The organism is Pedococcus sp. P3_C7 (genome assembly GCF_056402615.1).
On record NZ_JBFUHC010000001.1, the window covers coordinates 1 to 56,811 of the forward strand.

At 70.2% G+C, this 56,811-nt stretch carries 50 protein-coding genes, 2 tRNA genes and 2 pseudogenes (1 of these 54 only partly in view); 29 read left to right on the forward strand and 25 right to left on the reverse strand.

The genetic code is table 11. From position 1 onward, the window contains the following. Window positions 1–169: 169 nt before the first annotated feature. Complete coding sequence (gene thpR, locus AC1DS4_RS00005) at window positions 170–736, reverse strand: RNA 2',3'-cyclic phosphodiesterase (protein ID WP_477612408.1); 567 nt, start codon at window positions 734–736, stop codon at window positions 170–172. Between the two features lie 60 nt (window positions 737–796). Between thpR and AC1DS4_RS00010 the strand changes: the two genes are divergently transcribed. The 5 genes from AC1DS4_RS00010 to ettA all read left to right on the forward strand — a co-directional run bounded on the left by AC1DS4_RS00010 (window position 797) and on the right by ettA (window position 7,657). Beyond that, window positions 797–1,561 carry a hypothetical protein gene (locus tag AC1DS4_RS00010; RefSeq protein ID WP_477612409.1) on the forward strand — a complete coding sequence of 255 codons (765 nt, stop codon included), beginning with the start codon at window positions 797–799 and terminating at the stop codon, window positions 1,559–1,561. Window positions 1,562–1,757: 196 nt separating this feature from the next. Continuing rightward, window positions 1,758–3,440 (forward strand): dynamin family protein, encoded by a 1,683-nt coding sequence (locus AC1DS4_RS00015; RefSeq protein ID WP_477645988.1) that lies wholly within the window; start codon window positions 1,758–1,760, stop codon window positions 3,438–3,440. Continuing rightward, entirely contained in the window at window positions 3,437–5,149 is a 1,713-nt protein-coding gene (locus tag AC1DS4_RS00020; RefSeq protein ID WP_477631925.1) for a GTPase, read from the forward strand. Before AC1DS4_RS00015 ends, AC1DS4_RS00020 begins: the two co-directional genes overlap by 4 nt. Window positions 5,150–5,319: 170 nt before the next feature. Beyond that, window positions 5,320–5,931: a single-stranded DNA-binding protein gene (locus AC1DS4_RS00025; protein ID WP_477632288.1), complete on the forward strand. Its 612-nt coding sequence runs from the start codon at window positions 5,320–5,322 to the stop codon at window positions 5,929–5,931. 43 nt (window positions 5,932–5,974) lie between these two features. Then, window positions 5,975–7,657, forward strand: a complete 1,683-nt coding sequence (gene ettA, locus AC1DS4_RS00030) for an energy-dependent translational throttle protein EttA (protein WP_477612412.1) — start codon at window positions 5,975–5,977, stop codon at window positions 7,655–7,657. A 22-nt stretch (window positions 7,658–7,679) separates the two neighbouring features. Here the strand turns inward: ettA and AC1DS4_RS00035 are convergent, their stop codons facing one another. Next, the gene (locus tag AC1DS4_RS00035; protein ID WP_477612413.1) at window positions 7,680–8,279 is read right to left on the reverse strand and encodes a TetR/AcrR family transcriptional regulator; all 600 of its coding nucleotides are present in this window, start codon (window positions 8,277–8,279) and stop codon (window positions 7,680–7,682) included. A gap of 63 nt (window positions 8,280–8,342) precedes the next feature. On the opposite strand from AC1DS4_RS00035, the gene AC1DS4_RS00040 reads away from it, so the two are divergent. From AC1DS4_RS00040 to AC1DS4_RS00055, 4 genes are all read left to right on the forward strand, one after another. Then, window positions 8,343–9,488: an acyl-CoA dehydrogenase family protein gene (locus tag AC1DS4_RS00040; RefSeq protein ID WP_477612414.1), complete on the forward strand. Its 1,146-nt coding sequence runs from the start codon at window positions 8,343–8,345 to the stop codon at window positions 9,486–9,488. After that, a complete protein-coding gene (locus AC1DS4_RS00045; protein ID WP_477612415.1) occupies window positions 9,472–10,260 on the forward strand; it encodes an SDR family oxidoreductase in 789 nt (262 codons plus the stop codon). Before AC1DS4_RS00040 ends, AC1DS4_RS00045 begins: the two co-directional genes overlap by 17 nt. Further along, window positions 10,257–11,048, forward strand: coding sequence for an SDR family oxidoreductase (locus AC1DS4_RS00050; protein ID WP_477612416.1), 792 nt, complete (start codon window positions 10,257–10,259; stop codon window positions 11,046–11,048). Before AC1DS4_RS00045 ends, AC1DS4_RS00050 begins: the two co-directional genes overlap by 4 nt. A gap of 75 nt (window positions 11,049–11,123) precedes the next feature. Continuing rightward, the gene (locus tag AC1DS4_RS00055; protein ID WP_477631926.1) at window positions 11,124–12,110 is read left to right on the forward strand and encodes an NADPH:quinone oxidoreductase family protein; all 987 of its coding nucleotides are present in this window, start codon (window positions 11,124–11,126) and stop codon (window positions 12,108–12,110) included. Window positions 12,111–12,134: 24 nt separating this feature from the next. On the opposite strand, the gene AC1DS4_RS00060 is transcribed toward AC1DS4_RS00055, so the two are convergent. Then, window positions 12,135–12,629: an SRPBCC family protein gene (locus tag AC1DS4_RS00060; protein ID WP_477624637.1), complete on the reverse strand. Its 495-nt coding sequence runs from the start codon at window positions 12,627–12,629 to the stop codon at window positions 12,135–12,137. Then, window positions 12,626–13,009: an ArsR/SmtB family transcription factor gene (locus AC1DS4_RS00065; protein WP_477624638.1), complete on the reverse strand. Its 384-nt coding sequence runs from the start codon at window positions 13,007–13,009 to the stop codon at window positions 12,626–12,628. Before AC1DS4_RS00065 ends, AC1DS4_RS00060 begins: the two co-directional genes overlap by 4 nt. A gap of 100 nt (window positions 13,010–13,109) precedes the next feature. Between AC1DS4_RS00065 and AC1DS4_RS00070 the strand changes: the two genes are divergently transcribed. Then, window positions 13,110–13,634 carry a nitroreductase family deazaflavin-dependent oxidoreductase gene (locus AC1DS4_RS00070; RefSeq protein ID WP_477624639.1) on the forward strand — a complete coding sequence of 175 codons (525 nt, stop codon included), beginning with the start codon at window positions 13,110–13,112 and terminating at the stop codon, window positions 13,632–13,634. Here AC1DS4_RS00070 and fabG read toward each other — a convergent pair. Then, window positions 13,607–14,362, reverse strand: coding sequence for a 3-oxoacyl-ACP reductase FabG (fabG, locus tag AC1DS4_RS00075; RefSeq protein ID WP_477612421.1), 756 nt, complete (start codon window positions 14,360–14,362; stop codon window positions 13,607–13,609). The two genes, AC1DS4_RS00070 and fabG, sit on opposite strands and share 28 nt — an antisense overlap. A 187-nt stretch (window positions 14,363–14,549) precedes the next feature. Between fabG and glgX the strand changes: the two genes are divergently transcribed. From glgX to treZ, 3 genes are read left to right on the forward strand one after another with little or no spacing between them, the layout of a single operon-like run. Further along, a complete protein-coding gene (glgX, locus tag AC1DS4_RS00080; protein WP_477624640.1) occupies window positions 14,550–16,715 on the forward strand; it encodes a glycogen debranching protein GlgX in 2,166 nt (721 codons plus the stop codon). Window positions 16,716–16,732: 17 nt separating this feature from the next. Beyond that, window positions 16,733–19,219 (forward strand): malto-oligosyltrehalose synthase, encoded by a 2,487-nt coding sequence (treY, locus tag AC1DS4_RS00085; RefSeq protein ID WP_477631927.1) that lies wholly within the window; start codon window positions 16,733–16,735, stop codon window positions 19,217–19,219. Beyond that, complete coding sequence (gene treZ / locus AC1DS4_RS00090) at window positions 19,216–21,120, forward strand: malto-oligosyltrehalose trehalohydrolase (RefSeq protein ID WP_477645971.1); 1,905 nt, start codon at window positions 19,216–19,218, stop codon at window positions 21,118–21,120. The genes treY and treZ overlap by 4 nt, the downstream gene beginning before the upstream one ends. Before the next feature lie 31 nt (window positions 21,121–21,151). Here treZ and AC1DS4_RS00095 read toward each other — a convergent pair whose 3' ends face one another. Continuing rightward, window positions 21,152–22,105 carry an acyl-CoA thioesterase gene (locus AC1DS4_RS00095; RefSeq protein ID WP_477612425.1) on the reverse strand — a complete coding sequence of 318 codons (954 nt, stop codon included), beginning with the start codon at window positions 22,103–22,105 and terminating at the stop codon, window positions 21,152–21,154. A gap of 166 nt (window positions 22,106–22,271) precedes the next feature. Continuing rightward, complete coding sequence (yczR, locus tag AC1DS4_RS00100) at window positions 22,272–23,723, reverse strand: MocR-like transcription factor YczR (RefSeq protein WP_477631928.1); 1,452 nt, start codon at window positions 23,721–23,723, stop codon at window positions 22,272–22,274. A 182-nt stretch (window positions 23,724–23,905) separates the two neighbouring features. Between yczR and yczE the strand changes: the two are divergent. After that, window positions 23,906–24,337: pseudogene (gene yczE / locus AC1DS4_RS00105) on the forward strand (membrane protein YczE); the annotation flags it as partial. 120 nt (window positions 24,338–24,457) lie between these two features. On the opposite strand, the gene AC1DS4_RS00110 reads toward yczE, so the two are convergent. Beyond that, window positions 24,458–26,611 (reverse strand): RecQ family ATP-dependent DNA helicase, encoded by a 2,154-nt coding sequence (locus AC1DS4_RS00110; protein WP_477612427.1) that lies wholly within the window; start codon window positions 26,609–26,611, stop codon window positions 24,458–24,460. Window positions 26,612–26,659: 48 nt separating this feature from the next. Between AC1DS4_RS00110 and AC1DS4_RS00115 the strand changes: the two genes are divergently transcribed. Together AC1DS4_RS00115 and AC1DS4_RS00120 are read left to right on the forward strand one after the other, a co-directional pair. Further along, window positions 26,660–27,193, forward strand: coding sequence for an acyl-CoA thioesterase (locus tag AC1DS4_RS00115; protein ID WP_477612428.1), 534 nt, complete (start codon window positions 26,660–26,662; stop codon window positions 27,191–27,193). Next, entirely contained in the window at window positions 27,193–27,852 is a 660-nt protein-coding gene (locus AC1DS4_RS00120) for a DUF8185 domain-containing protein (RefSeq protein ID WP_477612429.1), read from the forward strand. The genes AC1DS4_RS00115 and AC1DS4_RS00120 overlap by 1 nt, the downstream gene beginning before the upstream one ends. Here AC1DS4_RS00120 and AC1DS4_RS00125 read toward each other — a convergent pair. From AC1DS4_RS00125 to AC1DS4_RS00135, 3 genes and pseudogenes are all read right to left on the reverse strand, one after another. Then, entirely contained in the window at window positions 27,834–28,202 is a 369-nt protein-coding gene (locus tag AC1DS4_RS00125) for a hypothetical protein (protein WP_477632298.1), read from the reverse strand. The genes AC1DS4_RS00120 and AC1DS4_RS00125 overlap by 19 nt on opposite strands. Window positions 28,203–28,407: 205 nt before the next feature. Further along, window positions 28,408–29,118, reverse strand: a pseudogene (locus AC1DS4_RS00130) (MFS transporter); the annotation flags it as partial. Window positions 29,119–29,288: 170 nt separating this feature from the next. Next, window positions 29,289–30,083 (reverse strand): glycerophosphodiester phosphodiesterase family protein, encoded by a 795-nt coding sequence (locus tag AC1DS4_RS00135; RefSeq protein WP_477612431.1) that lies wholly within the window; start codon window positions 30,081–30,083, stop codon window positions 29,289–29,291. A gap of 178 nt (window positions 30,084–30,261) precedes the next feature. On the opposite strand from AC1DS4_RS00135, the gene AC1DS4_RS00140 reads away from it, so the two are divergent. Next, on the forward strand, window positions 30,262–30,963 hold the full coding sequence (locus tag AC1DS4_RS00140; protein WP_477631929.1) for a GAF and ANTAR domain-containing protein: 702 nt from the start codon (window positions 30,262–30,264) through the stop codon (window positions 30,961–30,963). Window positions 30,964–31,001: 38 nt separating this feature from the next. On the opposite strand, the gene AC1DS4_RS00145 is transcribed toward AC1DS4_RS00140, so the two are convergent. From AC1DS4_RS00145 to pepN, 5 genes are all read right to left on the reverse strand, one after another. Continuing rightward, entirely contained in the window at window positions 31,002–31,379 is a 378-nt protein-coding gene (locus AC1DS4_RS00145) for a hypothetical protein (RefSeq protein ID WP_477631930.1), read from the reverse strand. Window positions 31,380–31,649: 270 nt separating this feature from the next. Further along, on the reverse strand, window positions 31,650–33,365 hold the full coding sequence (locus AC1DS4_RS00150; protein WP_477631931.1) for a glycoside hydrolase family 13 protein: 1,716 nt from the start codon (window positions 33,363–33,365) through the stop codon (window positions 31,650–31,652). 234 nt (window positions 33,366–33,599) lie between these two features. Further along, on the reverse strand, window positions 33,600–34,001 hold the full coding sequence (locus tag AC1DS4_RS00155; protein WP_477645972.1) for a globin domain-containing protein: 402 nt from the start codon (window positions 33,999–34,001) through the stop codon (window positions 33,600–33,602). Beyond that, window positions 33,998–34,933: a mechanosensitive ion channel family protein gene (locus tag AC1DS4_RS00160; RefSeq protein ID WP_477631933.1), complete on the reverse strand. Its 936-nt coding sequence runs from the start codon at window positions 34,931–34,933 to the stop codon at window positions 33,998–34,000. Before AC1DS4_RS00160 ends, AC1DS4_RS00155 begins: the two co-directional genes overlap by 4 nt. Then, a complete protein-coding gene (pepN, locus tag AC1DS4_RS00165) occupies window positions 34,926–37,475 on the reverse strand; it encodes an aminopeptidase N (RefSeq protein ID WP_477631934.1) in 2,550 nt (849 codons plus the stop codon). The genes AC1DS4_RS00160 and pepN overlap by 8 nt, the downstream gene beginning before the upstream one ends. Window positions 37,476–37,706: 231 nt before the next feature. On the opposite strand from pepN, the gene AC1DS4_RS00170 reads away from it, so the two are divergent. The 3 genes from AC1DS4_RS00170 to AC1DS4_RS00180 all read left to right on the forward strand — a co-directional run bounded on the left by AC1DS4_RS00170 (window position 37,707) and on the right by AC1DS4_RS00180 (window position 39,960). Further along, a complete protein-coding gene (locus AC1DS4_RS00170) occupies window positions 37,707–38,258 on the forward strand; it encodes a mycothiol-dependent nitroreductase Rv2466c family protein (RefSeq protein WP_477613402.1) in 552 nt (183 codons plus the stop codon). Window positions 38,259–38,268: 10 nt separating this feature from the next. Then, a complete protein-coding gene (locus AC1DS4_RS00175) occupies window positions 38,269–38,736 on the forward strand; it encodes a ribose-5-phosphate isomerase (protein WP_477631935.1) in 468 nt (155 codons plus the stop codon). Between the two features lie 126 nt (window positions 38,737–38,862). After that, entirely contained in the window at window positions 38,863–39,960 is a 1,098-nt protein-coding gene (locus AC1DS4_RS00180) for a PP2C family protein-serine/threonine phosphatase (RefSeq protein WP_477612439.1), read from the forward strand. Between the two features lie 28 nt (window positions 39,961–39,988). Here the strand turns inward: AC1DS4_RS00180 and AC1DS4_RS00185 are convergent, their stop codons facing one another. Then, window positions 39,989–40,495 carry a DUF4395 domain-containing protein gene (locus AC1DS4_RS00185; RefSeq protein WP_477612440.1) on the reverse strand — a complete coding sequence of 169 codons (507 nt, stop codon included), beginning with the start codon at window positions 40,493–40,495 and terminating at the stop codon, window positions 39,989–39,991. A 99-nt stretch (window positions 40,496–40,594) separates the two neighbouring features. On the opposite strand from AC1DS4_RS00185, the gene trmB reads away from it, so the two are divergent. After that, window positions 40,595–41,278 carry a tRNA (guanine(46)-N(7))-methyltransferase TrmB gene (gene trmB, locus AC1DS4_RS00190; RefSeq protein ID WP_477612441.1) on the forward strand — a complete coding sequence of 228 codons (684 nt, stop codon included), beginning with the start codon at window positions 40,595–40,597 and terminating at the stop codon, window positions 41,276–41,278. Between the two features lie 94 nt (window positions 41,279–41,372). Here the strand turns inward: trmB and AC1DS4_RS00195 are convergent. Further along, window positions 41,373–41,443: transfer RNA gene (locus tag AC1DS4_RS00195), tRNA-Gly, on the reverse strand. Between the two features lie 85 nt (window positions 41,444–41,528). Between AC1DS4_RS00195 and AC1DS4_RS00200 the strand changes: the two genes are divergently transcribed. Continuing rightward, window positions 41,529–41,602, forward strand: a tRNA-Pro gene (locus AC1DS4_RS00200). Between the two features lie 83 nt (window positions 41,603–41,685). On the opposite strand, the gene AC1DS4_RS00205 is transcribed toward AC1DS4_RS00200, so the two are convergent. The 3 genes from AC1DS4_RS00205 to AC1DS4_RS00215 all read right to left on the reverse strand — a co-directional run bounded on the left by AC1DS4_RS00205 (window position 41,686) and on the right by AC1DS4_RS00215 (window position 45,549). Further along, window positions 41,686–42,660, reverse strand: coding sequence for a zinc metalloprotease (locus tag AC1DS4_RS00205; RefSeq protein WP_477631936.1), 975 nt, complete (start codon window positions 42,658–42,660; stop codon window positions 41,686–41,688). A 140-nt stretch (window positions 42,661–42,800) separates the two neighbouring features. Then, a complete protein-coding gene (locus tag AC1DS4_RS00210) occupies window positions 42,801–44,249 on the reverse strand; it encodes a dihydrolipoyl dehydrogenase family protein (protein ID WP_477612443.1) in 1,449 nt (482 codons plus the stop codon). Between the two features lie 103 nt (window positions 44,250–44,352). After that, the gene (locus AC1DS4_RS00215) at window positions 44,353–45,549 is read right to left on the reverse strand and encodes a S53 family peptidase (RefSeq protein ID WP_477631937.1); all 1,197 of its coding nucleotides are present in this window, start codon (window positions 45,547–45,549) and stop codon (window positions 44,353–44,355) included. Between the two features lie 459 nt (window positions 45,550–46,008). Between AC1DS4_RS00215 and tig the strand changes: the two genes are divergently transcribed. Beyond that, complete coding sequence (gene tig, locus AC1DS4_RS00220; RefSeq protein WP_477612445.1) at window positions 46,009–47,355, forward strand: trigger factor; 1,347 nt, start codon at window positions 46,009–46,011, stop codon at window positions 47,353–47,355. Between the two features lie 117 nt (window positions 47,356–47,472). Further along, on the forward strand, window positions 47,473–47,937 hold the full coding sequence (locus AC1DS4_RS00225; RefSeq protein ID WP_477612446.1) for a hypothetical protein: 465 nt from the start codon (window positions 47,473–47,475) through the stop codon (window positions 47,935–47,937). Between the two features lie 96 nt (window positions 47,938–48,033). On the opposite strand, the gene AC1DS4_RS00230 is transcribed toward AC1DS4_RS00225, so the two are convergent. Next, complete coding sequence (locus AC1DS4_RS00230) at window positions 48,034–49,128, reverse strand: LacI family DNA-binding transcriptional regulator (RefSeq protein WP_477612447.1); 1,095 nt, start codon at window positions 49,126–49,128, stop codon at window positions 48,034–48,036. Window positions 49,129–49,200: 72 nt separating this feature from the next. Between AC1DS4_RS00230 and AC1DS4_RS00235 the strand changes: the two genes are divergently transcribed. From AC1DS4_RS00235 to clpX, 5 genes are all read left to right on the forward strand, one after another. Then, the gene (locus tag AC1DS4_RS00235) at window positions 49,201–50,499 is read left to right on the forward strand and encodes an MFS transporter (protein ID WP_477612448.1); all 1,299 of its coding nucleotides are present in this window, start codon (window positions 49,201–49,203) and stop codon (window positions 50,497–50,499) included. Between the two features lie 100 nt (window positions 50,500–50,599). Further along, entirely contained in the window at window positions 50,600–51,235 is a 636-nt protein-coding gene (locus AC1DS4_RS00240) for an ATP-dependent Clp protease proteolytic subunit (protein WP_477612449.1), read from the forward strand. 11 nt (window positions 51,236–51,246) lie between these two features. Further along, a complete protein-coding gene (locus AC1DS4_RS00245) occupies window positions 51,247–51,924 on the forward strand; it encodes an ATP-dependent Clp protease proteolytic subunit (protein WP_477612450.1) in 678 nt (225 codons plus the stop codon). Between the two features lie 125 nt (window positions 51,925–52,049). Further along, window positions 52,050–52,544, forward strand: coding sequence for a hypothetical protein (locus AC1DS4_RS00250; RefSeq protein ID WP_477645973.1), 495 nt, complete (start codon window positions 52,050–52,052; stop codon window positions 52,542–52,544). A 196-nt stretch (window positions 52,545–52,740) separates the two neighbouring features. After that, entirely contained in the window at window positions 52,741–54,015 is a 1,275-nt protein-coding gene (clpX, locus tag AC1DS4_RS00255) for an ATP-dependent Clp protease ATP-binding subunit ClpX (protein ID WP_477612452.1), read from the forward strand. 108 nt (window positions 54,016–54,123) lie between these two features. Here the strand turns inward: clpX and AC1DS4_RS00260 are convergent, their stop codons facing one another. The 3 genes in view from AC1DS4_RS00260 to AC1DS4_RS00270 are tightly spaced (each overlapping or abutting the next) and all read right to left on the reverse strand, a layout consistent with a single transcriptional unit that may run on beyond the window. Then, window positions 54,124–54,645: a hypothetical protein gene (locus AC1DS4_RS00260; protein WP_477631938.1), complete on the reverse strand. Its 522-nt coding sequence runs from the start codon at window positions 54,643–54,645 to the stop codon at window positions 54,124–54,126. Further along, window positions 54,645–56,024, reverse strand: a complete 1,380-nt coding sequence (locus AC1DS4_RS00265) for a DUF58 domain-containing protein (RefSeq protein WP_477624648.1) — start codon at window positions 56,022–56,024, stop codon at window positions 54,645–54,647. Before AC1DS4_RS00265 ends, AC1DS4_RS00260 begins: the two co-directional genes overlap by 1 nt. Further along, window positions 56,021–56,811: the 3' portion of an AAA family ATPase gene (locus tag AC1DS4_RS00270; RefSeq protein WP_477613403.1), read on the reverse strand. Its footprint extends 193 nt past the window's final position; 791 of the gene's 984 nt are visible here — the last part of the coding sequence; its start codon lies beyond the right edge, outside the window; its stop codon occupies window positions 56,021–56,023. Before AC1DS4_RS00270 ends, AC1DS4_RS00265 begins: the two co-directional genes overlap by 4 nt.

Sequence of the window (56,811 nt, forward strand, 5' to 3'; positions counted from 1 at the left end):
CGCACCGTGCGACGCGACAGCACCGGCCCCGTCCGCAACAAACGACCCTTGGGAGGTGCACTGACCAAGACCCGCAGGACAAACTGACGTAAGGAGTGTCAAGGATCAACCGACGTAAAACCGTCAACCATCAGCCGAATGCCTACAGGGGCGCTCACGGCCAACCGGTTCAGCCGGCCAGCTCGACCACGGCGATCGGCTCGTAGTGGGGGCGCCCCTGGCCTTCGCCACGGTGCGACGCGAAAAGGGTGACCTCGTCCGCCGTCCACGCCGGGCCGGCATACGCATCGAGCACGCGCAGCCAGCGCGTGGCCTCGAAGGGGTGGCGTGAGCGGGCCACCGTGAGGTGCGGCGTGAACGGCCCGCCCTCGGGGCTGGCGCCGACATGGCTGCAGGCGCGGCGGACGGCACGCGCCAGGCCGGCAAGGGACTCCAGGGACTCCGGGTCCCCGTCGACGCCCATCCAGGTGACTCTGGCCTCATAGGGATTGGGAAAGGCGCCGCCACCCTTGAGGCGCAGCGACATGGGTGGACGTTCGCCCACGGCCTCGGCGATCCCGTCGACCAGGGACTCGACCAGCCGGCTCGGCACGTCGGCCATGAAGGCGGTGGTGACGTGCCAGAGGCTGGAGTCGGTCCACCGCAGGTCCGGGCCGGCGTCACGGCGGGGGTCGAGGAACTCGGCGAGGTCCTCCAGGGCGGTCTCGGTCGGCACGACGGCCGCAAAGATGCGCATCAGGCCATTGTGGCGGCGCTCCCCTCGATTAGATTGGACGCCGGGAGGAAGGGGCCAACCATGCAGCTGACGTCGTTGCGGCAGGACTGGACCCTGCCGCGCACGTGGTTCGTGTCCGCTCGACTGCTCGAGGTGGCCGCCGCGGTGGCAGTCGTCGCGACCGCCTACCAGAGCTGGCTGGTCTTCCAGTCGACGGGGCAGAGCTACGGGGCAGACGGGGAGCCGCGCACGGAGGCGACACCGTTCCTCGACAGGCTGTTCGTGTTCGCGATGTACGGGTTCGGCTTCGGTCAGTCTCCGACAGGGATGCTCATCGGATCGCTGCTGCTGCTGGCAGTCCTCGGCATGCTCCACTTTGCGCAGCCGGTCAGCCACGCCGGACTCCTGCGCTGGGAGACCTTCGCCGTCTGGGTGGCCGCGGTCCTGCTGAACCTGGTCTTCGTGGTGTCCACGGCAGTGGGACTGGTCCGCGGTGACCCCAACGCACCCTCTGCGGACAGCGAAACCGTCACCTACGATCCCGGGCCCAGCACGACCGAGCAGCTGCTCAACGGTCTCGCCATGCCTGTCGTCTGCCTCTTGCTGCTGGCACTGGTCGCGATCTGGTGGCTGCGGCTTCCGGCGGAGTTCGACGAGCCGGACGACGAACAACCCGTCCGAGAGCCCCGCCGCTGGCGTCCGGCGCCGGCCCAGGACGCCAACATCGACGACCTCACCCTCGACGGTGTCGAGCTGATCGAACCCGTCGAACGCCTCCACCCACGCACCAGCAGCGGCGACGGGTCGACGGCGAGCGGCTACGACGACTACTTCCGACGCTTCTAGGTCCTGAGCTCCTCGCGTCCCGGCCCCGAAACCGGCCCGAAACCGGACCCGGTCGGGCGAACCCCGTCACCCGCGTCCGCCCTCGGTCCCGAGGAGGCAGGATCTTTATCGAACGGGTGCTTCGACCGGGTCTGTCGCGCACGGCGCACAGCGTCCGATTCGTTAGGCTTGCGGTGTGATTTCCAGGGACGACGCCATGTCGATGTTGGGCGCCGTGACGACCCTCCGTGAACAGGTCGAGCAGGCTGGTCTGCCCCTCGACATCCCCGACGTCGTGGTCGGACGGGCCACCCGCGATGCCCTCATCAAGCAGCTCGACGACTACGTCATCCCGCGGCTGCGCTCGCTCGACGCGCCCCTGCTCGCGGTGGTCGGTGGCTCGACGGGGGCCGGCAAGTCCACCCTGGTCAACTCCATCGTGGATGCCGAGGTGAGCCGCTCAGGGGTGCTCCGCCCGACGACGACCACCCCTGTCCTGGTCCACCACCCCCAGGACGCGCGGTGGTTCTCCGACGACCGCGTGCTGCCGGGGCTGAGCCGGGTGACCGGGGCTGCGGCCAGCGCCGGGGTCAACGCCCTGCGCCTCGTCGTGTCGAGCTCGCTGCCCCCCGGCATGGCCCTGCTGGATGCTCCCGACATCGACTCCGTGGTGAGTGCGAACCGGGCACTCGCGACCCAGCTGCTCGCGGCAGCCGACCTCTGGCTCTTCGTCACCACGGCCGCCCGGTATGCCGACGCCGTCCCGTGGGACCTGCTGCGCCAGGCGTCCGAGCACGGCACCGCCATCGCCATCGTGCTGGACCGGGTGCCGCCCGAGGCGATGGCCGACATCCGCAGCCACCTCGCCTCGATGCTGCGTGAGCAGGGTCTGTCCACCGCGCCCATCTTCGGGATCCCGGAAGCCGACCTGACCGACGAGGGACGGCTCCCCGAGCCCGACGTCGCCCGCCTCCGTTCGTGGTTGACCGCGCTCGCCAGCGACGCCCGCGCCCGCTCGGTCATCGTCAAGCAGACTCTCGACGGCGCCCTCGGCAGCCTCGACCACCGCGCGGGCGTCCTCGTCACGGCCTCCCGGCAGCAGGCCCAGGCGGTGGACGCCCTGCACGACGCCGCCGAGGCGGCATACCGCGAGGCGCTGGCCAACGTCGAACACGGCATGACCGACGGCACGCTGCTGCGCGGCGAGGTGCTGGCCCGCTGGCAGGAGTACGTCGGCACTGGCGAGTTCTTCAAGCAGGTCGAGTCGACCATCTCGAAGGTGCGTGACCGGATCACGGCGGCGCTGAAGGGTCAGGCCCCGCCCGCGGGCGACCTGGGGGAGGCGCTCCAGACCGGGGTCGCCGCCCTCATCAACGCCCAGGGGCAGGGTGCCGCCGCAACCGTCGCGCGCACGTGGCGCCAGCTCCCCGGCGGAGATCGGCTGCTCGAGCAGACACCGGAGCTGTCCAAGGCGTCGACCGACCTGGCGCCACAGGTCGAGCGGCTCGTCCGCGACTGGCAGGTCGAGGTGCTCGAGCTGGTGCGTGGCGAGGGCAAGGACCGCCGCACCACGGCACGCATCGCGGCCTACGGCCTCAACGGCATCGGAGTGATCCTGATGCTCGTGGCGTTCGCCCACACGGGGGGCCTGATCGGGGCCGAGGTCGGCATCGCCGGTGGCACCGCGGTGCTCGCCCAGAAGGTGCTCGAGGCGATCTTCGGCGACCAGGCGGTGCGCGACATGGCGGCCAAGGCGCGCAAGCGCCTGCTCGAGCACGTGCAGGAGCTGTATGCCGTGGAGCGACGTCGCTACGACGGTGCCCTCGACGGGGTGGAGACGACAGAAGGCCAGGCCGAACGCCTGGCCGACGCGGCGGCAGCGGTGAAGGCGGTTCGATGAGCCCGTTGAAGATGGGCAGCAAGCAGGTCAAGTCCGTGAGTGTCGAGGAGCTGACCGCGCGCACCCGTGCCCTCGAGCAGGCGGTGGCCGCAGGGGGGAACCAGCTCGACCCGGCCGCGGTGGCGTCCGCTCGAGCGGTGGTCGACAAGATCGCCGGACGAATCTCCAAGACCGGCAACCACACCGTCGTCGCCCTCGCGGGAGCAACGGGTTCCGGCAAGTCCAGCCTGTTCAATGCCCTGGTCGGTTCAACCGTGGCCATGGTCGGGGCCCGCAGGCCCACGACGTCGCGCCCTGTGGCTGCGGTGTGGGGCGACGACGACGCCACGGACCTGCTCGACTGGTTGTCCGTGGCCCAACGCCACCACGTGGACCCGCTGACGACGGACCCGACCGGCGGCCCCGACAGCCCCTGGAACCTCGACGGGCTGGTGCTGCTGGACCTGCCCGACTTCGACTCGCGGGTCGAGGCGCACCGCGCCGAGTCAGAGCGAGTGCTCGAGCTCGTCGACGTGTTCGTGTGGGTCACCGACCCGCAGAAGTACGCCGATGCTCGCCTTCACGACGACTATCTCCGCACCTTGTCGACCCATCACGCCGTGACGGTCGTGGTGCTGAACCAGGCCGACCGCCTCTCCTCGGACGCGATGGGCCAGATCCGTCGCGACCTCGCGCGGCTGGCGGCGGAGGACGGCATTCCGGGGGTCCAGGTGATCTCGACCTCGGCCACTGCTGGCACGGGGATCGACGACCTCCGGCTCCGCCTTGCGACGGCTGTCGCTGCCCAGAACGCGGCCCAGCACCGGCTCCTTGCCGACGTCTCGGCCAGCGCGACCACCCTGCGCGGCGGGGTGGCCCTGACCGAGCCGACGCTGTCCGACACCGTGGACGCCGAGCTCGTCGACGCGCTCGCCCGTGCTGCCGGGATCCCGACGGTCGTGGCGGCCGTCGAGAGGGACTACCGCAACCAGGCCTGGGGTCGCACCGGGTGGCCGTTCACCCGCTGGGTGCGCGCCCTGCGCCCCGACCCGATGAAGCGGCTGCGCCTCAACACCCGCGATGCGGTGGAGGAGAAGCTCGCCGTCACCGCAGGTGACGTCCGAACCGTTCTCGGGCGTTCCTCCCTTCCCCCGCCCACCCCGGCAGCCCGGTCGGCCGTCGAGCTGGCTACCCGAAAGGTCGGGGACGAGGCGGCAGAGGGCCTGCCGAACCGGTGGGCCGAAGCGGTCGCCGACGCGGCGACGCCGCCCGGTCCCGAGCTGGCCGACGCCCTCGACCAGGCGGTCGTGGGCACGTCGCTGAAGATGCGCCCCCCGATGTGGTGGCAGGCCTTCGGGCTTGCCCAGCTAATTCTCGCCTTCGTCGCGGCCCTCGGGTTCCTCTGGCTGGCCGCGCTCGTGGTGATGGGGTGGCTGGCCCTTCCCGACGTGGACCCACCCCGGCTCGGACCTCTGCCCTACCCATTGCTGATGTTCGCCGGGGGCCTGCTGCTGGGGCTGGCGCTCGCAGCACTCGCCCGCACCCTCGGGCGCGCGGGCGCCCGTCGCCGTGGACAGCGAGTCCGGAACATGTTGACCGACAAGGTCGCCGGGGTCGCCCGCGAGCGCATCGTGGGTCCGGTGCGGCTGGTCCTGGACCGGCACCGCGCCACCCGTGAGTCGTTGGACCGGGCGGGGGTGCGGCTGGCCCCGGCCAGCTCGCGACGCTAGACGTCCCGACACGGCAGCGATGCGGCACGGATGCGCCGGGGTTGGTGCACAGGCACGTCCAGCCCCCTGACACCGTCCACAGGCGCTCCGGCGCACGCTCGTCCGCGGCCTCGCGTTGCCTCACTGTTGCGTCCAACCCACAGGGGAACGACACAGATGAGGTGAGCGAGATGAACGAGTCCTACATCACGGTGACCGGGCGAGTGGTCGCCGATCCGGAGTCGCGCACGACACGCAACGGAGTGCCCTTTGCGGCCTTCCGGCTGGCGTCGACGGTGCGACGGCCGAACCCGAAGACGCGCGAGTACGAGCACGCCGGCACCAGCTTCTACAACGTCACGGCCTTCAGGTCGCTCGGCGCCAACGTGGCCCACTCGCTCAAGAAGGGCGAGCCGGTGGTCGTCTACGGACGGCTGCGGGTCAACCAGTGGATGCGCCAGGACAACACCCACGCGACGTCGGTCGAGATCGACGCCTACAACGTCGGCCACGACCTCAGCTGGGGGACCACCGCCCTCAGTCGGGTGACCCGCGCCCAGCTGGACACCAACGACCGGATGGCCGACGAGGGCGTCCAGGGTGCGATGGCGGCGCTCGAGGGTGAGCTCCCGGCCCAGGAGGAGGACTTCGGCTCCTACGACCCCGGCGACCTGGCCGCTCGACGCAGCACAGGGGACGAGCAGGACACCGGTGATCCCGAGACGGACGACTACGTGGTGGCCCAGGAGCCGACGGGCCTGGTGCCTCGCGGAGAGGGCGAGCGCGAGCTCTCGACGGTCTGACGCGGATTCGGGCGTGGGGGCCCCGGCCGATAGCCTTGCCCCCATGCCCGAGTTCATCTACGTCATGTCGAAGGCCCGCAAGGCCCACGGCGACAAGGTCATCCTCGATGACGTGACCATCTCCTTCTACCCCGGCGCCAAGATCGGCGTGGTGGGGCCCAACGGAGCCGGCAAGTCCTCGGTCCTGAAGATCATGGCCGGGCTGGACCACCCTTCCAACGGTGAAGCCCGCCTCACGCCCGGCTTCACGGTCGGGATCCTCATGCAGGAGCCCGAGCTCAACGAGGAGAAGACGGTCCTCGGCAACGTCGAGGAGGGGGCCGGCGAGATCAAGGCAAAGCTCGACCGCTACAACGCGATCTCCGCGGAGATGGCTGAGCCGGACGCCGACTTCGACGCCTTGATGGAGGAGATGGGCAAGCTCCAGGAGGCCATCGACTCCGCCGACGCCTGGGACCTCGACTCCCAGCTCGAACAGGCCATGGACGCCCTGCGCTGCCCGCCGCCGGATGCGGACGTCACCGTGCTCTCCGGTGGGGAGCGCCGCCGCGTCGCGCTGTGCAAACTGCTCCTCCAGAAGCCGGACCTGCTCCTGCTGGACGAGCCCACCAACCACCTGGACGCCGAGTCGGTCCTGTGGCTCGAGCAGCACCTCGCGGCCTACCACGGCGCCGTCGTCGCCGTGACCCACGACCGCTACTTCATGGACAACGTCGCCCAGTGGATCCTCGAGCTGGACCGCGGTCGCGCCTACCCCTACGAGGGCAACTACTCGACCTACCTCGAGAAGAAGCAGGCGCGCCTGCAGGTGCAGGGCAAGAAGGACGCCAAGCTCTCCAAGCGCCTCAAGGAGGAGCTGGAGTGGGTCCGTTCCAACGCCAAGGCTCGTCAGGTGAAGTCCAAGGCGCGTCTGGCGCGCTACGAGGAGATGGCGGCCGAGGCCGACCGCACCCGCAAGCTGGACTTCGACGAGATCGCCATCCCGCCGGGGCCGCGGTTGGGCTCGACCGTCATCGAGGTCAAGAACCTCAAGAAGGGCTTCGGCGACCGCGTCCTCATCGACAACCTGTCCTTCACCCTGCCGCGCAACGGCATCGTCGGCGTCATCGGCCCCAACGGCGTCGGCAAGACCACGCTCTTCAAGACCATCGTCGGTCTCGAGGAGGCGGACAGTGGTTCGGTCAAGGTGGGCGAGACGGTCAAGATCTCCTACGTCGACCAGAGCCGAGGCGGCCTGGACCCGAACAAGAACCTCTGGGAGACCGTCTCCGGCGGCCACGACTACATCAACGTGGGCCACGTCGAGATCCCGTCCCGCGCCTACGTGTCGCAGTTCGGGTTCAAGGGCCCTGACCAGCAGAAGAAGACCGGCGTCCTCTCGGGTGGCGAGCGCAACCGCCTCAACCTGGCGCTCACCCTCAAGGAGGGTGGCAACCTGCTGCTCCTTGACGAGCCGACCAACGACCTCGACGTCGAGACCCTCGGTTCGCTCGAGAACGCCCTGCTCGACTTCCCCGGCTGCGCGGTGGTCATCAGCCACGACCGGTGGTTCCTCGACCGGGTGGCGACCCACATCCTCGCCTTCGAGGGTGACGACGAGGACCCGGCCAAGTGGTACTGGTTCGAGGGCAACTTCGAGTCCTACGAAGCCAACAAGGTCGAGCGCCTCGGGGCCGATGCGGCGCGGCCGCACCGCGTCACCTACCGCAAGCTCACCCGAGACTGAGCGTCGCGCCGGCGCGGTCGAGCTAGCCGGCGCGAACGAGGCGCAGGCCGAGTTCGGCGTAGGCCGCGCCGATGGCTTCGGGGGAGCGCTTGATCACGGGGTCGTACCAGCGGGCGACGTCGACCGCCATCGACATGAGCGCCAGGGTCGTGTCGGGCACGTCGTCGACGGTGAACTCACCGCTCGCGACGCCGGCGGTCACGACGTCGCGCACGACGGCGTCGATCTGCTTGCGCAGCGTCAGGACGGCGTCGCGGTGCTCGGGAGTGAGGTTCGCGAACTCGTACTGCACGATGCGAGCCACCCGGAAGTGCTCCGCGTGCCAGGTGGCGAACCGGCCCATGATCGCCCGCAGCGCCTCGGTGGGGGAGCTGGCGCTGCTCGCGGCAGCCAACAGCATGTCGCGGGCGACCTCGTGGCCCTCACGGCTGAGCTGGTAGAGCAGCTCCTCCTTGGAGGAGAAGTGGACGTAGACGCCCGCCGGGGACAGCCCGGCCCGCGACGCGATGTCTCGCGTGGTGGTCGCGTGGAAGCCCCGGTCGGCGAACGCCTCGGCCGCTGCTTCGAGAAGTCGGTGGGGCGCGTCTGTGACGGAGTCCACGGTGCGTACGGGACTGGACATGGTTGACAGCATGCCTCAGCCATCGCAGACTAAGCAAGCGCTTAGTCACCTTGGAGGAATGTCATGCCCCGCAATGTGTACGGTCCCGACCACGAGTCCTTCCGCAGCTCGGTCCGCGAGTTCGTCGAACGCACGCTCAAGCCGCGTGCCGAGCAGATGCTCGAGGTGAAGTCGGTCGACCGCGACATCTGGAAGGAAGCCGGCAAGCAGGGCCTGTTCGGTCTCGACATCCCCGAGGAGTTCGGCGGTGCCGGCGCCGATGACTACCGCTTCAACGCGATCGCGGCCGAGGAGATCGCCGGCTTCAACTTCGCCGTGTCGTCCTGCTTCGGGATCCACTCCGACGTCTGCCCGCCCTACATCGTCGACCTCGGCACGCAGGAGCAGAAGGAGCGCTGGCTCCCGGGCATGGCCAACGGTGACCTGATCTGCGCCATCGCGATGACCGAGCCGTCGGGTGGTTCCGACCTCGCTGCCCTCAAGACCACCGCCGTCCGCGACGGCGACGACTGGGTGCTCAACGGCTCCAAGACGTTCATCACCAACGGCTACCAGGCCGACCTGGTCATCGTGGCCGCCCGGACCGACCCTTCCAAGGGCGCCAAGGGCATCACCCTGTTCATGGTCGAGGCGGGCATGGAGGGTTTCAGCCGTGGTCGCAAGCTCGACAAGGTCGGGCAGGAGGAGGCTGACACCTCCGAGCTCTTCTTCGAGGCCGTGCGCGTCCCCGACGCCAACCGGCTCGGGGCCGAGGGTCTCGGCTTCATCTCGATGATGCAGCGCCTGCCCCAGGAGCGGGTCGGCGCGGCGGTGGCCAACACCGCCCACGCCTTCCAGATCTTCCGCGAGACGGTCGAGTACACCAAGGAGCGCAAGGCGTTCGGCCAGCCCGTGGGCTCGTTCCAGCACAACAAGTTCAAGATGGCCGAGCTGCAGACCAAGCTCGAGGTCACCCAGGCGTACGTCGACGACTGCATCGCGGCGCACGCCGAGCAGAAGCTCAGTGCCGTCGACGCAGCCAAGGCCAAGTGGTGGTCCGCCCAGGTCCAGAACGACGTCCTCGACGAGTGCGTCCAGCTCTACGGTGGCTACGGCTTCATGAACGAGTACCGCGTCGCTCGCGCCTGGCGCGACGCCCGGGTCTCGAAGATCTGGGCAGGGTCGAACGAGATCATGAAGGAGCTCATCGGCCGTGACCTCGGACTCTGAGGTGAGCGCCGGGCAGGGGGTCCACGGGGGAACGGTCGCCATCGTCACCGGAGCCTCGCGGGGCATCGGGCTCGGTATCGCCGAGAAGCTGGTTGCCGAGGGCGCCCGAGTCGTCATCACGGCGCGCAAGCCCGAGGCGCTGGCAGCGGCCGTGGAGCACCTCGGCGGCGAGTCGAAAGCCATTGGTGTGGCAGGAAATGCCGCCGACGAGGCACACCAGGACGAGGTCATCCGAGTCGCCCACGAGCGGTTCGGAGGCCTCGACCACCTCGTCAACAACACTGGCATCAACCCGGCCTACGGCCCCATGCTCGACGCGCCGCTCGACGTGGCGCGCAAGATCATGGACGTCAACGTCCTGGCCGCGTTCTCGTGGATCCAGAAGGCCGTCGCCTCAGGGCTGGGCCGAGACGATCGGCCGGGAGCGGTGGTGAACGTCGCGTCCATCGCCGGGCTCGGCGCCACCGGCACGATTGGTTGGTATGCCGTGAGCAAGGCCGCCCTGATCCACCTCACCGTCGAGCTGGCCTACCAGCTCGGACCCGCCATCCGGGTCAACGCCGTCGCTCCGGCGATCGTGAAGACCCAGTTCGCCCAGGCCCTCTACGAGGGTCGGGAGGAGAAGGTGGCGGCGGCCTACCCGTTGAAGCGCCTGGGTGCGCCGGAGGACATCGCCGGAGCCGTGTCGTTCCTGCTGTCCCCGGACGCAGGCTGGGTCACCGGCCAGACCCTCGTCGTCGACGGAGGCGTCACGCTCGGGGGCGGCCTGTGAGCCCTGACCTGACGGGGCGCGGGGTCATCGTGACGGGCGCCGGCAGGGGGATCGGCGCTGCCTACGCCAGGGCGTTCGTGGCAGTGGGCGCCAGGGTCGTGGTCAACGACCTCGACGCGGAGGCAGCGGAGTCCACCGCGCTCGAGCTCGGGGCCGTCGCAGTCCCTGGTGATGCCTCGAGCGAGGCGGGCGTGACAGCCCTGGTCGGGGCGGCTCGTGAGCACCTCGGAGAGGTCGAGGTGTTCTGCGCCAACGCAGGCGTGGCTCGCGGGGGGACCGAGGCGGTCGACGAGAAGGCCTGGGAGGTGTCGTGGAACGTCAACGTGATGGCCCACGTCCGCGCCGCCAAGCTGCTCGTTCCCGAGTGGGTCAAGCGCGGGAGCGGCACGTTCATCGCGACCGTTTCTGCCGCGGGCCTGCTGTCGATCCCGGGCGCGGCTCCCTACGCCGTGACCAAGCACGCCGCGCTGGCCTTTGCCGAGTGGTTGTCGATGACCTACGGCGACAAGGGGATTCGGGTTCACGCCGTGTGCCCGCAGGGGGTGCGCACCGACATGCTCTGGAACTCCGGCTCTGCCGGCAGAGCCCTCATGGAGCCGGGCGCGGTCGATCCCGATGACGTCGCGCGCGACCTCATGACCGCGATGGACGACGGACGGTTCCTCGTCCTTCCCCACCCCGAGGTCGCCGAGATGTATGCCGGCCGGGCCGCCGACCCGGATCGCTGGCTTGCCGGAATGCGCCGGATGGCGGCCTCCCTCCCGGCGGTCACCATGGGCACCGGCTGACAGCGTGATCAACCACTGACACCATGGGCACCGACTGACACTGGCACTGACACTGACACTGACATCGGAGACTCCGTGAAGGCCTGGCAGGTCACCTCCCACGGCGAGCCGGCTGACGTGATGTGGCTGACCGAGCGCAGCGAGCCGCGCGTCAAGCCGGGCCACCTGTTGGTCCGCGTCCTGGCCGTTGCCCTGAACTTCCCCGACGTGCTCATGGCACGCGGCCACTACCAGGTGCGACCGGACCTCCCCTTCACCCCGGGAGTCGAGGTCTGCGCCGAGGTGCTCGAGCTCGGCGAGGGCGTCACGGGGTTCGCCGTGGCCGACCGGGTGGTGGGCACCACGGCCGTCCCCCACGGCGGGTTGGCGCAGGTGTGCCTCATGCCCGCGACCGGCGCCTTCGCCGCACCGCCTTCACTCTCCGACGCCCAGGCGAGCGCCCTGACGATCGGCTACCAGACGGCCTACGTGGGGCTGGTCCGTCGGGCCGGCCTTCACGCCGACGAGACGCTGTTGGTGCACGCCGCGGCGGGCGGTGTCGGCTTGGCGGCCGTGCAGGTCGGCAAGGCCCTCGGTGCGCGGGTCGTCGCCGTGGTTGGCAATGCCGCCAAGGCAGACGTCGCGCGCCAAGCCGGTGCGGACGTCGTGGTCGACCGCTCGGCCGGCGACCTCGTGGCGGACCTCAAGGGGGCAGTGGGACCCGACGGCGCCGACGTGGTGTTCGACCCGGTGGGTGGCGCCGCCTTCGAGGCGTCGACCAAGGTCGTGGCCTTCGAGGGGCGGATCCTCGTCGTGGGCTTCACCAGCGGGACCATCCCGACGCCGGCCCTCAACCACGCGCTGGTCAAGAACTACTCGATCCTGGGGCTGCACTGGGGGCTCTACCTCCAGCGCGACCACGACGTGGCTGAGGCTGCCCACCTCCAGCTGGGGAAGTGGGCATCAACTGGAGCCATCAAGCCCTTTGTCTCCCAAGAGGTGGCGTTCGAGGACGCGCGCAGTGCCCTCACCCGGCTCGGAGCCGGAGAGAGCACTGGACGCATCGTGGTGCTGGGCGCCTGACGTCAGCCGTGGGCAGCCGCCGGCTCAGTCGGCGAGGCCCTGGGCGACCTTCTCGAGGGCGTCGTAGGAGTCGTTGAGCCCGACCTCCATGCCGGACGCGAGCACCAGCTCGACGGTCTCGGGGGAGTCGTACGTGATCACGGCCCGAAGTGTCGTCAGGCCGTCCTGCTCGGTGAAGGTCGACTGGATGAGTGACGGCGGGCTCTGGATGTTGTCGAAGACCTCGGTGTGCACCAGGCGGCCCGGAGGGTCGAGCTCGCGGTACTCGCCGGAGAACGACACCTCGTCACCACCAGGGGTCACCTGGGCAAAGTGCCAGCGACCACCGACACGGAGGTCGACCTCGCAGACGGTGACCTCGCCGTGGCCGGCACCCCACCACTGGCGGATGTGCTCCGGCGTGGTCATGACCTCGTAGATGAGGGCGGCGGGCGCGGCGAAGGTTCGGGTGATGACGACCTCGCTTCCCTGCTGGGTGACGGTGGCCCGCTGGTTGGTTTCGGCAGCTGTGTTGCTCATGACTTCTCCTCGTGGTGTGAGGTGGTGGGTGTGTCGGGGTGTGCATCGGGGGATGCGGGTCCCTGGATGCGGGTGAGGTACGCGTCGAGGTGGTCGAGGTTGGCCTCCCAGTGGCGGCGGTACTCCTCGAGCCAGGACGTGGCGCTCCTCAATGGCGTGGCGGTGATCCGGCAGTGACGCCGCTGCCCGTCACGGTCCTTGGCGATCAGCCCGGCCCGCTCCAGCACCGACAGGTGCTTGGAGATCGCCGGCAGGGTCATGGCGAACGGCTCTGCGAGCTCCCCGACCGTGAGGTCACCCCCGGCGAGGCGCTCGAGGATGGCGCGCCGCGTGGGGTCCGCCAGGGCGGCGAACGTGCTGCTGAGCTGATCGTGGTCCATTGTCCTTAACCATTCGGTTTATTAACTGCTAAGGAAACTATCGCCCTGAGGACGCCCGGCTGTCAAGGGGTATGCCGCATCGCCGGCGTAGCGTGAGAACGTGCCCCGAACCCGAAGCCAGGACCTCAAGCCCTGGCTTCGCGCCGTCTTTGCCCTTCCGAATGCGTTGTACGCCAACGGGTTCGGATGGATCCTCGGTCACCGGTTCCTTCAGCTCACGCACACCGGACGCCACAGCGGAGAGCGCTTCACAGTTGTCGTCGAGGTGGTGCGCCGCGACAGGTCGACCGGCGAGGCGACCGTCGTGTCCGGCTACGGCAGGAGCTCCGACTGGTTCCGCAACCTCGAAGCAGGCGGGCCGGCCGCAGTGGACTTCGGTCGCGGACCCAGGCCCGCGGCATACCGGGTCCTGGGGCTCGAGGAGGCGCAGGAGGTCTACGCCGCCTATGAGCGGCGCAACCTGCTCATCGCACCGCTGGTGCGGTGGACGCTGACCACGTTGCTCGGCTGGCGCTACGACGGGAGCACCGGAGCCCGCCGGCGCATGGTCGCCGAGCTCCCGATGGTCGCCTTGCGACCGTCCCGGAGTCGACCGGTTCAGTCGAGCGGGCCGCCGGCGACGTAGATGACCTGGCCGGAGACGAAGCCGGCCTCCTCGGAGCAGAGGAAGCCGATCGTGGCGGCGATGTCCTCGGGCTGGCCGACCCGCTGGACGGGGATCGCGGCCGCCGAGTGGGCGATGAAGTCCTCGAACGAGACTCCGAGCCGCTCTGCCGTCATCTTGGTCATCTCGGTCTGGATGAACCCCGGGGCGACGGCGTTCGCGGTCACGCCGAACTTCCCGAGCTCGATGGCGAGGGTCTTGGTGAAGCCCTGCAGGCCCGCCTTGGCCGCCGAGTAGTTCACCTGGCCGCGGTTGCCCTGCGCAGAGCTGGAGGAGAGGTTCACGATGCGGCCGAACTTCTCCTTGGTCATGTAGCCCTGGACGGCGCGCGTCATGAGGAAGGAGCCACGCAGGTGCACGTTGATGACCGCGTCCCAGTCCTCCTCGGTCATCTTGAAGATCAGGTTGTCGCGGGTGATCCCCGCGTTGTTCACCAGGATCGTCGGCGCCCCGAGCTCGTCCGCGACGCGCTGGACGGCGGCCTCGACCTGGGCGGCATCAGCCACGTCGACGCCCACAGCCAGCGCCCGGCCGCCGGCGTCGGTGATGGCCGAAACCGTGTCGGCACAGGCTGACTCGTCGAGGTCGAGCACGGCCACGGCGTGTCCCGCCGCGGCGAGACGCTTGGCCGTTGCTGCGCCGATGCCGCGGGCGGCTCCGGTGACGATCGCGGTGCGCTGGGTGCTCATGCGGGACTCCTGAGAGGGCTTGGCGGGTGAGGTGTCCCGGCGAGTGTACTAAGCGGGCGCTTACCCCTGGGGCGACCGGTGGCGTGAAAAGGCTGTGGGCTCGGGCACAATGGGTTCGCTGGAGGCCGTCGACGTCCTTCTTCACCACGGCCCCAGGACGAGGGCTGCTCTACGACGAAGGCGATGCATGGAAATCTGGCCCGGCAAGTCCTACCCGCTCGGCGCAACGTTCGACGGCACCGGCGTGAACTTCGCGTTGTTCTCAGAGGTGGCCACCAAGGTCGAGCTGTGCCTCATCGACGACGAGGGCGCGGAGACCCGCGTCCCGCTGCCGGAGGTGGACGGCTTCGTGTGGCACGCCTACCTGCCCGGCGTCCAGCCCGGGCAGCGCTACGGCTACCGCGTCCACGGTCCCTACGACCCGGCCAACGGCCACCGCTGCAACCCCCAGAAGCTGCTGCTCGACCCCTATGCCAAGGCGATCGACGGCCAGCCGGACGGCGACCAGTCGCTGTTCTCCTACGACTTCGGGTCACCCAGCGAGGACCCGGCCAAGGCCAACGTCGAGGACAGCCTCGGCCACACGATGATGGGTGTGGTCATCAACCCCTTCTTCGACTGGGGCCAGGACCGCCTCCCACGGCACGAGTACCACAACACCGTCATCTACGAAGCCCACGTCAAGGGCCTCACCGAGACCCATCCCGACATCCCGGAGGAGATCCGCGGCACCTATGCGGGGATCGCCCACCCGGTGATCATCGAGCACCTCAAGAACCTCGGCATCACGGCCATCGAGCTGATGCCGGTGCACCAGTTCGTCAACGACTTCACGCTGCGCGACAAGGGCCTGTCGAACTACTGGGGCTACAACACGATCGGGTTCCTCGCCCCCCACAACGGCTATGCGGCCTACGGCACGCGCGGCGAACAGGTGGCGGAGTTCAAGGGGATGGTCAAGGCGCTCCACGAGGCGGGTATCGAGGTCATCCTCGACGTGGTCTACAACCACACCGCCGAGGGCAACCAGCTCGGGCCCACCATCTGTTTCCGCGGGATCGACAACGCGGCCTACTACCGGCTGGTCGACGAGGACAAGGCCCACTACTACGACACGACCGGCACCGGCAACAGCCTGCTGATGCGGCACCCCCACGTGCTGCAGCTCATCATGGACTCGCTGCGCTACTGGGTGACCGAGATGCACGTCGACGGCTTCCGGTTCGACCTCGCGGCGACGCTGGCCCGCCAGTTCCACGAGGTCGACAAGCTCTCGGCGTTCTTCGACTTGGTCCAGCAGGACCCGGTGGTCAGCCAGGTCAAGCTCATCGCGGAGCCCTGGGACGTCGGCGACGGTGGCTACCAGGTCGGCAACTTCCCGCCCCTGTGGACCGAGTGGAACGGCAAGTACCGCGACACCGTCCGCGACTTCTGGCGTGGCGAGAGCGCGACCCTCGGCGAGTTCGCCTCGCGCCTCACCGGCTCCAGCGACCTCTACGAACACAGCGGTCGCAAGCCCATCGCGTCGATCAACTTCGTCACCGCCCACGACGGCTTCACGCTACGGGACCTGGTGTCCTACAACGAGAAGCACAACGACGCCAACGGCGAGGACGGCAACGACGGCGAGAGCCACAACCGCTCCTGGAACTGCGGCGTCGAAGGTCCCACCAAGGACAAGAAGGTCAACGCGCTCCGGCTGCGGCAGCAGCGCAACATGCTGGCGACCCTCCTGCTCTCGCAGGGCGTGCCGATGCTGCTGCACGGTGACGAGCTCGGTCGCACCCAGGGCGGCAACAACAACGGCTACTGCCAGGACAACGAGATCTCCTGGATCGACTGGGACCTCGACCAGGACCAGCTCGACCTCATTGCCTTCACGCAGCGGCTCGTCGAGCTGCGCCGCGACCACCCGGTCTTCCGTCGCCGTCGCTTCTTCGCCGGGTCGGCCGACCACGGCGGGGAGAGCGCCGTGGGCGACATCGCGTGGTTCGAGCCGGGCGGCAACCACATGGACGAGGACTCCTGGGCCAACGGTTACGCGCGCTCGATGATGGTGTTCCTCAACGGCCAGACCATCCCGGAGCCCGACACGCGTGGGCAGCAGACCCTCGACGACCACTTCCTCGTCATCTTCAACGGCCACCACGAGGTGCTGCCGTTCGTCCTCCCGGGCAAGGAGTACGGCGAGCGCTGGGTCACCGAGCTCGACACCTCCGCCCAGGAGGTCGAGGCCAAGGAGTACAAGCCCGACGCCAAGGTCAAGGCCAACGGCCGCAGTGTCATCGTGCTGCGCTGCCCTCGTCCGCTTCCGTCCGGATCGCCCGCGGGAGCGGCCGCCGCCCGCCGATGAACGAAAGGCAGACACGTATGCCGAGTGGTGCAGCGCCGCACCGACCGGGACCCGGGCGGGTCGTGCCGTCCTCGACCTACCGGCTGCAGGTCCAGCCTGAGTTCACCTTCGGCGATGCTGCCGACCAGGCCGACTACCTTGCGGCACTGGGGGTATCACACGCCTACCTGTCGCCGATCCTGGCGCCGGCGCCAGGATCGGCGCACGGCTATGACGTGGTGAGTCACGAGTTCCTCAACGAGGAGGCCGGTGGGTCGGAGGGCTTCGACCTGCTGACGGGCGCCCTCCGGCAGGCGGGGCTGGGGACCGTCGTCGACGTGGTGCCCAACCACATGACGACCCCGACCCCGGCCTCGCTCAACCATCCGTGGTGGTTCCTGCTCCGCGACGGCCGCGAGTCGGACCACGCCCACTGGTTCGACGTGGACTGGGAGGCCGAAGACGGTCGGGTGCTCGTTCCGGTCCTCGGACAGCCACTGGAGTCGGTCCTCGCCGCGGGCGAGCTCGCCCTCGAGTCCGGGGGAGGCCCCCACGGCAACGAGACCGTGCTGCGCTACTTCGACCACGAGTTCCCCGTGCGAACCGGGACCGAGGGGCTCGACCTGCCGGAGCTCGTGGCTGCCCAGCGCTATCGACTCTGCGACTGGCACGAGGGTGGGAGCCGGCTCAACTACCGTCGCTTCTTCGACGTGACGACCCTGGCTGCCGTTCGGGTCGAGGTCGAAGACGTGTTCGACCACACCCACCGCCTGTTGCTCGAAGAGTTCCGGGCCGGCACCATCGACGGCTTCAGGATCGACCACCCCGACGGGCTGGCAGATCCCGGCGGCTACCTCGCCCGGCTCGCGGACGCGACCGGGGACGCCTGGGTCGTCGCCGAAAAGATCCTCGAGGGACACGAGCAGCTGCCCGACGACTGGCGCTGCGCGGGCACGACCGGTTACGACACGATGCTGCGCGTCCAGCAGGTCTTCGTCGACCCTGCGGGCGAGCAGCCACTGACCGACCTGCTCACCGAGCTCGTGGGGGAGCAGCAGGACCTCGAGGCGGTGGTCCACACCGCGAAGCGACAGGTCGTCGCCCAGGTGCAGCAGGCAGAGGTCAACCGGCTGATGCGACTCGTCGGCCGGGTCCTCGTCGGTGAGGACCAGGCTGCCCTGCGACGTGGACTCGAGGCCCTGCTCGTGTCGATGGATCGCTATCGGGCCTACCTCGCCCCCGGGGCCGAGCCGGATCCCGAACAGCTCGCAGTGCTGGCTCACGCCGAGGCCCGGGCAGCCGAGCTGGTCTCGGAGGAGGACCGCGACGCGTTGGCGATGGTGGCCCAGCTCGCGTCCGGAGGGCACATGCCCGGTGCGCAGGTCGACACCCGCGGTGCCCAGCGCGAGTTCGTCGTGCGGTTCCAGCAGACCTGCGGACCGGTGATGGCCAAGGGCATCGAGGACACCGCGTTCTACCGCTTCGCCCGCCTCACGGGGCTCAACGAGGTGGGCGGGGACCCCGGCCGCCTCGGCCTCGCCCCGGGCGAGCTGCATGCCTTCGCCGCCCGGCAGCTCGCCACCTGGCCGACGACGATGACGACGTTGTCGACCCACGACACCAAGCGTTCCGAAGACGTGCGAGCCAGGCTGTCCGTCATCTCCGAGGTGCCGCAGGAGTGGGCCCAGTGGGTGAGCGCGGCCCGTGACCTGGCCGCTCCCCACCGAGGATCCCGGCTCGACGCGCCCACCGAGTACCTGCTCTGGCAGACCGCCGTGGGCGCGTGGCCGATCAGCACCGACCGGCTGAAGGCCTACGCCACCAAGGCGGTGCGCGAGGCCAAGCAGCACACGACCTGGACCGAGCCCGACGCCGGCTACGAGGCAGACGTGGCGGCGTTCGTCGAGGCACTGACGACGGAGCCGGCTCTCACCGACCACCTCGCGGAGTGGGTGGAGCTGACCGCGGACGCTGCCCGCGCGACCACGCTGGGACAGAAGCTGCTCCAGCTCGTCGTCCCGGGCGTCCCGGACGTCTACCAGGGCACCGAGCTCGTCGACCTCTCGCTCGTCGACCCCGACAACCGTCGTCCCGTCGACTACGCCTCGCGTCGCGCCCGGCTCGCCCGGCTCGACGCCCGCGAGGCCCCGGGCGACGTCGACGACGAGAAGCTGCTCGTCACCTCGCGCGCGCTGCGGCTGCGGCGTGACCACCCCGAGTGGTTCACGGGCGGTCAGGCCACGTATGCCGCCGTCCCCACGTCGAACGAGCACGCCCTGGCAGTGGGTCGTGGCGATGCGGACGGGGTGGAGGTGGTGGCCGTGGCGACCCGACTCAGTGCGCGGCTGCGGTCCGACGGCGGGTGGGGCCAGGCGACGATCACGCTGCCCGAGGGCAGCTGGGTCGACCTGCTCGACGCCGACGGCCCCGGACGACCGGTGCACGGCGAGATGGAGCTCGCGGGCGTGCTGCGTGCCCTTCCGGTTGCCTTGTTCGTACGGCATGACAGCCTTGACCCGCGATGAAGACGGCTGACATTGAGATGAACACGGCGGAGACAGTCACGACGCTCCTGCCAGGGCCCGAGCTCACGGTCTGGGCTCCCCACGCCCACACGGTAGAGGTGGAGTGGGCTCTCGACGACGCCGCGGCCGMGCGCTCGGCCATGGAGGCCAAGGGGGACGGCTGGTGGCGCTGGCAGGCGCCAGCGAAGGTGCCGTCCACCGTGGGGCCGGGGACGGCGGCATACCCCGTCCTCGACTATGGCTTCCGGCTCGACGGCGGTCCGGTGACCCCGGACCCGCGGTCCGCATGGCAGCCGCATGGCGTGCACGCAGAGAGCCGCTACTTCGATGCCACGGCGCACACCTGGCGGGACGCCACCTGGGCTGGACCGCAACAGGGCGAGGGTGTGCTCGGCGGGGTCGTCTACGAGCTGCACGTGGGGACCTTCACCCCCGAGGGCACCCTCGATGCGGCGCAACACCGGCTGCAGCACCTGGTGGACCTCGGTGTCGACGTGGTCGAGCTGATGCCGGTGGCGTCGTGGCCGGGGCGCTGGAACTGGGGCTACGACGGCGTCGGGCCGTGGGCCGTCGACGCGGCGTACGGCGGCCCGGCGGCTCTCCAGCGGTTCGTCGATGCCTGCCACCGCCTGGGGCTGGGCGTCTGCCTCGACGTGGTCTACAACCACCTGGGGCCGGTGGGGAACTACCTGTCCCGGTTCGGGCCGTACTTCTCCGGCACCCATCCGACACCGTGGGGCGACGGACTCAACCTCGACGGCACGGACAGCCTGCACGTTCGGCGCTGGATCGTCGACAACGCGCTGCGCTGGTTCGGCGACTTCCACGTGGACGCACTGCGGCTCGATGCCGTGCACGAGCTGCACGATGACTCCGGTCGACACGTCCTCGCGCAGCTCGCCGACGAGGTGGCGGCGCTGAGTGCGCGACTGGGACGCCCGCTCGACCTGATCGCCGAGAGCGACCTCAACGACCCCCGGACCGTCACGCCCACGGGCGAAGGCGGGCACGGCATGGACGCGCAGTGGGACGACGACGTGCACCACGCCCTGCACGTCACCCTGACCGGCGAGACGCAGGGCTACTACGCCGACTTCGCCGGGCACTGTCCGGCGCTGCCCGACGGGGGGCCGCTCGCGGTCCTCGCCAAGACCTTGAGCAGGGCCTTCCTGCACGACGGCAGCTGGTCGAGCTTCCGCGAGGCTGACTGGGGCGCCCCCGTCGACCGCGCACGACTGGACGGGCGGCGGTTCCTGGCCTACCTGCAGACCCACGACCAGGTGGGCAACCGGGCGCTGGGCGACCGCATCTCCGCCCTCGTCACCCCCGGCCGACAGGCGATCGGCGCGGCCCTCTACCTCACCGGACCCTTCACCCCGATGGTCTTCATGGGGGAGGAGTGGGCGGCGCGGACGCCGTTCCAGTTCTTCACCGACTTCGACGACCCCGCGATGAAGGTCGCCGTGACCCAGGGCCGGCGACGCGAGTTCGAGGCCCACGGGTGGGCGGCCGACGACGTCCCGGACCCGCAGGACGAGCAGACCTTCCGCCGCTCGCACCTGAGCTGGGCCGAGCTCAGGGGAGAGGACAACGCGCGGATGCTTGCGTGGTATCGCGACCTGATCTCGTTGCGACGCATGGAGTTCGACCTCAACAACGGGCGGCTCGACGAGGTCGAGGTCGACTTCGACGAGAGCGACGGGTGGCTGGTCATGCGGCGTGGCGCGTTCCGCATCGTCGTGAACCTCGGGGAGTCGCGCTGGACGGTGCCCCTCGACGCCGAGCCGGAGAGCGTTGTGCTCGCCTGGGAGCCTGGGCAGACCCGGTTGCGCGGCGATGGCGTGCACCTGCCGCCCTTCACCGCGGCGGTCGTCCGGATGGGTCAGCCGACCTTGGGCTAGCCGACGGGGAGGTCGTGGGCCACCCAACCTCTCAGGACGAGGACTCCTTGACCCGGACCATGCCTTCTTGCGCCACGGTGGCCACGAGGGTGCCGTCGGCCGCGAACATCCGCCCGATGCCCAGACCGCGTCCGCCGGAGGCGGAGGGCGACTCCTGGCTGTAGAGGATCCACTCGTCGGCGTGCACCGGACGGTGGAACCACATGGCGTGGTCGAGGCTCGCCGGTCGCAGGCGCCGGTCGGTCCACGTCAGTCCGTGTCGACGGATGACCGGCTCCAGCAGGGTGTAGTCGGAGGCGTAGGCGAGAACAGCGGCGTGCACCAGTGGGTCGTCGGGCAGCCTGCCCAGGGCCTTCATCCAGACACTCTGGTGGGCCACCTGCTCCGGACCGGGAGCGACGAACAGGTTGTTCTCGACGTGGCGGTGCTCGATGGGGCGCTTGGTGAGGTGACGGGCGCCCGGGTGGTCGATCCCGCCGAACTCGTCGGCCAGGGATCGCAGCTGGTCGGGGCCCGGGACCTCGGGCATCGGGTCCTGGTGGTCCAGTCCGCCGGACTCCTCCTGGAAGGAGGTGATCATCGACAGGATGGGCAGGCCGTCCTGGATCGCGTGCACCCGCCGCGTGGAGAACGAGTTGCCGTCGCGCATCCGCTCGACGGCGAACCGGATCGGCTTGGTGTCGTCGCCCGGGCGCATGAAGTAGCCGTGCAACGAGTGGATCCGCCGCGCCCCGTCGCCGTCGTCGATGTCCTGCATCGTCCGACCGGCGGCCATGACGCACTGCGCGAGCACCTGCCCGCCGAACACCCGGCCGTGCGGCATCCTCTGGCTGCGCCCGAGGAAGACCGTGGCACCTGACTCGCCGAAGTCGGCCCGGTCCCCGACCCCTTCGACGGTGATCCGGGCGGTACCCAGCTCCTCGAGGTCGAGGGTGTCGAGCAGGTCAGCCAGCGGGTCGAAGTCGGGGGAGCTCTCGTCGGTCACGCACCGACCCTAGCGGGGCCGCCCACCCGCTCACTCAGCAGACCGAAGGCCCCTGCTCATGCCGGCGGCGGTGACCGCTCACGCGACGAGCGGTGACCGCTCAGGCAACCAGCGGTGACCGCTCAGGCAACCAGCGGTGACCGCTCACGCGACGAGCGGTGACCGCTCAGGCAACCAGCGGTGACCGGCCGTGACGCGAGGGACGGGCTGACTGGGCGTCCGCCCAGGCCAGTGCGAGGCGTTCGACGGCCTCGTCGACGACCTCGGGCGAGTGCCCGGTGAAAGGCAGTCGGACGAAGCGTTCCATGCCGCCCTCGACGGCGAACTGAGCGCCCGGTGCCAGGACGACGCCGCGCTGGTCGGCCGCAGCACACAGGGGAGTGGACAGTGCATCCGGCAGTTCCACCCACAGGCACAGCCCTCCCTCCGGCATGCGGAAACGCCACTGCGGCAGGCGATTTCGCAGTGCGCCCACGAGCGCGTCCCGACTGCACACAATGGCAGCGCGCCGCTCGGTGATGATCTGCTCACGGTGGGCCAACAGGTCGGTCAGCACCAGCTGTTCGAGAACCGGGGCCCCCAGGTCGAGGGTCAACCTCGCGCTCACCAGGGTCGCCATCAGCTCACGCGGCGCGCGGATCCAGCCGACGCGCAGGCCACCCCAGAAGGACTTGCTCGCGCCGCCCAGCGTGACCGTGCGTGGGTGGTGTGCCGCGAGCGGCCGTGGCATGACCAGGCTGGGGTCGTGGGCCAGGTCGACGAGCGTCTCGTCGACGATGCCGACCGTGTGCGTGCTGGCCAGCGCGCCGGCCAGGTCGGCTCGCTGCGCATCAGGCATGAGGGCGCCGGTGGGGTTGTGGAAGTCGGGGATCAGGTAGGCCGCCCGGGGAGCGGTCTGCCGCAACGCGGCATCGGCCGCATCCACGTCCCAGCCGTCACGATCGAGCGGCAGGGCAACGGGACGTGCGCCCGAGCGACGCAGCGTGTCGATGGCGTTGGGGTAGGTCGGGCTCTCCAACAGCACCCGGTCGCCGGGCGAGAGCAGGGCCCGGGCGGCAACTGCCAGACCGGCCAGCGCTCCGCTGGTCACCATGATCTGGTCGGGGGTGGTTGCCAGCCCCCGCTCCGTGAAGCGGTCGGCCAGGGCTTCACGCAGGCTGGTCAGGCCCAGCGGGTGGTATCCCGTGCCGGCGAGGTAGCGAGGCAGTTCGAGCATGGCGCGCTCGTAGGCCGCCACCGTCCCGCCCGGGGCGCTCATGGAGGCGCAGGTCAGGTCGACGACATCACCGACGAGCTGGTCCGAGGTGGGGTGCAGTGCGGTGCCCTGGCGCCGGCCAGACGTCTCCCCCGGTAGGGCCGCGACGCTCCCGGAGCCCTGGCGGGAGGCCAGGTAGCCGCGGTCGCGCAGCTCGGCATACGCACGGCTGACGGTGGTGCGGCTCACGCCGAGGGCGCTGGTGAGGTCGCGCTCGCTGGGTAGCCGGGTCCCGACCGGGACTCGACCATCGGCGACGAGCAGCCGGACGGCGTCGGCGAGGCCGCGGTAGGCCGGGGTCGTCTCCAGGGCTGCGCCGAGCATGGGGACCAGCCGGGACGCTGAGATGCTTCGTGCCACCATGCAGACCACTTTTGCACAATTGGATATGGAAGAACAGACCAATCAAGTCCAATCTTGGGTGCATGACCCGAACCAGCCTGGCCTCGATGACACCGGTGGAGCAGCTGCGCGCCGGGCGGACCACCCGGCGACTACTCCAGCTCGCCGTCGGCCTGACGCTCTACGGGGTCTCGATGGGCATGATGGTCCGGTCAGGGCTGGGGCTCGACCCGTGGGACGTCTTCCACTACGGGATCGCCCAGCACCTGCCCGTCAGCTTCGGCACCGTGACGATCATCGTGGGCGTGGCCGTGTTGCTGTTGTGGATCCCGCTTCGCCAGTGGCCGGGCCTCGGCACGGTGGCCAACGTCATCGTGATCGGCCTGGCGACCGACGCCACGCTCGCTCTGCTCGATGCGCCTCGCGCCATGCCTGTCCGGGTGGCGCTGCTGCTCGGGGGGATCGTGTCCAACGGCCTGGCGGGCGCGCTGTACATCGGCAGCCAGTTCGGTCCCGGCCCGCGGGACGGCCTGATGACGGGCTTGGTGCGACGCACCGGACGCAGTTTCAGGTTGGTGCGCACCAGCATCGAGGTCACCGTGCTGGTCGTGGGCTGGCTCATGGGCGGTGTCGTCGGCCTCGGCACGATCCTGTATGCCGTGTTGATCGGACCCGTGGTGCAGGTGTTCCTGCCGATCTTCACCGTGCCGTTGGACTCGCCGCGCACCGGCCGGCTGCCGGGTGGCAGCGCCGGCTCAGGCGTCGAGGGCCAGAACGAAGGGCAGCACGCCAGCGGCGCCGGCGCGACGCAGGGCGGCAGCGGCGACGGTGAGGGTCCAGCGCGAGTTGGCGACGTCGTCGACGAGCAGGACGGGGCCGTCGAGCCCGCGCAGCGCTGACGCCTGCTCGGGGCCGACCTCCAGACGGCCCCAGACACCGGCGAGCCGGAACGCGCTGTTGCCACCCGCTTCGCCGACCGGACCACCGTCCACCGGGTCGAGGGCGCCGAGCCACTGCATGCGGCCCAGCTCGGCGATGCCCCTGGCCAGCGACTCCACGAGCTGTGGCCTGGTGCGTGAGGGCACCATGGCGACGGCCACGGGACGCTGTGTCCACCCCCAGTCGCGCAGGATCGGCACGCAGGCACGCAAGAGCTCGGGCGGCACCTCGGCATCGGGGGCCCTCAGCAGGCTGCGCAGCTGCTGTCCCCAGCCGAGGTCGGTCAGCCGCGCCACCGCGCGCCCGGTCTCCATGGCCTCGTCGGCCTTGATCTTGCCGCGGACGGGCACGCCGAGACGGTCCATTCCCGACGGCCACTGGGCGCGGGACTCCAGCTCCACGCCTGCACGCTCCAGCCGCCCACGGGCGGTCGTGACCGCAGTCTGCGGGATGTCGGTCGGGAACCAGACCCCGGCACACGAGTCGCAGCGGCCGCAGCTCGCAGCGGAGTCGTCGTCCAGCGACTCCTGGAGGAAGGCCATCCGGCACTCCGCTGTCTGCTCGTAGGTCACCATCAGGTCCTGCTCCCGGACACGAGCGGCGGTGACTCGCTGATAGCGCTCGGCGTCGTAGCTCCACGGCTGACCGGTCGAGGTCCACCCGCCGGGCACCCGCTGGACCGCGCCGTCGACGTCGAGCACCTTGAGCAGCAGCTCGAGCCGGGTGCGACGGATGTCGACGATCGACTCGAGGGCCACGGTCGACAGCGCCTTGCTCGACTCGGCCAAGGCAGTCAGCACCGCGTCGGCCTGCTCCTGGCGGGGCATCGAGGCCGAGGCGAAGTAGGCCCAGATGTCCTTGTCCTCCGGGCCCGGCAGCAGCAGGACGTCGGCACGCTCGGTCGCGCGGCCGGCACGACCGACCTGCTGGTAGTAGGCCACCGGTGACGACGGCGCACCGAGGTGGAGCACGAACCCGAGGTCCGGCTTGTCGAAGCCCATGCCCAGTGCGGACGTCGCGACGAGCGCCTTGACCTGGTTGTCGCGCAGGCTCGCCTCGAGCCGCTCGCGGTCGGCCGGGTCGGTGCGCCCGGTGTAGGCGCGAACCTCGTGGCCGGCCTCGCGCAGCGCCACGGCGATGTCCTCGGCGGCCGAGACGGTCAGGGTGTAGACGATCCCGCTGCCGGGCAGAGAGTCGAGGTGGGCCAGGAGCCAGGCGAGTCTCTGCTCGGGAGAGGTCAGCGCCATGACACCGAGCCGCAGCGAGTCGCGGGCGAGCCCGCCCCGCAGCGTCAGCACGTCGTGGCCGCCTGCCCCGAGTTGCTCGACGACGTCGGTGACGACGCGGGCGTTGGCGGTGGCCGTCGTGGCGAGCACGGGGGTGTCGGCCGGGAGGGTGGTGAGCAGGTCGCGGATGCGGCGGTAGTCGGGACGGAAGTCGTGGCCCCAGTCGGAGACGCAGTGTGCCTCGTCGACGACGAGCAGGCCACAGCGGCGGGCGAGGTCGGGCAGCTGCTCGTCGCGGAACCGCGGGTTGTTGAGTCGCTCGGGGCTGACCAGGAGGACGTCCACCTCGTCGGCCGCGAGGGCCGCGGAGACCTGCCCCCACTCCTCGGCGTTGGCAGAGTTCATGGTGACCGCACGGATCCCCGCCCGGCCGGCCGCCGCGACCTGGTCACGCATCAGCGCGAGCAGGGGCGAGACGATCACGGTCGGGCCGGCACCGGCGGCCCGACGCAGGGCCGTGGAGACGAAGTAGACCGCCGACTTGCCCCAGCCCGTCCGCTGCACGACGAGCACGCGCCTCCGACCGCCCACCAGCGCCTCGACCGCGTCGAGCTGGCCGTCGCGGAACTGCGCGTCGTCGCGCCCCACCAGCCGGCGCAGGACGCTCGTGGCGGAGTCCCGCAGGTCGGCGCCCGGGTCCTCGCCGAGCTCAGCGCGCCGGTCGAGGTCTGCAGTGGTCTCCATGGCGACCACCGTATGCCGCGGACCTGACACCCCTGCGAGGATGTCCACATGGCCCCCGACCACGACACCCACCAGGGCACGCAGCAGGCCACCGACGACGCGCCGGCACAGACCATCGCCCGGGCATCGCGCTACCGGGTCAACGTGCCGTTGCGCTGGAGCGACATGGACGCCTACGGCCACGTCAACAACGTGCAGTTCCTCCGGTTGCTCGAGGACGCCCGCGTGATCGGCTTCGAGGACTGGTTCGGGCAGGACCGCTCGGTGCTCGACGAGGGCATCCTCGTGGCCCGTCACGAGATCGAGTACCTCGCACCGCTCCTCTTCCGCGTGCCCCCGATCGTCGTCGAGATGTGGGCCACCAAGATCGGCGGTGCCGGTTTCGACCTGGCCTACGAGGTGCGCGACGGCCGCGCCGCGACCGAGGGTGGGGACGGCGACATCATCTATGCGCGCGCCGAGACCACCCTCGTCCTCTATGACTTCACGACGAGCACGCCGCGGAGGATGGACCAGACCCTGCGCGCCATGCTCGAGGAGCACTCGGGCAGCCCCGTCCCGTTCCGCTGGCGACGACGCTGATGGAGCTGACCTTCCCGGACCTCCAGGGGATCGACGACCTGCGCACCTATGTCGCGCGCGCCAAGACGGCCGACGAAGACGGTGCGATCCGACTGCAGGCCCAGGGCCAGACCCTCGCTGCCTACGTCGGCGTGCTGCCGGGCAGCGGCCTGATGGCCGAGGGTGTGGTGATCGGTCTGAGGGCCATGCCGCTGGCCGCGCCCGCCGACGTCGACGTCACCGTCGCCCTCAGTGCGATCAGTGACCGGCTGGCACGGGGATCCGGCACGACGCTGCCCCTCCCGCCCATGACGGTCAACGTCGCCTGGGCGGCGATGGCGCCACCGCGTGGCGGCTGGGAGCGCGTGGGTGCCCTCACCGCCGACGAGGTGTATGCCGTGGCGCGCCACGGCATAGAGGAGGTCGCCTCCGGTGCGCCCGCCGACGCGGGTGGAGCAGCGGTGACAGCCCTCCGCAAGCAGGTGTGGGGCCGGCTCACGAGCACGACGCCGCCGGTGCCCGCAGGTGGTGCGTTCGCGGCATACGTGCTGGGCTTCGTCGCGCCGAGCCAGGGTCCGGTGCCAGCTCATGCCGCGGCGCCGGACTCAGAGGTGACGGTGTGGGCGCAGGGCCGCTGGACGCGGCTGTCCACGCCCGCAGGTCACGTCCTGATCCGCTGACCGGCCACCGCCACGAGGCTCGCGACGACGCTGAGCCCCAGCCACATCGTCACGAACACCGGTACGTCCTTGCCGGCGGCCGTGTGGCGGGCCGCGAACACCGCGCCGGCCGCAGCGATGCCGAGCACAGAGCCGAGGACGTCGGCGAGCTGGAGCGACGAGGAGGTCGAGCCGTGTTCGGACGCCGGTGTCAGCGTGAGGGAGAGCACGGACAGGCTCGCGGTGCCCAGGCCCATCCCGAGTCCGCACGCGACCAGGGCCAGGGCGACCAACCACGGGTGCCAGTCGAACTGGGTGACGGCCACGACTCCGAGCAGTCCCACGGTCAGCAGCAGCCCTCCGGCGACCACGAGCTCGTGGCGGCGCCCGGCCCAGCGGTCGCGGCCCTGGACCCACGACCCTGCGGACCAGCCGAGTGAGCCGACGGCGAGGATCGTGCCGGCAGTGGCGAGGGTCTGCCCGCGTTCGTTGACCGAGCATCAGCGGGATGTAGGTGATGGTGCCGAAGAACGAGCAGGTGAGGAGGAACCGGGCCAGCATCACCGACGGCAGTCCTCGACGCATCAGCCAGGTCCCCCCGGGGAGCAGCAGCGGCGCGATGCCGGCGATGCCGAGGACGCCGACCAGAGCGACCACGGTCTTGGGCGACCAGCTGAGGTCGAGGTCGTGAGTGCCCCATTGCAGCGCCCCTGCGGAGGCCGCTATCAGCACCCCGAGCCAGGCTGCCCGCGCATGCTCTCGCCGGTCGCGGCTGGAGCCGTCGATCCCCTCGCTGGCGCTGGCGATCTGCCCTCGGCGGGCGAAGACCATGACGAGGGCCACGACGACCGGGAGCACCACGAGCCAGAACACCCAGCGCCACGACCACGTGGTGGTGACCCACGCAGAGATCGGCGGACCGAGCAGCGAGGGGAGGACCCACGCGGCCGAGATGACGCTGAACACCTTGGGGCGCAACGACTCCGGATAGGCGCGCCCGATGACGACGTAGCCCGCGACGATGATGAGGCCGGCGCCGAGGCCTGCCACACCGCGTCCGGCGAGGAACGGTCCGAAGGCCTGTGAGCCGCCGCAGAGGGCGCACCCGGCGGCGAAGAGCACCTGTCCGGCAAAGAGGGACGGCAGCGGCCCGGAGCGGTCGCACCACACCCCGGCGAGGACGATGCCCAGCAGCTGGGTCGTCAGCATCACCGAGAACGCGAGTCCGTAGGACCGGACGGCGTCCAGCTCGCGGGCCGCGTCCGGCATGGCGGTCGAGACCGCCATGCCCTCGAACGCGATGACGGTGATCAGGGCAAGGAGCGAGATGGACAGCAGCAGGTAGCGCGGGTGGAACACCCCCACTCGGGCCTCGCCCTGGTCCGACCCCGGGCCAACGCCCCTGGTGTCACCCCCACTTGCGAGCTCTCCGTGCGACGGGTGCGGAGTCGGGCTGGTCACCGGCTCAACGGTACGCCGCGCTCGGCGAGCACCTCGGCAAGGGTGTCGATGCGGTCGGACACGATCCCGTCGACACCGAGGTCGAACAACCGGTGCATCTCCGTCGCGTCGTCGATGGTCCAGACGTGCACGTGCTTGCCCATCGCGTGGACACGTTCGACCAGAGCGGGGGTCACCAGGTCGAGTCGGCGACCACCGACCACGTGCCCCGTGGGGATCTGAAGGACGGCGGCGGGGGAGCGCAGCCAGCCCGCGATCCGCTGCGGGGCCAGGCGGAGGGCGGCGACCTCGGCCGGCCCCGTCGCCGTCGCGAGCCCGGGCCCGAGCAGTCGACGCACGGCTCGCAGCCGACGGTCGGAGAAGGAGCCCACACACACCCGGTCGATCGCGCCGTGGGCGTGGATCACCTCGGCGAGGGGCTCAATGGCGCCCGGGGCCTTGACGTCGATGTTGAGGCGGGCGGAGGGGAACTCCTCCAGCAGGTCGGTCAGCAGCGGGATCGTCTCGGTCCCGTTGATCCGTGCGGACTGCACTGCTGCGTAAGGAAGTTCGGCGATCCGGCCGTGCCGATCCGTGACCCGGTCGAGCCGCAGGTCGTGGAATGCCAGCAGCACGCCGTCGGCCGTCGCGTGGACGTCGGTCTCGAGGTAGCGGTAGCCCATTCGCACGGCCTCGCGGAAGGCCGCCATGGTGTTCTCGAGGTGCAGGTTCGCCGGGAGCTTGGCGCCACCGCGGTGGGCCAGTCCGATGGGCGTCGGTGCGTCGAAGAAGGCAAAGTCCGCTGCTCTCACCGGTCCATTCTTCCCGGACGTGGTGATCGTCGTGGTGCCGGATGCCACCCTCGCCCCCCGTCGGGGTGAATGTGGCCCGCGGAATTGCCCACCGCGTTCACCCACATGCCTCTGACCTGCAGGAATACACTTGCTGTCAGCCAGTGCTGACGGGGCACGGCGGAGGGGGGATTTGACCATGCACGACCAGCTCGACCTCCTACGGACGCTCTCCGCCTTCACTGCAGACCTCGTCAGCGAGTACGACATGGAGGACATGCTCCAGAACCTCGCCGAGCGGGTCACCGAGGTCCTGGGGCTGGCTGGCAGCGGCGTCTCCCTCGACGTCGACGGGCGGTTGTCCTTCGTGTCGGCCGTGACCGGTCCCGTAGCGAAGCTCGAGCGCCTGCAGGAGTCGCTCCAGCGGGGGCCCTGCGTCGACTCCTGCTACTCGGGGGTCGTGGTCGCGATGGGTGACGTCAGGGACGCGGAGGACCGCTGGGGCGACTATGCCCAGGTCGCCCTCGGCCTGGGGGTCCAGGCCGTGGCAGGGATCCCGATGACGTTGAAGGGCAAGGGAATCGGTGCCCTGAATCTCTACGCGGCCGATGTACGTGACTGGTCCGTCGAGGATCTCGCCGCGGCCCAGGCGATGGCTGACATGGCCACGGCCTACCTCGCCAACGCGTCGCGGCTGCAGCAGCAGGTGGACCTGTCGGAACAGCTCTCCCGCGCCTTGACCTCGCGGGTCGTGCTGGAGCAGGCCAAGGGCGTGCTCGCCGAGGCGGCGCATGTCAGCGTGGACGAGGCGTTCCAGCGGATCCGCGTCTGGGCGCGCAACCACAACACCCCGCTGCACACCGTGGCGGCGCAGGTGGTCGAGGACGGCCTGAGGCCCTGACCCGAGCGAGCCCCGGCGGTTCTGGTCCGCGGGGCTGATTAGTTGTTGGAGCTGCCGGGCGTCATGACCAGGCCCGGCAGGTCGCCGCGCCGCCAGGCGGTCCGCCGGGACCTCAGCTCCGCGACCAGCGCGCGCTCCCGCGCGATCCAGGGCTGTCGCGCCGGGTTCACCACGAGTCGCCCGTTTCGGGGCACGAACGGCTCCAGGTTGCGCAGCACGTCCTCCGCCTCCGTCAGCTGGGCGACGAGCGCCCGCACCGTCTCGGACGGCAGGTGGCGGGCCGGCGGTATCGGGGCGGGCGAGCGCTGGGGCTCGGTCCGTGCGGTGTGGGACTCAGCCCGGGAGTCGGTCGGGGACTCGGACTCGGAGTCGGCCTGGGACTCGGCCTGGGTGTGGTTCTCGAGCTGCTGCGTCACGGCTACCTCCGCATGGCGTGCCTACAGGGCACTGCCGTGCGGTCCAGAGCAGTCATGGTCTCGTCGTCCCCCGCCCCGGGCGACGACCCCCCGATCATAGGCTGACCTGCGCGGCTGCGCACCCTTTGGGGACAAAAAACCGCAATTGGGACAGCACTGCACCATCACCATCACCACCAGCACCAGCACCAGCACCAGCACCAGAACCGGGACGCGGAGGAGGGGTATGCCGCGTGGTGACCACGCGGCATACCCTCCTGGAGCGTGCTGCTAGAGCGCCGCCCAGACCGTGGTGTCCGTGGGCACCAGGCCGTCGTCGGTGAGGGGACCCGAGGCCACGAGGACCGACGCGCCGTCGGGGAGGGCTACTGGTTCGGTGCCGAGGTTGGCCACCACGAGGGTGTCCTCACCCTGACCGGTGTTGACGAGGGCGACCACGTCGTCGTCGAAACCCTCGGCGAAGACCAGTCCGCCGGTGCCGAGGTCGCGCTCCCGGCGGGTCCGCAGCAGTGACCTGTAGAGCTCGAGGGTCGAGCCCTCGACGCCGTCCTGCTGGTCCACGGCGTACTCGCCGTAGATCTCCGGCTGCGGCAGCCACGTCTGGTCGGAGGGCCCGAAGCCGAAGGACGGAGCGTCCTTCACCCAGGGGATCGGCACGCGGCATCCGTCGCGACCCAGCTCCTTGCCGGCGGAGCGCAGGTAGGTCGGGTCCTGCCGGGACGCACCGGGCATGTCGGTCGAGTCGGGCAGGCCGAGCTCCTCGGCCTGGTAGAGGTAGGCGCCGCCGGGCAGCGCCAGCATCAGCTGCGTGGCCGCACGGGCGCGCTTCAGGCCGAGCGCCCGGTCGGGCTGCGGATCCTCGGCGCCGATGCCGTTCGGACGCCGCTGGCCGACGGGCAGGCCGAGCCGCGAGGCGTGCCGCACCACGTCGTGGTTGGACAGCACCCAGGTGCTGGGCGCACCGACGGAATCGGCTGCTGCGAGGGAGGACTCGATGACTTCACGCAGGTCCGCGGCGCGCCACTGGGACTGCAGGAAGTCGAAGTTGAACGCCTGGTGCATCTCGTCCGGGCGGACGTAGCGCACCGCGCGCTCCTGCGGTCGGACCCAGGCCTCGGCGACGAGGATGCGGTCGGGCTCGCCGTACTCGGCCAGCACCTTGTGCCATCGACGGTAGACGTCGTGGACCGCGTCCTGGTCCCACATGGGCGGCATCGGGGCGCCGGGCTTCACCTCGCCGTCGAGGATGTGCAGCTCGGCGTCGTAGTTGGGCAGGCCCTTCTCCTTGATGAGGCCGTGCGCCACGTCGACCCGGAAGCCGTCGATGCCACGGTCGAGCCAGAAGCGCAGGATCGACTCGAACTCGTCGCCGATCTCGGGGTTGTCCCAGTTGAGGTCGGGCTGCTTGACGTCGAACAGGTGGAGGTACCACTGGCCGGGCTGGCCGTCGGCCTCGGTGATGCGGGTCCAGCCGTCGCCACCGAAGACGGAGTGCCAGTCGTTCGGGGGAGTGCTGCCGTCGGCGCCCAGTCCGTCGCGGAAGATGTAGCGGTCGCGCTCGGGGCTGCCCGGACCCGCGGCGAGGGCGGCCTTGAACCACTCGTGCTCGTCGGACGTGTGGTTGGGCACGAGGTCGACGATCACCTTGAGGCCGAGCTCGTGGGCCTTCGCGACCATGGCGTCGGAGTCCGCGAGGGTGCCGAACAAGCCGTCGATGTCGCGATAGTCGGCCACGTCGTAGCCGGCGTCGGCCTGGGGTGACTTGTAGAAGGGGCTGAACCAGACCGCATCGACGCCGAGCGCCTTGAGGTAGTCGAGCCGGGCGGTCACGCCGGGCAGGTCGCCGATGCCGTCGCCGTCGGCGTCGGCCCAGGACCGCGGGTAGATCTGGTAGATCACGGCATGGCGCCACCAGGCCGCGTCGGCCGAGGCAGCGGGGTGGATGGGTGCGGGTCGGGTGGATTCAGAGGAGAGGGTCGTCGTCACGGTCAACCATGCTGACGCATAGAACGCGTTCGGGGAAACCAGCCCTCCACCGTCTTGCACTGCGAAACCGACGTTGTCGACGACTGCGCGAAGACGACCGGCGCCATGCCGCCGCCGAAGGCCAGGGCGCTGACCGCCATCGAGAACGTGACCTCGACTCGTCCGGTTTGCCGTGGCCTCGGGGCGGGGCGACTTGTTGCGCGGCTCTGGTCACGGGCGGTCTGAATCGGCGCCTCATGACGACGTGCGAGCAACAGGTCGCGGGGAGTGATCAGCCGGTATGCCGCGGGGCGGGGCCMCGCGGCCTACCTCGACGGCTGCCATCATGTGGAGCAGCCAGCGGTCACGCTGCGCGGGGGTCACCTCGAAGGGGTGGTGGCGCATGCGCAGCCGCGGGTGGCCACGCTGCTCGGAGTAGGTGCCCGGTCCGCCCCAGTACTGCTCGAGGAACATGCGGAGCCGCTCCTCCGCGGGGCCGAGGTCGACCTCGGGATAGAGCGCCCGCAGCGGTTCGTCCTGCGCCACGCCGCGGTAGAACTCGTGGACCAGCTTGCGAAAGGTCTCGTGACCGCCGACCTGGTCGTAGAAGCTGCCGGACTGGTCGCCTCCGGGCGTCTGGGGGAGCTGGGTGCTCACGGTGTGCCGCCTGCCGGACCGAACGGCGTCATGACCGGCGCCGTGACGCCGTTCGCGTCGAAGGCCTCCTTGACCCGCTCACGGATCTCACGCGAGACGCCGTACTGCTCCTCGGGTGCGGTCTTGGCGATCACGCGGATCGTGACGACCGACCCGGTGATGGACTCGACACCCACCACCTGTGGTTCGTCGAGGAGCTTGTCCTGCCAGTCGGGGTTCTGGTCGAGGTCGTGCACCACGGTGCGGATGAGGGGGATCACCTTGTCGAGGTTCTCGGAGTACGCCACGGGGATGTCCACGAGCGCTGTCGACCAGCCCTGGCTCTTGTTCCCGATGCGGATGATCTCGCCGTTGCGGATGTACCAGACCACGCCCGAACCGTCGCGCAGCCGGGTGACCCGCAGGCTGACCTCCTCGACCGTGCCGGTGGCCTCGCCGGTGTCGATGACGTCTCCGACGCCGTACTGGTCCTCGAGGATCATGAAGATCCCTGACAGGAAGTCCTTCACCAGGCTCTGGGCGCCGAAACCGAGCGCCACCCCGCCGACGCCGGCCGTGGCGAGCACTGGTCCGAGCTGGATGCCGACCGTGGTCATGATCGTGAGGATCGTGATCAGGACGACGACGAAGGTGACCATGCTTCGCAGCAGCGAACCCATCGTCAGGGTGCGCTGACGGTGCCGCTCGTGGGCCGCCCCGGTGGCGTGGGCCAGGACGCGGCTGGCGCGAGTGGTGTCGCGGCTGCGCCGCGCGTCGGACTTCGCGATGGTCGCGGCGACCACCCGACCGATGGACCGCAGCGCCAGCCATCGCAGGATGACGGCCGCGAGCACGGTGATGACGATGTTCAACGGCTTGCCGGTGAACCAGTCCCAGACTTCGTGGGGGGTGACCTCGCTGAGTGCCTTGAGGAATGCGACTGCCTCAGGCATCGGCATCCCGCTGCTGGGCGCGAAGGGCGCGGGCGATCGGGTCGCGGTTCTCGACCACCAGGCGACGCAGGGCCGCGGGGGCATCCTGGTGACCGGTCAGCCACGCCTCCGTCGCCTCGTGGAGGCGCGCATCGGCGAGCGCCATCGGGTAGAAACCGCGGACGAGGATCTCGACGATCGCGTGCGACGTCTTGGTCTCGACGGTGTCGAGCATCGCGACGTACTTCTCGACGTAGGGCTCCAGCAGACGGGTGTCGTGGACGTTGCCGAAGCCGGCGGCCACGGCCTCGAGCACCGAGTTGGGCAGGCCGTCCTCCTCGACGCCGCGATGCCAGGCAGTTGCCTTGGCCTCGGCGGTGGGAAGGGCGGCGCGCGCCTGCTCGGCGCGCTCGCGACCGGTGGCGGTGTTGTCGCGCTGCAGCTCGGCGTCGATGTCGTCGGTCGTGGCCTCACCGCAGGCGGCGAGCGAGGTGAGCAGCGCCCACCGCATGTCGGTGTCGACCGCGAGCCCGTCCAGGACCTGCGTGCCGTCGACCAGACCGCGCAGGTATGCCGCGTCGTCACCACCGCCCTGGTGCGCGGCATACGCGCCCACCAGCTGGAGCTGGGCGTCGCTGCCGGGCGCGGCCGACAGGGCCAGCTCGCGCAGGGCCGCCGCCGCCGCGGCGAGCGTCGGCTTCCTGTGCTCGGGCGCGACGTAGAGGCGCAGGGTAGTCGACAGCTGGCCGAGCAGGGTCCGCAGCAGTGTCGAGTCCGACTCGCCGGGCAGGGAGGCCAGCACGAGGGAGACGAAGTCGCGGGCGCCCATCTCTGCGTCGCGGGTCATGTCCCATGCGGCACCGAGCACCAGGGCGCGGGGCAGGCTGTCGGTGAACCCACGGGGGTGCGCCAGGGCAGTCGCGAGGGAGCGAGGGTCGAGGCGGATCTTGGCGTAGGCCAGGTCGTCGTCGTTGACGAGCAGCAGGTCGGGCGCGGGACGACCGATCAGCTCGGGCAGGCCGGTCGACTCTCCGTCCACATCGAGCTCCAGTCGGTCGGTGCGCACGAGCGCGTCACCTTCGACAGAGTAGAGGCCGACCGCGAGACGGTGCGGGCGCAGCGTCGGGTAGTCCGGCGCGTGGGTCTGGGCGATCGCGGCAGAAGAGATCAGGCCCTGGTCGTCGGTCTCGATCTCGGGGCGAAGCGTGTTGACGCCGGCGGTCTCGAGCCACAGCTTGGACCACGTGCCAAGGTCGCGACCCGAGGTCTGCTCGAGCTCGTGCAGCAGGTCGGCGAGGGTGGTGTTGCCCCAGGCGTGCTTGGCGAAGTACGCGCGCAGACCGGCGGTGAACGGCTCACGCCCGACGTAGGCGACGAGCTGCTTGAGGACCGAGGCGCCCTTGGCGTAGGTGATGCCGTCGAAGTTGACCTCGACGTCCTCGAGGTCGTGGATCGGGGCCACGATCGGGTGGGTGGAGGACAGCTGGTCCTGGCGGTAGGCCCAGGCCTTCTCGGAGGTGCCGAACGTCGTCCAGGCGCTTGCCCACTGGGTGACCTCGGCCTGGCAGGTGGTCGACGCCCACTCGGCGAAGGACTCGTTGAGCCACAGGTCGTTCCACCACTTCATCGTGACGAGGTTGCCGAACCACATGTGGGCGAGCTCGTGGAGGATCGTCAGCGCCCGGCGCTCGACGATCGCCTCGGTGACCTTGGAGCGGAAGACGTAGACCTCGCTGATGGTCACGGCCCCGGCGTTCTCCATCGCACCCATGTTGTACTCGGGCGTGAAGAGCTGGTCGTATTTCTCGAACGGGTACTCGCAGTCGAACTCGTCCTCGAAGAAGGCGAAGCCCCGCTTGGTGCAGTCGAAGATGTTGTCGGCGTCCAGGTGCTCCAGCAGCGACTGGCGGCAGAAGATACCGAGCGGCACGGTGCCGCGCCGCGTCTCGACCTCGTCGCGAACCACGGCGTACGGCCCGGCGATCAGGGCGGTGATGTAGCAGGACATCCGAGGCGTCGTGCCGAACGCCCAGGTGGCCGCACCCTCGCCGGCCGGGGTCGGTTCGGGAGTGGGGGAGTTGGACACCACCTGCCAGTGGTCCGGCGCCGTGACGGTGAACCCGAAGGTCGCCTTCAGGTCGGGCTGCTCGAAGACGGCAAACATCCGCCGGCAGTCGGCCACCTCGAACTGGGAGTAGAGGTAGACCTCGCCGTCGACCGGGTCGGTGAAGCGGTGCAGCCCCTCGCCGGTGTTCATGTATGCCGCGGTGGCGTCGACTGTGAGCGTGTTGCGCTCCGCCGTGGTCGGCAGCTGGACGCGAAGCCCGTCGAAGTGCGTAGCGGGGTCGAGCGCCTCACCGTTGAGGGTGATCGCCTCGACCGACGGTGCGATGAGGTCGACGAAGGTCGCTGCCCCGGCCTCGGAGCTCGTGAACGTCACGGTGGTCGTGCTGCGGAACGTGGTGTCCGAGGTCGTGAGGTCGAGGACGACGTCGTAGTGGTCGACGGCGATGACGGCGGCGCGGGCGGTGGCCTCGTCGCGGGTCAGGTTCTTGCCAGGCAACGGTGCTCCTGCGGAGGTTCGGGGTGTGTTCGAAGTGCTCGGCGGCCATCCTCGCACGGCCGGGACGGCGCGGGACCACCGCTTGCGCGGCCGTCGGGGGCCAATGGCAGGATTGCGGGCGTGACCGTAGCCGAGACTGCCGAGACTGCCGAGAACGCCGACACCGCCGAGAACGCCGACACCCTGACGTCTGCCGAGTTCTGGTTCGACCCGTTGTGCCCGTGGGCGTGGATGACCTCTCGCTGGGGCATGGAGGTCGAGCGGGTCCGCCCCGTCGACATCACCTGGTCGGTGATGAGCCTGTCCGTGCTCAACGAGGACCGAGACCTGCCCGACGGCTACCGCGAGATGATGGACCGCGGCTGGGGCCCGGTGCGCGTGATCATCGCCGCGGCCCGCGAGCACGGTGACAAGGTCATCAAGCCGCTGTACGACGCCATGGGCACCCGGATCCACCTGGAGGGCGAGCGCGACTACGCGAAGGTGATCGTCCCGGCACTCGAAGAGGTGGGCCTGCCGCCCGAGCTCGCTGACTTCGCCGACAGCGACCTCGTCGACGACGAGCTGCGCGCCAGCCACCAGCGCGCCATCGACCTGGTGGGCGACGAGGTCGGCACCCCGGTGATCGCGGTCGACGGCCAGGCCTTCTTCGGCCCTGTCGTGAGCCCGGCGCCCAAGGGTGAGGACGCCGGACGCCTCTGGGACGGTTGCGTCCTGGTCGCCTCGACTCCCGGGTTCTTCGAGCTCAAGCGGTCCCGCAACGTCGGCCCCATCTTCGACTGAGGAGCACACCATGCGCGTACACATCGGCGGCGACCACGCGGCATACGACCTGCTCGGCGAGCTGGTCACCTTCCTCGAGGCCGAGGGTCACGAGGTGACCAACCACGGGCCCCACGTCCTGGACGCCGAGGACGACTACCCCGTCTTCGTGCTCCGGGCTGCGGAGGCCGTCGCGGCCGACCCCGAGTCGCTCGGTGTCGTGCTCGGAGGCTCCGGAAACGGTGAGCAGATGGCCGCCAACAAGGTGAAGGGCATCCGTGCGGCCCTGTGCTACAACGCCGAGCTTGCCACCCTCGCCCGTGAGCACAACAACGCCCAGGTCATCTCGATCGGCGGTCGGATGAACACGGTCGAGGAGGCCAAGGCGATGGTCGCTGCCTTCCTCGCCACCCCGTTCTCCGGCGCTCCACGGCACCAACGGCGGATCGACATGGTCAGCGCCTACGAGCACGACGGCACGCTGCCCCCGCAGCCCTGATCTGCGTGGATGATGCGCGCGGTGGGGTGAGCTCCGACTACTGTTGACGGACGGGCTGGAACAGGGGCCGGCCCGCCCGCAGACGTCAAGGGTGCCCCCGCACCTGCCTTGCCGAAGGATCTCACCGTGGACATCGACAGGACGGTGCTAGCTCGCCGCTCCGTGATGTCCCGCGTCCAGCGCGGCCGGGTCAGGTTCGTGCGCTGGGGGCAGGCCGTCACCGCCATCGGCATCGTCGTCGTCACCGCGGGCCTGTGCTGGGCCATGGTGCGGTGGACGAACTACGTCCCGTTCTCGACCTACGTCCCGCTGGCCGTCCTCGCCGGACTGTTCCTCACCCCGAGGGTGCTGGCTGTCGTCGACGGCGCCATCCTCATCGCAGGTGGCTACACGATCTGGGAGAGGGAGATCACCCAGCCGGCCCTGTTGGGCGCCTATGCCGTCCTGACCCTCGTCATGATCATCATGTTCTCGGTCGCCACGTCGCGGGCCAGGCTCGGCGTGCAGGGAAACCTCGGCGAGTCGATGCTGGTCGACCTTCGCGACCGCCTGCGGACCCAGGGCGAGCTCCCCGAGCTGCCCGCCGGATGGGGAGCCGAGCTGTCGGTCCTGTCGGCCTACGGCGACTCCTTCTCCGGGGACTTCCTCGTCACGAGCAGGTCCGACGACGTCCTCGAGGTCGTGCTCGTCGACGTCTCGGGCAAGGGAATCGCAGCCGGCACCCGGTCGCTGTTGCTGTCCGGCGCGTTCGGCGGCCTGCTCGGGTCGATGCCGTACGACCGGTTCCTCCCGGCGGCGAACTCCTACCTGCTGCGCCAGGACTGGGAGGAGGGGTTCGCCACCGCGGCGCACGCCATGATCAACCTGACCACCGGTGAGTTCAGCCTCGGCTCCGCCGGGCACCCGCCGGGGGTGCGGTTCTCAGCCGGCTCGGGCCGGTGGGAGGTGCTCGAGGTCGAGGAGGGTCCCGTCCTGGGCGTCACCGAAGGCCCGGCCTTTCCGCGGATCCAGGGCCACCTGGGCCGTGGTGACGCGCTGCTGCTCTACACCGACGGAGTCATCGAGGTCCGCAACCGTGACCTGCGCGACGGGATCGACCGGATGCTCGGGACCGCTGAGCGGATGATCGGCAAGGGCTTCGAAGGCATGGCGGCCAAGATGTGCGCAGCCGCCCGTGCCGGCGAGACCGACGACCGGGCTGCCGTGCTCGTCTGGAGACGCTGAACAACCAGGCGGGTCACGGCCCCGACCCTCACCCCGCCGCGGTGGCTGCCTGGCGCTGGGCGGCGCGGCGGGTGATGTCGGCGCACTCGATGCAGACCGACTCGGGAATCACACCCAGCCGCATCAACCAGCCGAACACGATGCACCCCACACACACCCCGGCAAGGGCCTCCAACGCGGGGAAGACCACCATCACGACGCCGATCAGCACCACCGGAACGCTCGTGCCGGCGAGCCACAGGATGGTGGCTGCCGAGGTGAACGCCGCGCCCACGGCCGCGGCGAACCGCTTGGGTGGTCCGGCGGTGTACCGCGGCGTGGCGGACACCCTTGGCCGGACCCAGCGGTTCACGAGGATCGCCACGGGGCTGGCCGACGGCCCCCAGCCGGTGCGGAGCACGAAGTCCACCGCGAGCACGGCATACAGCCACCACTGATGCGCGGCGAGGGCGACGACACCCAGCACGAGGACGACGGCCGCGATGAGGCGCACGGTGACGTCGTCGACGATGTTGGGGAACCGGGAGATACGCATGTAGACATTATGGGTTACATAAGTGCTGGTTATCCATCGCTGTGTCGCAGGTCAAGACGCGGCGCTGCCGCCGCGTCCCAGGCTGCCTAGGCTGGTGCAGTGGACGGTGTCGTGGAGGGTGACGTGAAGGGCGACGGACGGGTGCGTTCCTACAACGCGCGCCGGGGTCGCCTCTCGGCGCTCACCCTCGAACGCATGGCAGTCCTCGGCCCCCGTCACTCGATCGCGGCGGACGGGCCCCTGGTCGCCCAGGAGGCCTTCGGTCGGGTCGCCCCGGTCGTGCTGGAGATCGGCTGCGGCCACGGAGCAGCGGCGCTCGCCTACGCCGCCACCCACCCGGCGCACGACCTGCTCGCGGTCGACGTCTTCACCCCGGCCCTGGCACGGATGCTGGCCGAGGCGGACCGACGCGGCCTGACCAACCTGTGGATGCACCGCGGTGACGCCGTGGAGCTGCTGGCGCAGCGGGTTGGCGTCGCGTCGCTGGCCGGGATCCACGTCTTCTTCCCCGACCCGTGGCCCAAGGCCAAGCACGCCAGGAGGCGCTTCATCTCCCGCGAGACGCTGGACCTCATCGCTTCGCGGCTGGCCCCCGGTGGCAGCCTGCTCGTGGCCACCGACCACGACGGGTATGCCGCGCACGTGCGGTCGGTGTTCGCGGCGCGGGGCGGGTTCGAGGTGACCGAGGGTGAGCGACCGCCGTGGCGGCCGACCGACGGCTTCGAGGCCAAGGGGCTGGAAGCCGGACGACGAGTGAGCGAGTTCCGCGCGACCCCGCGTTGACACCCGGGACGCTGAACTGGGGAAGAGCACGACCCGTTGGCACGGGAAGGCCCTCGCGCCCCGGGGTGGATCCCGGGACACGAGGGCCTGACTGAGCGGGCGACGAGAATCGAACTCGCGTAGCTAGTTTGGAAGACTAGGGCTCTACCATTGAGCTACGCCCGCGTGGACCGGCCGCCGTCGGGGCGTCAGGTCCGAGGCGTTAGCCTAATGCCCGCGATCGTGTGGCCAGAAATCGGCTCGCCGTCGACGGGGTATGGCGCAGGTTGGTAGCGCGTCCGCTTTGGGAGCGGAAGGCCGCCGGTTCAAATCCGGCTACCCCGACAAACAGCCAAGCCTGCGCAGGCTGCTGCCGGGGGAGCCGGATCAGGGGGCCGGGTCAGGGAGCCAGGGACCCCACTGACCGATCAGCCCTTGCCGCCTCCAGCGCGGAACTGCTGCCAGGCATCGCTCATCCGGTCGGCCTGGCCCTGCGTGAACATGTTCATGCAGGAGTCCTGCGAGTAGTCCATGAAGTTGTGGATCGGGTCGACCCCCGGCGCGGCGCAGGTGTCGGCGCCCACTGGGCAGTCGAACTGCGGGATCGCCTCGGGCGCTGTGTCAGCCACCCAGTCGCCGTTCGCGGCGCATCCGTGGGCGAAGGTGTGCTCGAGCATCAGCCAGTGGCCGGACTCGTGGGTGAGGGTGTCGCCCCCGGTGTACTTCGTGTAGCCCAGTCCTGTCCCGCCAGGCATCGACTCGGCCATCATGACCACGCCGTCGATGTAGTCGCGGCCGTTGTTGTAGCCCTTGGGGAAGTACGCCCAGCCGAGCAGGCCGCCACCCTGGGTCCCGTAGACGTTCAGGGTCGTGGCGTCACCGGTGTACAGCGCCCTCTTCATGTCGCGCTCAGCACCGCTGCCGGGGACTGCCGCGTACCACGCCGGGTTGGTCGTCCAGGTCGTGTCGACCAGCCGGAAGCGGAAGGGGGTGTCGGCTGCGTCGGAGGCCGTCGCGCCGGAGTACGAGTCGTTGAGCACCTTCATCTGGGCGGCAATGAGCTTCTGCCAGCGCGCCTTCTCCGCCGCGGTGAAGGCATCCTTGTCGACCATGTGGAAGACGGTGTCGATGCGCACACTGCCGTCGGCCAGGGTGGGCAGGTCATTGAGGACTCCGTAGGCGTTGGCCTCGTTCTTGGGGTAGAGCGCGGGCTCGGCGGCGGTGGAGCCGGGCTTGACCCTCGCGCCGCTGGCTCCGGCGTCGGCTGAACCGGGCAGGCAGGCGGCGACACCGGGTGAGGTGACAGCGGCTGCGTTCACGCTGGCAGCCGTGCCACCGCCCAGGAGGGCGAGCGCGCCGGCGGCGGTCAGTACGGCCAGGCGGAACGGGGTGCGGATACGCATGGATGTTCCCTTCGACAGATGAGCCCCGTCGTGCGGTGACGTGGGGTTTTGTGGACGTTACCCGGCGAAATGTCCCGGCGGGACGTACCGATGACGGAGAATTTCCTTCGACGCGGGAGGCGAACGGTGCCGCACGACGGTCACAGGCCGTACTCCTCCAGCAGGCGCAACCAGATCTCGCTCATGGTGGGATACGAGGGCACCGCGTGCCACAGGGACGTGAGCGGCACCTTCCCGACGATCGCCACGGTGGCCGCGTGGACGAGGTCGGCGACGTCCTGCCCGACGAACGTGGCCCCGACGAGGACGCCGCCGTCCTCGTCGACCACGATCCGCGCCTGGCCCTGGTAGCCCTCCGCCTGCAGCCCCGGACCTGCGGCCGAGTCCATCGGCAGGTCCACGACCCGGACTCGTAGCCCGCGTTCCCGCGCCTGCTCCTCGGTGAGACCCACGGAGGCCACCTCCGGGTCGGTGAAGACCACCTGGGGTGACCCCACAGCCACTGCCCACGGCGTGGTCCGGGTGGGGTCGGGCTCGCGCCCGGCCGCACGGGCGCCGACGAGGTCGCCGACCGCGCGGGCCTGGTACTTCCCCATGTGTGTGAGGAGGACCTGACCGTTGACGTCGCCCACGGCATACAGCCACGGCTGGTCGCCGGGGACGCCCTCGACCTCCATCTGCTCCGTGACCTGGACGTATCCCTCGTCGTCGAGCTGGCCGCCGACCGCCTCGACGCCGAGGGACTCGGTCGCGGGGGTCCGGCCGACGGCCACGAGGAGCTCGTCGGCGATGACGCTCGTGCCACTGGACAGCTCCACGGTGATCTCGCCGGTCGGTCCGAGTCGGGAGACGGACTCCGCCTTGGTCCCGAGCCGGAGGTCGACGCCGTCACGCTCGAGGGCTTCGGCGACCGCCTGGCCCGCGAAGGCTTCGTTGCCGCCCAGCAGTCCGTCGTTGATCTCGATCATGGTCACGGTCGAACCGAGTGCGGCGTAGACCTGGGCGAGCTCGCAGGCCACCACACCCCCGCCGAGCACCGCGAGCCGCTCGGGGATGCGCCGACTCGTCGTGGCTTCCCGGTTGGTCCACGGTCTCGACTCACGAAGGCCCGGGATCGGCGGGACGGTGGGAGCCGTGCCGGTGGCCAGGATCACCGCGTGACGGGCCCGGATGGTGCGGCCGTCGACCTCCACGGTGCGCTCGGCGACCAGGCGGCCCTCACCGCGCAGGAGGGTGATGCCCACGTGGTCGAGCCAGCCGACCTGACCGCTGTCGTCGAAGGTGTCGCTGGTGCCCACCCTGTTGACCCACGAGTCCCGGCGGGCGAGCACTCCTTGCGGGTCGAGGTGGGCGCCCTCGGAGCCCTGCACCCGCTGCGAGGCCCGGGTGGCGTGGATCGGCCGCAGCAGTGCCTTGCTGGGGGAGCAGGCGTAGAAGCTGCACTCACCGCCCACGAGGTGCTTCTCGATGATCGCAACCGTCAGTCCGGCCTTGTGAGCGCGGTCGGCAGCGTTCTCGCCCACGGCGCCGGCCCCGACGACGATGACGTCCCACTCCTGCGGCGCGTCGGACACGCTCTGATCTGGCATGTCCTCAACGTAGACGGCGAGTCCGAGGAGTGCTCGGCGGCGGGATGTGGGCCCCGGCCGCGGGGGGGGGCCCCGGGGGGCCCCTCGGCGTGACTGGTCAGGGTCAGAACGCTGAGGTGCCGTTCGGGGTGCCCAGACCGGTGGGGCCGTCCCAGCCGGCCTTGGCGGTGCACCAGGAGGCGCACGTCCCGTTGGATCCCGAGGTCACGTCGAACAGGCCCGCCGGGTTGGCGTACGGCAGCGTGTTCGCAGAACCGGCGGTGTTGCCGCTCAGCGCGTAGACCGAGGCGACGATCGGCGCCGACAGGCTGGTGCCGCCGTACTGGGCCCACGAGGACGAGGTCCTCGACGTCGGGGCGTACGTGGCCAGTCCGGTCGCCGGGTCGGCCACGGCAGAGACGTCCGCGATGGCACGACCGCTGCAGCTGGTCATCGCCGAGGTCTGACCGGCCGGTGCGGCGTTGAGGGTGGTGCAGCCCGAGCCGGCTCCGTTCCACGCCGACTCCGACCACCCGCGGGCGCTGGAGTCCTTGACCAGGGAGGTCCCCCCGATGGCCGTCACGTAGTGCGAGGACGCGGGGAAGCTGCCGCCCTGGTACCCGTTGTCACCGGTCGACGCGGTCACGGCGATGCCGGGGTGGTTGTATGCCGCGCCGTACGAGCTGTCGGGAAGGTCACCTCCGCCGTAGCTGTTCGAGATGGCTGCGACGCCGGGCTGCTGGGCCGCGGTGTTCACGGCCGCCCCGAGGTCGGTGAGGCTGGCGCTGTTGGCCTGGACCAGGACGATCTTGCAGCCCGGGCAGGTCGCCGACACGGCGTCGAGGTCGAGTGCCTGCTCGCCGGCCCAGCCGACGTTGAAGCGGGGCAAGGACGTCCCGCCCGTCTGGTTGATGATGCGCAGACAGCCGTTGGCGGTGGTGCAGGCGGACAGGCCCCACTGGGCGCGGTAGACGCCGAGGTCGCGCTCCGCGTTCGGGTAGCCGTAGGCGTCGACGATCGCGACCGTCCGACCGCCGGCGGGCAGCCCGGTCACCTTGTAGGCGCTCTGGATGTCGGTGGGGGTCTTGCCCGAGATCGCATGAGGCGTGACCACCGCGCCCGCGGGGCTGACCGCCCGACCGCTGGCGTCGACCAGCTTGAGTGCGTGGCACGCCGCGACCGTGGGCGAGCTGGGGGTCGCGCACACGCGTTGGGCGTGGGCGCTGGGGGAGGGGGCTGCCGAAGCGGCGGTGACCGCGGTCGTGACGAGCCCCAGGGATGCCGAGGCCGCCAACGCGACAGAGAGGATCTGCGTACGCATACGAGGTGTCTCCTGACATGGAAGGGGGCGGCCACTACCGCCCCACGCGTCGAAAGACTCACGGCGAAGGCCTGGTCTGGCAATGGATGTTTGCGGCCAAAGCGGTTGCAGGGGAAGAAATGGGATGACGGTGGGACGGCAGTGGGATGCCGCAGGGAGATCCTTGACGCAAAGTCGTGACGGATGTCATGGGCGCCCGGGCGAGCGGTGTGGCCGCGAGCCCACGCGGCATACTCCTGAGGCTGGTGTGCCGCCGGTTCGGAGCGTGGGCGCGCAGCGGCTACGATGAGGCGTTGGCCCGGTCGCCGCCTGTCACAGCCGGCGCAGCGGGCCTTCGCATTGCCCCACCGTGAGGTGACGGGCAGTGCCCCGCACCAGGGGCACGCCCAGCACCAGCGCAGAAGCACCCACGCCCAACACGTACGCATCACGCCCCCCACGACCTTGGAGTATCCCGCAGTGAAGAGTGCCGTCGAGACCCTCAACCCGACCCGGGTCAAGCTGACCGTCGAGGTGCCGTTCGAGGAGCTCAAGCCGAGCCTCGACGCCGCCTACGCCACCATCGGCTCGCAGATCCAGGTGCCCGGATTCCGCAAGGGCAAGGTTCCCTCGCGCATCATCGACCAGCGGGTCGGTCGCGGCGCGGTCCTGCAGGAGGCCGTCAACGAGGCGCTGCCGCAGTTCTACGGCCAGGCCGTCGAGGAGAACAAGGTCCGTCCGATCGGGCAGCCCGAGGTCGACGTGACCGAGGTGCCGGCCGAGGACGGCCAGGAGCTCAAGTTCACCGTCGAGGTCGACGTGCGTCCCGAGGTGCAGCTCCCCGACGACTTCAGCGGGATCACCGTCGAGGTCGACGAGGCCAAGGCGTCCAATGAGGACGTCGAGGCCCGGCTCATCGCGCTGCAGGAGCGGTTCGGCACCCTCAAGGGTGTCGAGCGCCCCGTCGAGAACGGTGACTTCGTCTCCATCGACCTCAAGGCCACGATCGGCGAGGACGAGATCGACTCCGTGACCGGCATCTCCTACGAGGTCGGCTCGGGCAACATGCTCGACGGGCTCGACGAGGCGCTGACCGGGATGGCAGCCGAGGAGACCAAGTCCTTCACGGCGCCCCTCGCCGGTGGCGACCGCGAGGGCGAGGACGCCGACGTGGTCGTGACCGTGCAGTCGGTCAAGGTCCGCGAGCTGCCTCCGCTCGACGACGACTTCGCCCAGTTGGCGTCGGAGTTCGACACCCTCAAGGAGCTGCGCGAGGACGTCACCAAGCAGGCCGACCAGGCCGCCAGGTTCGAGCAGGGCGTCCAGGCCCGCGACAAGGTGCTCGAGCACCTCCTCGACACCATCGACATCCCGGTGCCGGACGGCGTCGTGGAGGCCGAGGTCAACCAGCACCTCGAGGGCGAGAACCGCCTCGAGGACGCCGAGCACCGTGCCGAGGTCGACGCCAACACCCGCAAGGCGCTCAAGGCCCAGTTCCTCCTCGACGCGATCGCGGAGAAGACCGAGGTCAAGGTCGAGCAGCCCGAGCTCATCGAGTACCTCGTCATGTCCGCCCAGCAGTACGGCATGGACCCGAACCAGTTCGCCCAGGCCATCGACCAGCAGGGTCAGGTGCCCGCGATGGTGGCCGAGGTCGCTCGTCGCAAGGCGCTCGCCGCCGTCCTCGAGCAGGCCACGGTCGTCGACACGGCCGGCCAGCCGGTGGACCTCAACGAGGTCACGGCCACCGACGTCGCCTCGCAGCTGTTCGAGGGTGACCACGAGGGCCACGACCACGGCGACCACGAGGGTCACGACCACGCCTGATCGAGTCAGAACGGGGTCATAACAACCCATAACGTATGCCGCTCAGCCCTTCATAGGGTGAGCGGCATACGTCATTTGGGTGACCCGCATCAGCGCCGCCGCACCGGACCATGAGGCATGGACATCAACTCCTTCCACAAGCTGCGGACCGCGGTGCAGGAGAACGCCCACCCGGCGGACCAGCTCGCGACCACCAGGCTTCGCCACGCGCTGCACGCAGCCCTCAATGCGAGCGGGTTGTTCGACGAGGTCGAGTTCGGGCACACCGAGGACCCGACCCAGCTGGTGATCGGGGTCTGCCGCTGCGCCGACGACGTGCTGCCGTGGGAGGCGGGCATGGGGGTCGAGCGGCTCTGGCTGTCCGTGGCCACCGACGTGCCGTGGGAGGCCCACACGATCGGGTGCACCGACAGCCTCATGGAGTTCGAGGGGGCGGTCACCGTGGACGACAGTGGCCACTTCATCACGGTCCACGTGGTGGCAGAGCCGTCTGCCACGACCATGGACGCCATCGTGGCCCGCCGGGCCGCCGACGAGGCAGCGGCGCCGGTCGGCGCCGAGTCAGAGCCCGCCCGCGGCTGAGCAGCCGGCGACCGAGCAGCCGGCGACCGAGCAGCCGGCGACCGAGCAGCCCGCGACCGAGCAGCCCGCGACCGAGCCGCCGGCGACCGAGCCGGCTCAGCGGGACGCAGGCGGAGCGGTCGTCGTCCCGATCCGCAGGTCGGTCGGTTGCACCGCGTCGTCGGGGCGCTGGCCGTCGAGCAGCTGACGCAACATCTCGCCCATCAGCCGACCCTTGGCGAGGCCGTGCTGGTCGATGGTGGTGAGCGTGCCCGCGAACCACGGCAGCTCGACCCCGTCGAACCCGGTCACGCTGAGGTCGCCGGGAACGCTCAGGCCGAGCTCTCCCGCGGCGCGCACGACACCCATCGCGAGCAGGTCCGACTGGGCCACGATCGCCGTGGGACGCTGCGCTGGGGGGAGGTCCAGGAGCAGCCGTGCCGCTATCGCGCCCTGCTCCACGTCGGGGATGGCAGTCTGCGCGAGGCGCGGCGTCGCGGGGGTGTCGGTGCTGTCCGCCCCGAAGACGTCCAGGAAACCGAGTGCGCGGTCCCTCGTGTCAGCGAACCCCGCCGTGGCCACGTCGTCCCACGAAGCGGGACCGGTGGGGGAGTCATGCCGCAGCGGCATCATCAGGTGCGCCACGCGCCGGTGCCCCAGGTCGGTCAGGTGACGCCCCAGCGCCGCCGTGGCGCCGCGGTTGTCCAGGGAGAGCTGGGCGACGCGTGGGTCGGCGGGAGACCCGTCCCCCAGCATGGGTATGCCGCGTGCCGCCAGGTGGTCCACCGCAGGGTTGCTGTCGGGGCCGCACAACGAGAAGACGACGGCATCGAGGGCCGTCGCGGACAGCTGGGTGATCGCGCGTTCGGGGGTGCCTGCGGGCTGGGCGATCAGGAGCATCCCAGCCGGGATCTCGTCGAGCACCTGGGAGAGGCCGTCGAGCACGCTGACGGCGAACGGGTCGCGGAACGCGTGCAGCAGCCGACCCTCGACGACCACGCCCACGACCCCGGACCGGCCCTGACGCAGCGACGACGCGAGGGGGTCCGGCCCGGCATACCCGAGCTGCTCCGCTGCGGCGAGAACGCGCGCCACCGTGCCGGGTGCCACCGGGCCCTTGCCGCTGAAGGCGAGGGAGGCTGTCGACGTCGAAACCCCGGCAGCCTGCGCGACGGCGCGCAGGGTCGGTCGAAGTTGACGGGCGCGACTCATGGGGTAGACACTATCGAATCGATTCGACCGAATCGATTCGATCGCTCCGAAACCATCCCGAAAGAGCATGCAGTGACCCAGCCGACCGCCCCCGACACCGCCCGTGGGGCCACCCCGTCGACCACCGCTTCGACCACCGCTTCGACCACCTCAACCACGGCCCGGGCCATCCAGGCCCGCAACGCCGTCTTCGTGGTCTTTGCGTTGGCCGGCATCGCCTTCGCGACCTTCGCGTCGCGGATCGCGGACAGCAAGGTCCAGCTGGGGCTCACCGCCGGTGAGCTGGGGCTGACCCTGTTCGCGGCGTCCGCAGGCTCGCTCGCGGCGCTGCCCTCGGCGGGTCGCATCGCGGGCAGGTTGGGTGCGTCCCGGACCATCCAGCTGGGCATGGTCTTCGGTTTTGCCGGTCTGGTCGTGATCGCCGCAGCCGTCGACCTGTTCGAGTCGCGCTGGGTCATGGCCGTCGGCCTCTACCTGCTCGGCATGGGCGTCGGGGTCTGGGACGTCGCGATGAACCTCGAGGGTGCGGCGGTCGAACGGCTGCTCGGCAGGACCGTCATGCCGCACTTCCATGCCGCGTTCTCCGGGGGCACCGTCCTGAGTGCACTGGTCGGCGCAGGGATGTCGTGGGGCCATGTCCCCCTGCTCGTGCACTTCGTCGGCGCCATCGCCCTGTCCGCGGTTCTCGGGATCTGGGCCCTGCGTTCCTTCCTGCCCCGCGAGGCCGAGGTCTCGGACCCGGACCAGTCGACGGACGCATCGCCTGCCAAGGCCCGGCCCCGTTCGGCGTGGCTCGAGCCGCGCACCCTGATGATCGGTCTCGTGGTCCTGGCGGCTGCGTTCACCGAAGGCACCGCCAACGACTGGATCTCGGTCGCCTTCGTCGAGGGTCACGGCGTCCCGGCCTGGGCGGGCGTGCTCGCCTTCGCCTCGTTCCTGGCCTTCATGACCCTCGGCCGGCTGGTCGGGACGCGGTTGCTCGACACCTACGGTCGCGTCCCGGTGCTGCGCGTCACCTTCGCCCTGGCTGCGGTCGGTTCACTCATGGTGATCTTCGGGCCGGCCTGGATGGCCTACGCCGGTACCGCCGTGTGGGGCGTCGGCGCGTCGCTGGGCTTCCCCGTGGGGATGAGCGCCTCGGCGGACGACCCCGCCCGCGCCGCTGCCCGCATGTCGGTTGTCGCGACGATCGGCTACACCGCCTTCATCGCCGGACCGCCCATGCTCGGCTTCCTCGGCGACCACTTCACGGTGCTCCGCGCCCTGATCGCCGTCACGGGCATGGTCGCGCTCGCCATGCTCGTCATCCCGGCCACCCGCGAGCTGGCGCGCGTCCGCGCGTCCGAGCCGGTGAGCCCTCCCTCAGCTTGAGTGCTGTGCGCTCAGGGCGAACATGGAGCGGATCGGGGACTTCTGCCCACCACGACCGCGTTAGGGTCACTGACAGGCAAGGACCTCAAGTGATGGAGACATGGTGAACGAGATTGTCGCCGCGGGCGAGGGCCCGCAGGGTGGTCTGGACGACCACATCTACAACCGTCTGCTCAAGGAGCGGATCATCTTCCTCGGCTCCGACGTGCGCGACGACAACGCGAACGCGATCTGCGCGCAGCTGCTGCTGCTCGCAGCGGAGGACCCGGGCAAGGACATCTGGCTCTACATCAACAGCCCCGGCGGCTCCATCTCCGCGGGCATGGCGATCTACGACACGATGAAGTGGATCCCCAACGACGTGGCCACGGTCGCGATGGGCATGGCCGCCTCGATGGGGCAGTTCCTGCTCTCCGCCGGCACCCACGGCAAGCGCTACGCCACGCCGCACGCCCGCGTGATGATGCACCAGCCGTCCGGTGGCATCGGGGGCACCGCCTCCGACATCAAGATCCAGGCCGAGCAGATGCTCTACGTCAAGCGCCAGATGGCCGAGCTGATCGCCGAGCACACCGGTCAGACCAAGGAACAGATCGAGAAGGACTCCGACCGCGACCGCTGGTTCAGCGCCGAGGAGGCCAAGGAGTACGGCTTCGTCGACCACGTGTTCAGCAGTGCCGCCCAGGCCGGTGGCCGTGGCGGCAGCGACGACAACCCGGTCACCCGGGACAAGTGAGGGATCGACACATGAACGCCAACATCAACCCCTCCATGCACGGCGGACGCCAGGGCGGTCTGCAGGTGCCCGGACCGTCGAGCCGCTACATCCTGCCGTCCTTCGAGGAGCGCACCTCCTACGGCATGAAGCGGCTGGACCCCTACACCAAGCTCTTCGAGGACCGCATCATCTTCCTCGGCGTGCAGGTCGACGACGCGTCCGCGGACGACGTCATCGCCCAGCTGATCGTCCTGGAGTCCCAGGACCCCGACCGCGACATCCTGATGTACATCAACAGCCCCGGTGGCTCGTTCACCGCGATGGCCGCGATCTACGACACGATGCAGTACATCCGTCCCGACGTGCAGACGTTCGTCATCGGACAGGCCGCCTCGGCCGCCGCGGTGCTCCTGTCGGCCGGCGCCAAGGGCAAGCGGTTCGCCCTGCCCAACGCGCGGATCCTCATCCACCAGCCGGCCCTCGAGGGCGGCATGGGTGGCCAGGCCTCCGACATCGAGATCCAGGCCAACGAGGTGCTCCGCATGCGCACCTGGCTCGAGGAGACGTGGGCCAAGCACTCCGGGCGCACGGTGGAGCAGGTCCGCAACGACATCGAGCGCGACAAGATCCTGTCTGCCGAGGAAGCCAAGGAGTACGGCCTCATCGACGAGGTCCTCGCGTCCCGCAAGGGCACCCTCGAGGGCTGACCCTCACCGGGGGCCTTCGTCCCCGACCGCGCACCATCCGGTATGGCCCCCCCGCCGCCCTGCTGGTGCTGCCGTCGGCTCCCGCGTGGGCGTGCTCGTGCGCCTCCGCGACACCGGTGCAGTGGGTGGATCGGTCCGACGTCGTGCTGCGGGGCACCCTCGAGGACGTGGACAAGCCGTCGGGGCCGGCAGTGCTGCAGCCGAGCGATCCCAGCGTGACGTACCGGTTCGCCGTCTCGGAGGTGTTTCGCGGTGAGGCCATGGAGACGACCTACGTGAGCTCCAGTGCCTCTGGGGCGTCGTGCGGACTGGAGGGCCTGCAGCCGGGGCGTGAGTACGTGGTCTTCGCCCAGACCCGCGGCGACACGCTCTGGGCCGGCCTGTGCGGCGGAACAGCCAGGGCGGCCAGCGGGCTGGTCGCGGACGTGCGGGAGGTCACCGGCCCGGGCCACGAAGCCGTGCGACCCGGTCTCGTCGACGAGGCAGCGCGGCCCCCTGGCGCCGTCTCGGCAGCCCCCGAGGGTGCCTGGCTGGTGCCCCTGGTCGGCGGTGGCGTGCTCGCCCTGGTGCTCGTCGGTGCGCTGGTCGTGGTGCTGCGCCGGGGTCGCCGACGCGCCTGAGAGGGCGGCCGATCGGCCTGGCGGCGCCTTGTCCGCCCTCAGCGGACAAGGGCGACGAACACCCGACTCGGCGGTTTCAATGGAGCGAAGGCGGTACTTCGCGCTGTAGCGTCGGAGCGTTGCCCGTCCGAAGGGGAGGGGTGCACCGTCAGGCACATTCGTCAGACAGCTCGTCAGACAGACCGGAGGACTTCGCGTGGCACGCATGGGAGAAAGCGGCGACCTGTTGAAGTGCTCGTTCTGCGGCAAGAGCCAGAAGCAGGTCAAGAAGCTCATCGCCGGTCCGGGCGTCTACATCTGCGACGAGTGCATCGACCTGTGCAACGAGATCATCGAGGAGGAGCTCGCCGAGTCCTCCGAGCTGGGCCTCGACGAGCTGCCCAAGCCGCGCGAGATCTTCGAGTTCCTCGAGAACTACGTGGTCGGCCAGGACGTGGCCAAGCGGTCCCTGGCTGTCGCGGTCTACAACCACTACAAGCGGATCCAGGCTGGCGAGGCGGGCGGCAAGAAGGACGCCGAGTCGGTCGACATCGCCAAGTCCAACATCCTGCTCATCGGCCCCACGGGGTGTGGCAAGACCTACCTCGCGCAGACGCTGGCCAAGATGCTCAACGTCCCGTTCGCCATCGCGGACGCGACCGCCCTGACCGAGGCCGGCTATGTCGGCGAGGACGTCGAGAACATCCTCCTCAAGCTCATCCAGGCCGCGGACTACGACGTCAAGAAGGCCGAGACGGGCATCATCTACATCGACGAGGTCGACAAGATCGCCCGCAAGAGCGAGAACCCGTCCATCACCCGCGACGTCTCCGGCGAGGGCGTGCAGCAGGCCCTCCTGAAGATCCTCGAGGGCACGACTGCGTCGGTCCCGCCGCAGGGCGGTCGCAAGCACCCCCACCAGGAGTTCATCCAGATCGACACGACCAACGTGCTGTTCATCGTGGGTGGCGCGTTCGCCGGTCTCGAGAAGCTCATCGAGTCGCGCAACGGCAAGAAGGGTCTGGGCTTCGGCTCCGAGCTGCACAACCCCAAGGACCTGGCCGACTCGATCCACGAGGTGATGCCCGAGGACCTGATGAAGTTCGGGCTCATCCCCGAGTTCATCGGCCGCCTCCCGGTCATCACCACGGTCAGTCCGCTGGACCAGGAGTCGCTCGTGACGATCCTGTCCAAGCCGCGCAACGCGCTGGTCAAGCAGTACAAGAAGATGTTCGAGATCGACAACGTCGAGCTCGAGTTCACCGACGACGCCCTCGAGGCCATCGCCGATCAGGCCCTCAAGCGCGGCACTGGTGCCCGCGGCCTGCGCGCGATCATGGAGGAGGTGCTCATGCCGGTGATGTTCGACGTCCCGAGCGACGAGGGCATCTCCCGCGTCGTCGTCAGCCGCGAGGTCGTCCTCGACAACGTGCTGCCGACGATCGTTCGGCGCGACGAGGAACCCAAGCGCACCCGCAAGCGCTCCGCCTGACACCCTGGCCGCGGCGTCGCCCGACGACGTGATGCTCGCCGGTGGTCACCAACCGCCCGTTCGGGGGGTCTGGTGACGTGCAGGTGGCAACAGGTCGGGTGAGACCGGTCAGTGGTGGGGGCTGTCGTCGCGGCTCAGCAGCCAGACGCTGAAGGTGAGCAGCGCCACGGCTGCGATCGCGGCATACGTGAGCGACACCTCGCCCTTCACCCCCTGCTGGCCGGACAGCATCGCCACCGCCCAGAAGGGGACCGTCGCGGCCGCGACCACGGCGCCGCGACGGGTCCACCGCCGCAGGCTGAGCCGCGGGACGGGCACGGCCCCCGGCAGGCTGGCGGCGAGGCTCGCGGTGAGGTGCAGGACCAGGCCCGCCCAGGCCGCGGCGAGAAGGGTCGCCCAGGCAGTCGTGCTGCCCGGGACGGGTACGGCGGCGAGCCAGTGCAGGGCGTGGCCACCGAGCAGGACCGTCACGAGCCCGGAGTCCGGCTCGACCGCCGCGTAGACGGTGAGCGCGACGAGGACCACCGCGGCCACGATGATCGGGTGCGGCGAGGCCGCCAGGGTCAGCCCGAGGAGGGCCAGCGAGGCGCTGACGAGCACCCCACGGAGCACGAGCTGGGAACGCGACATCAGCGACTCACCACCCGGGGCGCCCGGGAGCGGCGGCCGAGGTCGCGCAGCACGAGGTCGAGGGTCCCGGGGCCTGCCCAGGGGACGATCGGCACACCGGTCTGACGGGCCCGGCTCATCTCGTGGCTGCGTTCGAGGAGGCGAAGCCGCCACGCCAGCCGGGTCTCGGTGGGCTGGTCGGCGGCGGCTGGGGACAGCTGGGCCAGCGAGGCCTCGGGGATGTCCGGTCGGGCGAGGTCGGCCGGCAGAGTGTCGACGGTGACCACCGAGATCCCACGCCGCGACAGAGAGACGGCGTGGGCCAGGATCGCGGGGGAGATGGCGGGGGTGAGGATGACCGCGAGGGTCCCGGCCGACACGTGGTGGCGAAGCTGCGAGCGCAACCTCTTCTCGTCGCTCACCGTGCTGTCGGCGACCCGGACCCAGGCAAGGACGTCGAGCAGGCGGCGCAGGTGGTGGCTCCCGGCGGCAGCCTTGACGTGCGGCAGGTCCTTGGCGCCCAGCACGAGCAGCCCGACCCGGTCCCCGGTCCGCAGGTAGTGCTCGGCGATGGCCCCGGCTGCGCGAACGGCGTTGTCCAGGCTGCTGCTCGACCCGCCGACTCCTTCGCTGCGGCCGATGTCGTTCATGGCGTCGACGAGCAGCAGGATCTCGCTGTCCTGGTCGGCGTGGGTCGCGGTGACGTGCAGCTCCCCGGTGCGCACCGACACCGGCCAGTGCACGCGGCGCAGCCGGTCCCCGAAGCGGAACGGGCGGATCTGGTCGAGCTCGCCGCCGTCACCCGGGTGGTGCGAGCGGTTCTGCCCGACGAGGCCATCAGGCCGTGGGACGGGCACGCGGGCCGTGAACGTGTCGGGCAGTGGCACCGTCGGGATCGCCGGGAGGGAGACGGCCTCGGGCTCCCACCGGAAGGCGCCGAACGCCCCGCTCACGGCCACGGTCGCCGGTCCCAGCGGACGATGGCCCCAGCGAGTGCTCTGGCAGACGACTTCGAGGGACTTCGGTGCAGCGGTGTCGGCGCCGAACGCCGTTGCAGCGGCACGGAATCCGGGGCTGAACGTCGTGTGGGGCGTCGGCAGCAGGACCAGGCCTGCCTCCTCGACGCCGGGGCCGGGCGCGATGGTGGCGACCCACTTGGTGGCCTGGCCCTCGCGCAGCAACGGATGGGCCACGGCCGCGTGCGCTGCGGGCGACCCCGCCGGTCGGACCGCGGTCGCCCACAGCCCCACGAGGAGCAACGGGGTCCCGAGCACGAGGGCGTCGGGGCGGCGCAGCACGACGCCCGCGCCGACGAGCAGCAGCCCGAGGAACAGGGCCCGGATGTGTGCCGACGTCACCCGCCAGCGCGCTTCCAGCCGGCGTCCGGGTACCGCCGTCACGGACGCTCGAAACCGGTCCGCGGGCCGGCTGCGGTGGCGGTGGGCGTGGGCACCGAGGTGAGCACGCTGTCGACGACGCTGGCGGCGGACACGTCGTTCATCCACAGCTCGGGGCGCACGGTGACGCGGTGGTCGAGGCAGGCGTGGGCCACGGCTTTGACGTCCTCGGGGGTGACGTAGTCGCGGCCGCGCAGCACGGCATACGCCCGGGAGGTCAGGAGCAGCGCGAGCGAGGCGCGCGGGGAGGCGCCCATGAGGAGGTTCTGGTGGGTGCGCGTGGCGGCGACCAGCCGCACGCAGTACTGACCGACGCCCTCGTCGACGGTGACCGTCTCGACCGCCTGCTGCATCTCGATCAGCCCGGGCCCGTCGGTGACGGCGCCGACTTCCTGCGCCTCCTGCTGGCGCGCCATCCGTCGCTGCAGCACCTCCCACTCGTCGGCCGCGTTGGGGTAGCCGAAGCTCACCCTCAACAGGAACCGGTCGAGCTGCGCCTCCGGCAGCGGATAGGTGCCTTCGTACTCGACGGGGTTCGCCGTGGCGAGCACGTGGAACGGCTTCGGGAGCGCGAACGTCTCGCCCTCGACCGTCACCTGCCCCTCCTGCATGGCCTCGAGCAGGGCCGACTGGGTCTTCGGCGGCGTGCGGTTGATCTCGTCGGCGAGGAGCAGCCCGGTGAACAGGGGTCCCTTGCGGAAGGAGAAGTCGTGGGTGCGCTGGTCATAGAGGAACGACCCGGTCAGGTCGCTGGGGAGCAGGTCCGGGGTGAACTGGGCGCGTGCGAAGT

Coding starts and splice junctions, on each gene's coding strand:
- AC1DS4_RS00065 (WP_477624638.1), bottom strand. CDS start 13,009: ATGGACCACGATCAGCTCAGCAGCACGTTCGCCGCCCTGGCGGACCCC.
- AC1DS4_RS00175 (WP_477631935.1), top strand. CDS start 38,269: ATGCGCGTACACATCGGCGGCGACCACGCGGCATACGACCTGCTCGGC.
- yczR (WP_477631928.1), bottom strand. CDS start 23,723: ATGGTGGCACGAAGCATCTCAGCGTCCCGGCTGGTCCCCATGCTCGGC.
- AC1DS4_RS00230 (WP_477612447.1), bottom strand. CDS start 49,128: ATGAGTCGCGCCCGTCAACTTCGACCGACCCTGCGCGCCGTCGCGCAG.
- AC1DS4_RS00115 (WP_477612428.1), top strand. CDS start 26,660: ATGGCCCCCGACCACGACACCCACCAGGGCACGCAGCAGGCCACCGAC.
- ettA (WP_477612412.1), top strand. CDS start 5,975: ATGCCCGAGTTCATCTACGTCATGTCGAAGGCCCGCAAGGCCCACGGC.
- AC1DS4_RS00020 (WP_477631925.1), top strand. CDS start 3,437: ATGAGCCCGTTGAAGATGGGCAGCAAGCAGGTCAAGTCCGTGAGTGTC.
- AC1DS4_RS00035 (WP_477612413.1), bottom strand. CDS start 8,279: ATGTCCAGTCCCGTACGCACCGTGGACTCCGTCACAGACGCGCCCCAC.
- AC1DS4_RS00245 (WP_477612450.1), top strand. CDS start 51,247: ATGAACGCCAACATCAACCCCTCCATGCACGGCGGACGCCAGGGCGGT.
- AC1DS4_RS00040 (WP_477612414.1), top strand. CDS start 8,343: ATGCCCCGCAATGTGTACGGTCCCGACCACGAGTCCTTCCGCAGCTCG.
- AC1DS4_RS00010 (WP_477612409.1), top strand. CDS start 797: ATGCAGCTGACGTCGTTGCGGCAGGACTGGACCCTGCCGCGCACGTGG.
- thpR (WP_477612408.1), bottom strand. CDS start 736: ATGCGCATCTTTGCGGCCGTCGTGCCGACCGAGACCGCCCTGGAGGAC.
- AC1DS4_RS00060 (WP_477624637.1), bottom strand. CDS start 12,629: ATGAGCAACACAGCTGCCGAAACCAACCAGCGGGCCACCGTCACCCAG.
- AC1DS4_RS00185 (WP_477612440.1), bottom strand. CDS start 40,495: ATGCGTATCTCCCGGTTCCCCAACATCGTCGACGACGTCACCGTGCGC.
- fabG (WP_477612421.1), bottom strand. CDS start 14,362: ATGAGCACCCAGCGCACCGCGATCGTCACCGGAGCCGCCCGCGGCATC.
- AC1DS4_RS00015 (WP_477645988.1), top strand. CDS start 1,758: ATGTCGATGTTGGGCGCCGTGACGACCCTCCGTGAACAGGTCGAGCAG.
- AC1DS4_RS00170 (WP_477613402.1), top strand. CDS start 37,707: ATGACCTCTCGCTGGGGCATGGAGGTCGAGCGGGTCCGCCCCGTCGAC.
- AC1DS4_RS00205 (WP_477631936.1), bottom strand. CDS start 42,660: ATGCGTATCCGCACCCCGTTCCGCCTGGCCGTACTGACCGCCGCCGGC.
- AC1DS4_RS00025 (WP_477632288.1), top strand. CDS start 5,320: ATGAACGAGTCCTACATCACGGTGACCGGGCGAGTGGTCGCCGATCCG.
- AC1DS4_RS00110 (WP_477612427.1), bottom strand. CDS start 26,611: ATGGAGACCACTGCAGACCTCGACCGGCGCGCTGAGCTCGGCGAGGAC.
- AC1DS4_RS00120 (WP_477612429.1), top strand. CDS start 27,193: ATGGAGCTGACCTTCCCGGACCTCCAGGGGATCGACGACCTGCGCACC.
- AC1DS4_RS00160 (WP_477631933.1), bottom strand. CDS start 34,933: ATGCCTGAGGCAGTCGCATTCCTCAAGGCACTCAGCGAGGTCACCCCC.
- AC1DS4_RS00225 (WP_477612446.1), top strand. CDS start 47,473: ATGGACATCAACTCCTTCCACAAGCTGCGGACCGCGGTGCAGGAGAAC.
- AC1DS4_RS00140 (WP_477631929.1), top strand. CDS start 30,262: ATGCACGACCAGCTCGACCTCCTACGGACGCTCTCCGCCTTCACTGCA.
- glgX (WP_477624640.1), top strand. CDS start 14,550: ATGGAAATCTGGCCCGGCAAGTCCTACCCGCTCGGCGCAACGTTCGAC.
- treY (WP_477631927.1), top strand. CDS start 16,733: ATGCCGAGTGGTGCAGCGCCGCACCGACCGGGACCCGGGCGGGTCGTG.
- AC1DS4_RS00215 (WP_477631937.1), bottom strand. CDS start 45,549: ATGCGTACGCAGATCCTCTCTGTCGCGTTGGCGGCCTCGGCATCCCTG.
- AC1DS4_RS00240 (WP_477612449.1), top strand. CDS start 50,600: ATGGTGAACGAGATTGTCGCCGCGGGCGAGGGCCCGCAGGGTGGTCTG.
- AC1DS4_RS00210 (WP_477612443.1), bottom strand. CDS start 44,249: ATGCCAGATCAGAGCGTGTCCGACGCGCCGCAGGAGTGGGACGTCATC.
- AC1DS4_RS00260 (WP_477631938.1), bottom strand. CDS start 54,645: ATGTCGCGTTCCCAGCTCGTGCTCCGTGGGGTGCTCGTCAGCGCCTCG.